We start from the raw sequence: 56,510 nt of genomic DNA, 5'->3' as shown, positions 1-56,510 counted from the left end.
TGCCGCCACCGGGCTTGGATGCCAGGGTTCCAATCGCCCCCGACTGGTCGGCCTCGCCGCCCCGGCCCTGGACCAGTTGCAGGGCAATGACGCCGATCAGGATATGGACCAGGCCGATGAAGACAAATCCTGCCCGGGCCAACATGCGGACCGCCGGGCTGCGGCTCGCGGATGCGGCCTCCGATACTGCCCTGTTAGCTCCCTGCGACGCGTTGCCCATGGCCGGCCCTTCCCAAATATGTAGTTGATCTTCTCTTCCCCGGTCAGCTTCCCCCGGCCCGCCAGCGTCGCGGAATGCTTCAGTGTAAATCCGCCCGCGCCGGCCCAACAGGTCCTGAAATTCCGGCCATCTCCGGATCGGCGCTACAGTCGAAGCGGTGTACGCCAAACAGAGTCCCAACGAACTGACCGCCCTGACCCTACCCTCCATTGCGGCCGGCCACGCCGAAGACGGGTTTGTCCGGGTGCGTGGCGCCCAGGAAAACAACCTGCGGAACGTGAGCGTGGACGTGCCGCGGGATGCGATCGTGGCGTTCACCGGCGTATCCGGCTCCGGCAAGTCGTCCCTCGCGTTCGGCACCATCTACGCCGAAGCGCAGCGCCGGTTCTTCGAATCAGTGGCGCCCTACGCCCGCCGGCTCATCCAGCAGGGGCACAACCCCAAGGTGGAACAGATCACCGGGCTGCCGCCCGCCGTCGCGCTCCAGCAGCGCCGCGGCACTGCCACCTCCCGGTCCACCGTTGGAACCGTCACCACCTTGTCCAATTCGCTGCGCATGCTCTTCTCCCGCGCAGGCACCTACCCTGACGGCGCCCCTCCGCTGGACTCCGACTCCTTCTCCCCCAACACCGCGGCCGGTGCCTGCCCGGAGTGCCACGGACTGGGTACTGCCCACACCGTCAGTGAAGCCTCGCTGGTTCCAGACCCGTCCCTCAGCATCCGAGACGGCGCCATCGCGGCCTGGCCCGGTGCCTGGCAGGGCAAGAACCTGCGCGACATCCTGACCCACCTGGGCTACGACGTCGACACACCCTGGCATCAGCTGCCCCGGAAGCAGCGCGACTGGATCCTGTTCACCGAAGAACAGCCCGTGGTGGAAGTGACGCCGCAGCGGGACCGCGTGGCCAAGCCCTACAAAGGCCGGTTCTGGAGCGCCAAAAGCTACGTGATGCACACACTGCTCGATTCCAAGAGCCCTGCAATGCGGGAGAAGGTGCTGCGGTTCATGGAGACCGGACCGTGCCCCCGTTGCGGCGGGACGGGGCTCCGGCCCGAAGCCCTGGCGGTGACCTTTGCCGGCCACACCATTTCCGGGCTCAACGCCGTGCCCATGGCCGAACTGGCGGAGCTCATCCGCCCCACAACGGAATTGGCCGCCGCGGGGACCGCGTCCCGAAAGCAGTCATCCGAGTCCAACGAAGTGGCCGTGGCCATCACCCGCGACCTGCTGCAGCGCATCAATGTGCTGCTGGAGCTTGGCCTGGGCTACCTGGCGCTGGGCCGGCCCACGCCAACGCTTTCCCCGGGCGAGATGCAGCGGCTCCGGATTGCCACGCAGCTGCGCTCCGGGCTGTTCGGCGTGATCTACGTGCTGGATGAACCGTCCGCAGGCCTGCATCCCGCGGACGCCGAGCCCCTCCTGGCCGTGCTGGACCAGCTCAAATCATCCGGGAACTCGGTGTTCGTGGTGGAGCACAACATGGACCTGGTCCGCCGTGCAGACTGGCTGGTGGATGTAGGGCCCCGTGCGGGCGAAGACGGCGGGGAGGTGCTGTACAGCGGCCCGGTGCAGGGCCTGGAGGCCGTACCGGAGTCCGTAACGCGGCCGTTCCTCTTCCAGGCGGGACGGATCCAGGAGGCACGGCAAGCGGTAACGGTCGACGGCGGCGCTGACGCCGGCAAGGATGGGCCCCGGCAGGCCGCGGGCTGGCTTGAGCTGCGCGGTGTGAGCCGCCACAACCTGCGGGACCTGGACGCGGCTTTTCCACTCGGCGTCCTGACGGCAGTCACCGGTGTTTCCGGCTCCGGGAAGTCCACCCTGGTCAGCCAGGTCCTGGCGGGCGTGGCGGGCGCAGCACTGCGGACCGTGTCCGCGACCGCGCCCGTGCCCGCAGCCGAGGAGCAGGACCCGGATCCTGCCCAAGACAACGCGCCCCTGACCGTGGGCACCGTGACCGGACTGGAGCGGATCGACCGCCTGGTCACGGTGGACCAAAAACCCATCGGCCGCACCCCGCGCTCCAACCTTGCCACGTACACCGGACTGTTTGACGCTGTGCGCAAGGAGTTCGCTGCCACCGATGCTGCCAGGAGCCGGCGGTTCGGTCCCGGGCGCTTTTCGTTCAACGTGCCCGGCGGGCGCTGCGAAACCTGCCAGGGCGAAGGGTTCGTGGCCGTGGAACTGCTCTTCCTGCCCGGCAGCTACGGTCCGTGCCCGGAATGCCACGGCTCGCGCTACAACCCGGAAACCCTCGAGGTCACCTACCAGGGCAGGACCATTGCCGAGGTGCTGGGCATGACGGTCGACACCGCCGCGGGCTTCCTGGCTGGTGTTCCCGCCGCCGCCCGCTCCCTGCAGACGCTGCAGGACGTGGGGCTGGGCTACCTCCGGCTGGGCCAGCCCGCCACCGAACTCTCCGGCGGTGAGGCGCAACGGATCAAGCTGGCCACGGAACTGCAGCGCGCCCGGCGCGGGCACACGCTGTACCTGCTGGATGAGCCCACCACGGGACTGCACCCAGCGGACGTCCAACTCCTGATGGCCCAGCTCAACCGGCTGGTGGACACCGGCAACACCGTGATCCTGGTGGAACATGCGATGGATGTGGTGGCCGCCGCCGATTGGGTGATGGACCTGGGGCCCGCCGGTGGCGACGCCGGCGGGCAGATCGTCGCCGCCGGCGACCCAGCCGCCGTCGCGCGTTCCGCCAACAGCCGCACCGCACCCTACCTGGCCGCCGCACTCGACGCCCGCTCTGCGGCCCAGGACCGGTAGCCGCCGGCAACCCTTGCCCTCCTCCCCGCCGGCGCGTATCACTGAGGGATGCGTTTACAACGCGGCGCCCTTGCCAGTGACGCGCTTCAGGGCCGCGTGGCGGTGGTGACCGGCTCATCGCGCGGCCTCGGCTTTTCCATGGCACGCGCCCTGGGCCTGCACGGCGCAACGGTGGTGCTGGCGTCCAGATCGGACGACGGCGTTGCTGCCGCCGTCGGACGCCTGCAGGCTGAAGGCATCGCGGCGTCGGGGAGGCCCTGCGACACCGGAGAGCCAGGGGACGTCGAGGCGCTCCGGGACGAAGCCCTCAGCCGGGGAACGCTGGACATCTGGGTCAACAACGCAGGCGTGTCCGGCGTGTTCGGGCCGACGGCCTCCACGCCCGTGGCCGGCTTCACGGACGTGGTGCGAACGAACATCCTGGGGACCTTTCATGGGGCCCGCGTGGCCTTGCCGGTGTTCCTTGCCCAGGGCCACGGCGACCTGGTCAACCTGTACGGCCAGGGCGACCGCGGACCCGTCGCCCTGCAGAACGCGTATGCGTCCAGCAAGCGGTGGGTCCGCCAGTTCACGGAGACGCTGCGGCTGGAAACCAAAGGCACCGGCGTCCGGGTGCACGGCATGAACCCAGGGCTGGTGCGGACCGACCTCCTGGGCCGGGTGACTTCCCAGCCCGGGTACCAGCATCGCCTGGGCGCCCTGCCGGTGGTCGTCGGGCTGTGGGGCCAGAGCGCCGACGAAGCTGCATGGCCCATCGTGGACCTGGTGACCTCCGATAGGGCGGAATTCCGGTTCCTGACCAGGCGGAGGCTGGTGACGCACGGACTGCACAACGTCCTGCGCGGCAGCCTGCGCCGGACGCACCGGATGCCCATGGAGGTCACCGTCCTGGAAGCGCCGCAGCAGCCGCTTCCAATGGTGCGCCCCTCACACCGCGACAGCCCCTGACCGGCTTTGGCTACAGCTTTTTTCGCTGCCGGGCCAGAAAGCCCTTGACCCGGCCCTGGAACTCAACGGGATCCACTGCGGGCCCCGGTGTTGCCCGGCGGCCGGCTTCCGTCAGCAGGCCCAGACCCGCATTCACCGCTGCTTTTGATGCCCGCAGGGAAGCCGCCGAAAGCCCTTTCCAGTTGTCGAGGATCGCTTCCAGCGCCGCATCGGCGTCCTCGTCGGGGGCGAGGGTGGTGATCAGGCCTGTGGACCAGGCCTGGTCGGCCGTCAGCATGCGGCCGCCAAACAGGAGGTCCTTGGTACGCGACGGGCCTATCCGCAGTGCCATGCGGTTGGCAAAGGTGGCCGGGACCAGCAGGCCCAGGCGTGCCACGGGCATCCCGATGCGGGCCGACGGCGTGAGCAACTGCAGGTCGCAGGCGAGGGCCAGCTGGCAGCCCCCACCGGCAGCCGCCCCCTCTACAACAGCCACGGTGGGAACGGGCAAGTCCTCGAGCGCCTGCAGTGCACCCTCGATCACGCGGAACGTCCGGCTGATTTCCGCGTCCGTCCGCCCCTCCCATTCGCGCACGTCAAACCCGGAGCAGAACACTCCTCCCCTGCCCCGCACCACGACGGCGCGAAGGGACGGGATGGCCGCCAGCCGCTGGACCGCGCTCCCCAGCTCCTGCCACTCGGCGCGCCCAAGGGCATTGAGCCGTTGCCCGCTGCCGAAGGACAGCGTCGCGACAGATCCCACCTCTTCAAGGCTTATGGTGGCGGCCATACGTCGGCTTTCCTCCCTTATTTCGGGTGCCGCGGAGTCCGTGGCGTGGAGCTGCCGGGCCATTGGGATGCCCGGATCCGCGGAAGGTCCTGGATGGGACCCATGGTGGCCCACTCATCACCGCCAAGCCTCGAGAGCGGATCAAGCCCGGTGACGTCGGGGTGGCCGCTGCGGAGCACCCCGGTTGAGACTGATCCGTGCACCACCACCCCGAACACCAGGACGCAGTCGCCCATGGGCAGGGTCTGATGCAGGGAACACTCCAGGACCGCCGGGGACTCCTTGACCCGGGGCGGCCGGACCACTGCACTGGGCTCGCGGGTAAGGCCTGCGGCATCAAACTCGCTTACGTCGGGACTGAAGTTCGTGCCGGTGGCATTGACCTCCTGGATCAGCGTGGCCGGCGCGAGGTTCACCACGAACTCCCCCGTCGCCTCGATGTTCCGCAGCGAGTCCTTTTCCCCGACGGAGGTGAACTGGATGATCGGAGGGTCCACCGAGGCAACAGTGAAAAAGGAGTGGGGTGCCAGGTTGTCCACCCCCGCCGGGGACGTGCTCGAAACCCAGGCGATGGGCCGTGGAACAACCACCGACGTCAGGAACTTGTAGAACTCCCGCGGGCCCAGCTGCCCGGGGTCGAAGTCAGATCGCATCCGGCCTACAGGTTCCTGGGGGCCGCGGCGGCAGCGGCGTCCTTGGCCAGCGCCCCCTTGGCCCTGGGCAGGAAGATCAGGGCCATCATGGCGATGACGCAGCAGAGGATGATGTAAAACGAGATCGACGTCGAGTTTCCGTAGTTCGCCAGCAGCGCCGCCGCAATCAGGGGCGCGGGACCACCGGCGATCACGCTGGCCAGCTGGTAACCCAGCCCGGCGCCGGTGTAACGGATGTCGGTGTCGAAGCTTTCCGCGATCAGGGCAGCCTGCGGGCCGTACTGGATGTCGTGCAGGATCAGGCTGACCACGACGGCGACGCCCACCCACAGGGCGTCCCGGGTGTTCAACAGTCCAAAGTAGGGAAATGCAAACAGTGCCGTGAGCACGATCCCGGTTCCGTAGACGCGTCGCCGGCCGAAACGGTCTGAAAGCCGCCCGAACAGTGGCACGCTGATCAGCCCCAACGCCGCTGCGATCAGCGTGTCATCGAGGATGGAGTTGCTGTCCAGCTTCAGCTGCTTGGTGGCGTACGTGATTACGAAGGTGATGAACAGGTAGAAGGGTGCCTGTTCCGAAGTGCGCACCAGGGCGGAGAGGAGGATCTCCTTGGGCTGCCTCCGGATCACCTCGATGATCGGGGCCCTGACCACCTTGTTGGACTTCCGGACGGCATCGAACTCGGGGCTCTCAATGACCCGCAGGCGAACGAACAGGCCCACACCAATCAGGATGATGCTCAGAATGAACGGGATCCGCCAGCCGTAGGCGACAAATCCCTCGGCGCCGGTGGCGGCAGTCGTCAGCCGGACGACGCCGGTGGACAGGACCAGTCCAAGCGGCACGCCGATCTGCGGCCAGGAGGCGGACAGGCCGCGGCGGGCCTGGTCACCCCATTCCATGCTCAGCAGCACCGAACCGCCCCACTCGCCGCCCACCCCGATGCCCTGGATGATGCGCAGCAGTACCAGCAGGACCGGCGCGGCAACGCCGATGCTTTCGTACGTGGGGAGCAGGCCAATCAGTACGGTTCCGAAAGCCATGAGGAAAAGCGTGGCCATGAGCGTCGTCTTGCGTCCGATCCGGTCACCGAAGTGGCCGAAAATGGCCGCGCCGATGGGCCGGGCCACGAAGCCGACAAACTGCGTGCCGAAAGCCGCGAGCACACCGGCGAAGGCTACTTGGCCCGGAAAGAACAGCTGGGGAAACACCAGGGCGGCGGCAGTTCCATAAAGGAAAAAGTCGTACCACTCGATGGTTGTACCCACCACACTCGCCACGGTGGCGCGCCGGACGGCCTGCTCCCGGGTCACTCCTTGAATACTCATCATCACTCCATTGGTCAGATGTAGTAGGGCGCCGGCCTGGCTTCGAACGTCGGATATTTGAGCTTCCGGAATCAGGCCGCTGGACCCGCAATGCGGTTCTCCAACCCATGGTGCGGGTCCTTGTTGCCTATGTCAACGATTATCTTGACCGGGCGCGGCGCCATAGAATGACGACTCACGCACGGGAAAATCACTGAAGACAAGGGATATAGACGTTGGCGTCAGAGCGAAGCAGCGGATCCGCGCAGCCCCTCCTGGTGCTGCGCAAAGTCAGCGAGATTTTGAACTGCTTTTCCATTGAATTTCCGGAACCAACCCTCCAGCAGATCGTCCGGGAGACGGGACTGCCGTCAAGTACCTGCCAGCGACTGGTGCAGAACATGGTGCGGGAAGGGTTCCTTGACCGCGACGGAGACCGCTACCGGATCGGACTGCGCCTGGTCCAGTGGGCCACCCCGGGAACCTTCGGCCTCGATGTGGTCCGCCTGGTCCATCCCTTCCTGCAGGAACTGCGTGACCGGACCGGAGAGACCGCTTGCCTGTATATGCGGGACGGCCCCTTCCGTACAGTGGTTGCCGTGGCCGAGACCCGTCACGTGGTGATGCGGCCCTTCCTCGTGGGGCAAGTCATGCCCATGCATGCCGGGGCTCCGGGAAAGATCTTCCTTGCCTTCGATCCCGAAGCCCGCCGGGCCCTCGAGGACGCGGAACTGACGAGTTATACGCCGGCGACGCCGGATACGTGGGAGAAACTCGACAGCCAGGTCAGCAATGCGAAAGCCGTTGGCTACTATGCGGCCTTCGGCGAGCGGAACTCCGACGTAGGCTCCATCAGCGCTCCGGTCTTCAACCACGCCGGGCGCCTCGCTGCGGTCCTGGGCGTCGGGTTTCCCACCCAGCGCGTTGGCCCGGACGACGTCGGGCGGCTGGGTCCGGCGGTGGCGGAGGCCGCCAGGGCGGCCAGCGCAGCCCTCGGCTACCTGGAGAAAAACCTCCCTTCCTGACTGGTCCTGCCCCGGAGGCCGGACCCGGCGACGGAAGACGGGTTGCCGCCGTCGTAAGCGTTTTTCCGTTGCCGCAGGCAAATGTCCGCCCAACTCTGGACTCCGGGGCGGGCCCCAATCAGACTGTCTACAACAGCTGGCCGGAAACGCCTGAATCGAGGGCACTTCAGCGGTGCGGTAAAGGACGGCTGCAATTGTTGGGGCTATACCGTGATGCCCATTCACGGCATTGAAAGGATCTGGTTATGCCGGACTTTGCACCGTTCTTCCCGCTTATTGCCACTATTTTGGCGGTTCTCTTTGCCATCGCCTTTATCTGGGTGGCCACAAAACTGATGTGGAAAGTGGCTGAGCCCAATGAGGCCCTCATCATCTCCGGGCTGACCCGCGGAACACTGGAAACCCGGGAAGGAATGGACTTCAAGATCGTCACCGGCAAAGGCGCCCTGGTCCTGCCCGGCCTCCAGACGGTGCGGCCTCTGTCACTGACATTGAATGAAACCGAACTCAAGGTTTCCTGCGTTACTTCCCAGGGCATCCAGGTCATTGTGGAGGGTGTGGTCATTTACAAAATCGGTGATGCCCCGCCCTTTATCGCCAATGCCGCCCGCCGTTTCCTGGGCCAGCAGCCAAAAATGGAAAGCCAGGTATATAACGTCTTCGAGGGACACCTGCGCTCCATCATCGGCAGCATGACCGTAGAGGAGATCATCCGCGAACGGGACAAGCTCGCTTCCCAAGTGCGCAGCGCCAGCGGGGTGGAGATGGAGAAACTGGGCCTGGTGGTGGACTCCCTGCAGATCAAGGACCTCCAGGACCCAACGGGCTACATCCAGAACATCGCCAAGCCGCATATCGCCCAGGTGAAGATGGAGGCCCGGATCGCGGAGGCCACCCGGAACCGGGAAGCGGCGGAAAAAGAAGCGGAGGCGGCAGCGTTGATCGCGGACGCACAGAGCGCTTCCGCAATCAGGCAATCCGTGGCGCAGGCCAACGCCGAGCGCGCCAGGGCCAACGCCTCCCAGGCCGGGCCGCTGGCCGAAGCGACGGCAAGGCAGCAAGTGGTAGTCCAGGAAACGGAGGTGGCCAAACTCGAGGCAGACCGGGAGGAGCAGAAGCTCCAGACCATCGTCAGGAAGCCGGCGGATGCCAAGGCCTATGCCACCCGGACCGAAGCGGAGGGCAAGAAGGCTGCGGACATCAGCGCCGCGGAGGCACTGGCCCGCCGTACCGAACTGGAAGCCCAGGCCAACGCGCGGCGGACGGAGCTGCTGGCCCAGGCCAACGCCACCGCAGCCGCTGCCACGGCCGGGGCCACCAAGGTCACCGGCGAGGCCGAAGCCACGGCAACCAGGGCCAAGGGTGACGCCGCTGCCTCCGCGATCAAGGCCAAGGCACTCGCCGAGGCGGACGGCATCAAGGCCCGCGCCGAAGCCTTGGGCACCAACCAGGACGCAGTCATATCCCAGCAGCTTGCCGAGAACATGCCAGCCATCATCGCCGCGGCGGCCGAGCCTTTCTCCCACGTGGGCAACATGACCGTCCTGAACGGCGGAGAGGGCGTCAACCAGATGCTGGGCGGAATCCTGGCCCAGGCAGGCGACTACCTCCCCGCCCTCGCGTCCGCTCTGCGCAAGGGTGAAGACGCCAAGCACCCGGCCAGGGCACAGGGCTCCTAGAGGGCATAAGGGACCTGGATGCGCAAGAACGTTGACCGAAGCCTGACCGGAAAGATCGGCCGGGTGACCGGGCGAATTGGCCCGGACACCATCGGCGAAGTCATGCTGCCCTATCTTGGCGGCATCATGGCCTTTCATGCCCACCCGTTCGACAAAGCCAGAGACTTCCCGGTGGGTGATGAAGTGCTGGTGATCTACTTCGACCCGCCGCAAACGGTGTACGTGGACGAACTGCCGGACGTGCTCAAGCACACGGAGTAGCCTGACGCACTTCCCCGGGCTGTTCCGGAGGTACTACCGGCCGCCCTCCATCTTGCGGCTGCGCTGCTCCTGGGCCATGGGCCCGTAGGGGTAGACGCCGGTTTCGGGCCGGCTGGCCTGCGTGAGCCGGGAGACTTCGTCGGCGGTGAGTTCCAGTTCGGCGGCGGCCAGGTTGTCAGCCAGCTGCTCCGTGGTGCGGGCTCCCAGGATCACGGAGGTCACTGCAGGCCGGTCCGCCAGCCAAGCCAGCGCCACCTGGGAATGGCTCACGCCGTGGGCAGAAGCAATCTCCGCAACGGCGTCGAGAACGGCCCAGGTCCGAGGGTTCTCGTTGCGCGCCTTCCAGGCCTCCATGCCGCGTTCCGGGTTTTCGCCGAGCCGGGTTGCACCGGACGGGCGCTGGTCCTTCTTGTACTTTCCGGACAGCCAGCCGCCGCCCAGCGGCGACCAAGGCAGCAGGCCAACTCCGGCGTCGAGCGCGGCCGGAACGATTTCGAACTCGATGTCCCGGACCAGCAGGCTGTACTGCGGCTGCAGGCTCACGGGCGGATTCCAGCCCTGGCTGCGGGCCGCGTGGACGGCCTTGGTGAGCTGCCAGCCCAGGAAGTTGGAGAAACCGTAGTAGGCGATCTTGCCGCTTGCCACCGCATCGTCCAGGAAACGGAGCGTCTCCTCCAGCGGAGTGATCGGGTCCCAAGCGTGCATCTGGTAAAGATCAATCTGTTCCACGCCCAGGCGGCGGAGGGAGTTGTCCAGGGCGCGCGTAAGGCGCCGGCGGGACGTCCCGACGTCGTTCGGTGCCGTCCCCATGGGGAAGCGCCCCTTGGTGGCGACCACGGCGCTGTCCCTGGCTTCGGGCCGTTTGGCCAGCCACCGGCCGATGATTTCTTCGGACACGCCGGCGCTGTACACGTCCGCGGTGTCAATGAAGTTGCCGCCGGCCTCGAAGTAGCTGTCCAGGATGGCATGGGAGGTTTCCTCCGTCGCCTCTGCGCCGAAGGTCATGGTGCCCAGCGCGTAGTTGGTGACGATAGTGCCGCTGTGTCCTAGGGTTCGGTACTGCATGGGTTCCTCGCGATCAGTTGGGGTTGGGCGGAAAGGTGCGGGCGGCCGCGTCCGTGGTGGTGGTGCGGATCCGGTACAGGCTGGTGGTTGCCGTGAGGTAGAGGTCCTGCCCGTCGGGACCGCCGAAGCACAGGTTGGACACAGTTTCCGGCACGGCGATGGTGTGCAGGAGGTCGAAGGACGGCGAATAGATGCGGACCGTGGGTCCGGCCGAGGTCCAGATCCTGCCCTTGACGTCCACCCTCAAACCGTCGGCCGGGTAGCCGTCTTCCAGCTCCAACATGCCTGTCCGGGGACCGCAGTGGCCCTGGCGCACGGTGTAGGTGGCGATCCGCAGGGGCACGCCGTAGCGGCGGCCGGCGGTGTCCGCGACGTAGAGGACCGACTCGTCAGGCGAGAAGGCCAGCCCGTTGGGGTGCACCAGGTCCGGAATGACGGCAGTGAGTTTTCCGGTGGCCGGCTCAAAGCGGAAGACGTTGCAGCCGCCGTACTCCTGCTCGCCCTCGTGGCCTTCCCTTGTCCCCGGCAGAATGCCGTACGGCGGGTCCGTGAACCAGATGCTGGAGTCGCGGGCCACCACCACATCGTTGGGTGAGTTCAGCCGCCGGCCCTCGAATGAGTCCACCAGCGCGGTTACTGTCCCTCCGCTGTCCCGCTCCACCCGGCGCCGGCCGTGGCTGCACTGCACCACGCTGCCATCGGCGTCGAGGGTGCGGCCGTTGGTGTATTCGACGCCCACGGCGTATTCGCGGGTAGTCCCGGAGTCAGGGTTGAACTCAAGGATGCGGTCATTCGGGATATCGCTCCAGCGCACGGTCTGCGACGACGGCACCCACAGAGGTCCCTCGGCCCACACGGAGCCCGTGTAAAGGCATTCAAGCGGGCCGGTGGTGAAGTCGTTAACCATTGGAGCTCCTTTGCGGTCCAGGGGTCGGCCGTGGCGTGCCCGGACAGGACGGGCCCTCCGGCGCCGGCACAGGCACCACCCTAGCGCCAGCGATTACAACGACGGCGTTCCCGCGCCGGATCCTGCAGGATATGGTCTTCGGATACAATCGGCTGTCGGCGGGCCCCACCCGCCCCGATTCCCCATGCAGGGCGGAGGTTGACAGCGTTTTGTATGGAGGGGAAGCAATGAGGCACGCCGCGGTTAAGGGCCGCCGGACACACACCCGGAACAGCCATGGCCCCAGGCCCGACATCCAGGGCCTTCGCGCGCTGGCCGTGGGGATCGTGGTGATATACCATCTCCGCCCGGAAGCCTTGCCGGGCGGTTTCGTAGGAGTCGACGTGTTCTTCGTCGTCTCGGGTTTCCTCATCATTGGCTCACTTGCAAGGGAAGCCGCGAAGAAGGCGTCCATCTCCGTCCTCGACTTCTACGCCCGGCGCATCCGGAGGCTGTTCCCGGCGTCGGCAGTTGTTCTGGCCGCTGTCCTGGCCGGCACTGTCCTGCTGCTTGCCCCAAGCCGCTGGCAGAACATCTCCTCCGATGTCCTGTTCTCGCTGCTCCAGGTACAAAACTGGCACCAGGCACTTTCTGCTGCCACCTATGCGGGGGCGACGCAGGAAGTATCTCCCCTGCAGCACTTCTGGTCACTCGCCGTCGAGGAGCAGTTTTACCTCGTCATCCCGTTCTTTTTCCTTGGCCTGATCGCCGCGGCCCGCGCTGCCGGGCAAAAAGCCGGCCGGTTCATCGTGCCGGCCCTGTCCGTGACTGCCCTGGCGTCGTTCATTTACAGCATTTACCTAAGCGGCCATGAGCACACCATGGCGTACTTTGCCACCACCACCAGAATCTGGGAACTCGCCGTCGGCGGCCTCGCGGCCCTTCTCCCAACCATGCTGAAGGGCTCCGCCCGTCTTTCCGCGCTCAGCGGGTGGCTGGGCGTCTCCGCCATTATCGTGCCGGCCTTCCTCTTCAGCACCGACATGGCCTTCCCCGGCAGCATCGCCGCCATTCCAGTGCTCGGCACCGCCATCCTGCTGCGTACGGGCACCCTGTCAACGGCCGTTCCCTGGTCCGCGTCAAGGGTCCTTGGCATCCGGCCTATGACGTTCGTCGGAGACGTGTCGTATTCCCTGTACCTGTGGCACTGGCCCGTCATCGTTTTCGCTGTGGCGCTGTTGGGCCGCACACCGCGCATCAGGGAAGCACTTATCCTCGCCGTCGTGAGCCTTGCCCTCGCCGCCGCCTCCTACCACCTTGTGGAGCAGCGCTTCCGGCACCACTCGGGGCCCGCCGGCTGGCGCGCCTACCGACAGGTCTACGCGATGGCGCTTTGCGTGGCGATGGTGGTGTCTGTGGCGGCGTGGGCGCCCTGGCAGGTGATCGAGTTCAAGCGCGCGCAGTTGTCCACCGAGCTGTCCGACCACGATTACCCCGGCGCGCAGGCGTGGTCTGCCCGGCCCGCGCCGGTCCCTGCCGGCCTGCCCATCCGTCCTGATCCCTCTGTTGCCATGCAGGACGTGCCTGCCACAAGCGCCGGGGCCTGCGGGGTGTACGACCCCGCCCTGGTGCCCGACACGGATTGCTGGTTCGGGTCCACCGGACAGCAAGGTGCCCCGGTTGTGATGGTTGTCGGGGATTCCCATGCCGGCCAGTTTGTGGACCCGCTCATCGCCGTCTCACGGAAGATCCCGCTCAGGATCCACGCCATGGTGCGCAACGGCTGCCCGTTTACGCTGACGCCGCCGCGGTCTGCCGCCACCGTCTACACCAACTGCTCCGCGCAGAACGCTGTGACGGCGGAGAAGATCGCGGCAGCAAAACCGGACCTTGTCCTGGTTGCGGGAATGCGTGAAGCGGGGTACCGCAAGGCACTTGGATGGTCCTGGGGGCCCGATGCCCCGCTGCTGGATGGTTATGTCCAGTCCCTTTCCCGCCTGCGCGCTGCCGGGCTGCGCGTCTCCGTCGTCGCCGACCTGCCATATCCCCAGGGCAACCCGGTTGAGTGCGTTCAGAAGCACGCCGACGGCGGCGCCTGTGCCACACCCGCTTCGGAGGCCCTTTCTGACGGTGAGGACGCGCTTGTGTCGGCAGCCGGCCGGATCGACGGCGTCGACGTTGTCAACCTGTCGAAGCTGTTTTGCCGGGACGGCGTTTGCCCTGCCGTCATCGGCAATGTTTTGGTCTACCGGGACAACCACATGACGAACACCTTCGCGAAGTCACTGGGGCCGGAGCTGGCCGTCGCCCTGGGCCTGGGCTAGGGGCGCAAGGGAAGCGCGCCGCAGCCGCAGGGGCTGGCCGCTGACCCGGGTGGTGGCTTGGCGCGGTGCGGGACCTGTGTTCAAGCCCGGCTGGGCCCTTCGCCCCTATAGTCCGGGCTTGGCCAACGAAAGACTTGATGCATGCAGTCCGCCGTTACCTGGAGGTGGGTGTCATGTCGGATACGAAGCTGGGTGGAACCGCCCGGGCTTTGCCACGGATTGCCTGGCCCGTGTTCCTCGTCGGCGCGATACTGCTGCTGTCCCTCGGGAACCCCGCAGTCTACGGTTTCGGCGTTCCCGTTGCCGCCCTGGTTTTGGCGCTCATTGTGCCCATGTCGCGGCCCCGCTGGGCCGGACATCCTGACTGGCCTGACGTCGGCGCCGTAGCGGCGCTCTACGTGGGCGTCGTGGCCCTTTTTTGGCTGGCGTTCAGGGTCTTCACGCAGGGAAACACGCTGGGGCTGTTCCTGTCGTTCGCTGCCGGCATGCTCCTCGGTGTCCTCGGTCCCATCGGATACAACACGTGGATCCGGCGGAGGTCCCTGGCCGCGTTGGGAATCAGCCGCAGAAACCTGGGCCAGGCGTTTGCCTTGGGACTCGTCCTCGCATCGGTGCAGTTCGTCATCACCCTTTGGGGGTACCCGCTTCCGCGCCCCGTCGACTGGGTGCCCCTGGCGGCCCTCGCCATCACCGTCGGGTTCTTCGAGGCAGTTTTCTTCAGGGGCTTCGTCCAGGCGCGCCTGGAAGCCAGCTTCGGCCCGATCCCGGGTGTGGCCGGCGCCGCCGCCCTGTACGCCGCGTACCACGTCGGCTACGGCATGGCCTGGTCGGAGATGCTCTTCCTTTTCGGCCTCGGAGTGGTCTACGCGGTTGCCTTCAGCGCCGCCCGGAACCTCATCGTCCTCTGGCCGCTGCTGGTCCCCCTCGGCTCCTTTTACAACAACCTGCGGGGAGGGTCCATCCAAATGCCGTGGGAAGCGATCCTGGGGTTCGTGGACGTCTTGGGCCTGATGGTGGCCGCCGTGTGGTTCGCCGCGAGGCATGAGCGGCGGCTTGGTTTGGCTGGAGTGCGGAAGTCCAGGAATTCCAAAGTGAAGCGTCATAGCTTACGACGGCGGGACTAATGACCCGGGGGCAGGCTTTGGTTAGGATCGAGGTTCTACGGTCAGTCAGGGAGGCCACCATGGACGCCACCCAGTCCACGCAATACCCGCTGGATCCTTTTCCCCACTATGAACGCATGCGGGCGGCCGCGCCGGTCTTCCACGATGAGCAATCCGGGAGCTGGCATGTGTTCCGGTACGACGATGTCCAGCGGGTGCTGTCCGAGCACGCGACGTTTTCCTCACGGATGGGCGGCGACGCGCCATCGGGTTCAGGCCAGTTGTTCGCGTCAAGCCTGATCACGGCTGATCCCCCGCGGCACCGGCAGCTGCGGTCCCTGGTCACCCAGGCTTTCACGCCCAAAGCAGTCGACGCCCTGGCCCCACGCATCTCCGCGCTCGCGAACGAACTGGTGGACGGAATGGTGGCGCGCGGCGGCAGCGCGGACCTGATCCAGGATTTGGCCTACCCGTTGCCGGTCATCGTGATCTCCGAATTGATGGGCATTCCGGCGCAGGACCGTGAGCGCTTCAAGCACTGGTCGGACACCATTGTCAGCCAAACACGCACCGGTCCGGGCAGCGGCAGCCAGGACACCACCACATCCGAGATGGTCGAGTACTTCCTGGACCTGATCGACCAGCGCAGGAGCCGGCCGGGTGAGGACATGATCAGCAGCCTGCTGTCCGCCGAGATTCAAGGCCAGAAACTCTCGGTGCCTGAACTGCTGGGTTTCTGCGCTTTGCTGCTGGTCGCGGGCAACGAGACCACTACCAACCTGATCGGCAACGCCGTTCTGTGCCTGTCCGAATCGCCCGGCACCCTTGACCGTCTCCTGAAGGAGCCTGCCTTGTTGCCCCAGACCCTCGAAGAGGTTTTGCGCTTCCGCTCCCCTGTCCAGTCGATGTACCGGGTGAGCGTAGCGGAGACCGAGGTGGGCGGCGAACGCATACCGGCCGGGGCACCGATCGTGGCGTGGATCGGCTCGGCCAACCGCGACGAGCGGCAGTTTGAGCGGGCGGCCGAGTTCGACGTCGACCGCAGCCCGAACCGGCATGTGGCGTTCGGCCACGGCATCCATTTTTGCTTGGGCGCACCACTGGCCCGGCTCGAGGCCAGGATCGCGCTGGAGGCGCTGCTCGCCCGCCTGCCCGGGCTGTCCGTGGCTCCCGGAGCCCACCTGGAGCGCATGGAAAGCACCATCGTCTACGGGCTGAAGGCAGTTCCCATCACCTGGCAGGCCTGACCGCAGGGAGGCACTGGCAGTTATCGACTGCCAGTCGTGGATTACTCTGCGGTACCCGTTTTCGTGGCGTAGGCAGTGGCCTGCGCACCCACCTTGCGGATATAGGCGTCGGACTGGTTGTAGGCGTAGATGGCATCCCGCCACCCCTGCGAGGTCGTTAGGTCCCGGCCGTGGCCGCATAGATACGTGGCCGCGCTGAGGGCTGCATCGTCGATATTGAACGGGTCCGCTGTTCCGTCCCCGTTCCCGTCCATTCCTGCAAGTCGCCAGGTGGAGGGAATGAATTGCATGGGACCCACCGCGTGGTCCCAGTTGGCGTCACCGTCCAGGGCACCGGCGTCGGTGTCGGGGATGGCGGCGAAACCTGACCCGTTGAGGCTCGGGCCCACGATCGGCCCGCTGGCCTGGCCCGACGCGTCCAGGCTGCCGCCACCATAGGTTCCGTGGCCTGATTCAACGAAGCCGATGGCGGCCAGCGTATTCCAGCCGATTCCGCAGTGCGGCGTGGAGTCATTGGCCGTGATGGCAGCAGCAACATAGGCCCGCAGGGCACGGGCAGGGATTCCGGTGCCGTGGGAAGCCCCTCGAAGCCATTCGGCGTCGGGACTGCGTGTCACGTCCACGGCGGTGGTCATGCCGCCAGCCCCGGTTTCAAGGGTCACCGCCGCCCGCGGCGGTGGTGAAAACGCCACCCGGGCTTCCGCCCCGGGCTGCCCGATGATCCAAAATGAGAAAACCGCGCTGGCGCAGGCCACGAACAGGCTGAAAACTACAAAGCGTCTTACTCGGAGCACTGACTAATCAAACCACCCAATCCGCGGGCCGGAAGCGTCACAGGGTGGGATCGATCATTGTCATGCCGGCGACGTTCGCTGTGTCGAAACGTGGCAGCATCCCGGCGGCCTCCTCCAAGCCGATGATCCGCTCGATGAGTTTCTGTGGCTCCAGTGCCCCCGATGCGATCAGGGCGAGCATGCCAGGGTAATCCACCGCTGCCATGCCGTGGCTGCCGAAGACATCCAGTTCCCAGGCAATAACACGCGCCATTGGTACGCGGGGATGGCCTTCCACCGGCGGGAGGAGCCCGATTTGGACATGCCGGCCACGGCGGCGAAGGCTAAGGAGCGCGTCAGCGCATGTCTGCTCACTGCCTACGGCGTCAATGGAGACGTGGCTTCCACCAGTGATGGCCTGCACTTGGGAGGGGACGTCCGAACCGTCGGCGACCAGGATGTGATCGGCTCCGAGGGATGCCGCCACCTTAAGGGCACCCGGGTTCCGGTCCACAGCAACCACCTTGCCGCCGAGCGCCTTCGCAATCATGACGGCGCTGAGGCCCACCCCGCCGGCTCCAACGATGGTGACCCACTCGCCGCGGGCAAGGCCTGCCCTGCCGGTGAGTGCACGGTATGCGGTGGCAAAACGGCAGCCCAGGCTTGCCGCAGCCTCGAAACTGACTCCTGCCGGGATGGCGACGAGATTCGTGTCTGCGGCGTGGATGACCACTTGCTCGGCAAAGGAGCCCCAGTGGGTGAAGCCGGGTTGCTGCTGTTCGGGGCAGACCTGCGCGTTACCCCCGCGGCACCACTCGCATGCCCCGCAGCCCTCAACGAAGGGCGCCGTGACCCTGTCGCCGACGGCCCACTTGGTCACCCCTTCACCGACGGCGGTGATGACGCCCGCGAACTCATGGCCCGGGACATGCGGCAACGCTATGTCGTCGTGGCCGGCCCAGGCGTGCCAGTCGCTGCGGCAGAGGCCGGTGGCGGTGACGGTGACCAGGACACCGCCTGACGGCAGCTCAGGTACAGGCACTTGTTGGACAGACAGGGGACCGGCGATCCGGTCCATGACGATTGCACGCATGGATCCCCAGCCTAGAGCACGTTGATGGCAACAATGATGCCGATGATGATGGCCACTACGAGACCCAGCATCATGTAAAGGCCGGCCTTCATTGCACTCGTCTGGACCGGAGCGCCTGTTTGCGGAAGGACCGCCTGCCAGGCCTTGATGGTTTCCAGCCCCTCGTAGTAGGAGAACATCATCAAGGCACTGCCGGCGACGCCTGCAACACCGCCCAATCCCCCTGCGCCGCTCATTGCAGCACCGGCGGAACCGGCACGGTTGAGGGCTGTGCGGTCCTTGTAGTCGGCGACAGCCGCCTTCATCTCCGCCTTCTGCTCGGGCGACGGGTCCGGCGACATTGACGCCCCCACGCCCAGCACGTCATACGTACGGCCCTGGGCTGTCACCACCATCGTTCCCATGCTGGTGAACCGGAATGACGCCTGCTGCACAGGCAAGGAGAGCACGCTCACGCCCGCGGCATCCACCATGCGGAACATCCCTGACGGATCCATGCTGACTATGACGGGCACCGTCTTGGCTCCGTTGATCTTGCTCTTCCGCCAGTACAACAGGGACTTCATCGGTGTTGCGGAAACGTGTGGTGGCATTGTCATGACCACAGCTTAGGCAGCCCCCGGCCCAACTGCCCGAAAGGGACACGGGGAGAACTGCCCCTGGCCATGATCGGTACCATCAGGCATGGGCAGGAAGAACTACCTGATCGAAGGCGGCTCTGGAACCGGCAAGACTGCAGTCTGCAATGAACTGCGGCGGCGGGGCTATGAGGCCATCAACGGCGACCGCGAACTCGCCTATCAAGGTAACCCGGAAACCGGCGAGCCGGTCGGGGGCATCACCGGAGTCGCCGTTCACCGGCACCACCTCTGGAGAGTGGACAAGGTCAGGGCGTTGGCCGCAGACCAGCGGGAAGCGTTGACCTTCTTCTGCGGCGGCTCGCGGAATCTCGTCAAGTTCATCGATCTCTTCGATGGCGTCTTCGTCCTCGAGGTGGACCTGGAAACGTTGAAGCGACGGCTTGACCAGCGCCCGGAGGACGAATGGGGAGGACGGCGAACAGAACGGGACCTGATTGAGCACCTGTACCAAACACGGGAAGAAATCCCATCTGGCGGCATCGCTATCGACGCCACCGCGCCGCTCGCACGCGTGGTGGACGACATCCTGCGGCGCGTCCAGTCAACCGAGCCGGCCTAGTCGTCTTTCCAGACCTGCTGCCTGACAGCCCGGTCAGCGCACCACTGTGCGGTGACCGGCATCAATCCGTTTGGTCCAGCCGCGCGAATCGAGGTGCTCCAGCAGTGGAACCGCAATCCGGCGTGTGGTGTCCAGCGCCTGTCGTGCCTGGCTGGTGGTGAAGGGCTGGGCCAGGCCGGCAAGCGTGCGCATCGCGAGTGCCGGCGCCGTGGGAAGCAGCACCACCCCATCGCGAAGACGCAGCAACCGTCCCGTGCGTTCTGCGGCGGCCAGTTCCCGTGCGCCGAGGCCCAAGGCAGCCAGCTCGTCGGCTTCCGGGGCGTGGAACGCGGCCGCGCTGAGCCTGCGCTCCAACTGGACGATTGCCAGCTCGATGGGACCAAGGTTGTCCTGGCTGCCCGGCAACCGGATGTGGCCACCCTCCTGCTCCAGCTCCGCCCCGCGGATCAGATGGGAAAGCAGCCTCTCCTCAGGCAACCTGAGCAGGTCCCGCGCCGCACCCATGGAAAGGCCCGGGACCAAGGGGTCCTTCTCCTGCAGCGCCTCGACCGCAGTGCGGAGCCGGTGCTGCCATGCCTCCAGGACAGGGGCATGCACCCACCAGTCACCGAAAACCCGCACGCCCTGAGGGGCTTCCGTGCCGTGCCCGGGCAGCAGCCCAAGCTTGCGGAGATGATCCACCTGGACGGCTCCGCGGGCTGCCACTTCCCCCAGAATGTCTCCTGCGGGGTCCATGCCCGAAAGCCGTTCAGCCCAATGCGCGCCGTCACCGCGCCGCCGCAGCTCCGGTGGGTCGGCGTCGAGAATGCGCGCCCCACCCAGGACCGAGCGGCTGCCGGGGTCGCGCAGCACCAGCCGGTCCCCGAGAACCAGGGGCAAGGGCCTGTCGAGGACCAGCCGGGCGTGGTCGGCCCCGAAGGGACGCAGGCGCGCCGGCACGGACGCCGTGCCGACATGAACCATGATTTGCTCGGGCACCTCGGTATAGGCCACGCCGGTAGTGCGGTGGATGCCTACGACGCCGGTGGTGGGCCAGGCGCCAGGGGTAACCAGCGCATCCCCGCGCCGGATGTCCGTTGCGGCTACATCGCGCAGGTTCAACGCCACCCGGCTGACCGGCTCCACCGACGGGTATGAGGTGTCGCGGCTCTGCAGGCCGCGGACCGCCACAGGCCGGGACCCTGAGTGGCCGAGCAGTTCCAACCGGTCACCCTGGGCGAGTGTGCCCGCAGCCAGTGTTCCGGTGACCACCGTCCCGGAACCGGTGATCGTGAATGACCGGTCCACCCACAGCCGGACCCTCCCGGTGGTGGTGGGGGCAGGCACCCGGGCAAGGACGCCGTCGAGCGCTGCACGCAACTCAGCCAAGCCGGTGCCGTCGATGGCCGACACGGCGATGGCTGGAGCATCCCGCAGCCCGGTCCCTGCCAGCTCCGTGCGGGTCCGCGACAGCACGTCGGCGACCCGCTGCCCGGATGCCCGGTCCGCGCGGCTGAGCACGACAACGCCGTGTTCAATTCCGAGCGCGGCGACCGCATCGCGATGGTCGCTTGACTGGGCCTGCCAGCCCTCGTCCGCGGCCACGACGAAGCAGACCACAGGCGCGGGTCCGATGCCGGCAAGCATGTTGCCAAGGAAGCGTTCGTGGCCGGGAACGTCAACGAAGGCAACGTCCTGGCCGGACGGCAACGTTGTCCACGCATAGCCGAGGTCGATCGTCAGCCCGCGGCGCCGCTCTTCCTCCCAGCGGTCCGGTTCCATGCCGGTCAGGGCGCGGACCAGGGTACTTTTCCCGGAATCGACATGTCCGGCAGTGGCAACGACGTGCACGGTTCAGCCCGCCCTGCCTGCGTCTGCCACGTCGAGGGTTGCCAATGCCTGGCGTACGGCGTCAAGAATCCGATCGTCGTCGGCGGGCGGCACACACCGCAGGTCGATCAGGCAGGCGCCATCGTGGACGCGCGGCAGCACGGCAGGGTGGCCGGTGCGCAAGCGTCCCGCAATTCCCTCGGGCAGCCGGAGCGCCCACCCCGGCAGCGGAAAGCCGGGGGCACCGCCGCCGCCCACCCGTCCGTCATGGGCCTCCACGGGTACCCCGAGGGCTTCGGCGAGCCTGTCAGTACGGCGCCGCAACTGTTCGACGTCGGCGTGCAGCGCCTCGACCACCGGCGGCGGCCCACCGGCGACCGTCGCCTCCAAGGCGGCCAGGGCAAGCTTGTCCGCCCGGACCGCACGGGCGAGCGGGTGCCGGGCCAGCCTGGTGATGATCTCCTTGCGGCCCAGCAGCAAGCCGGCCTGGGGCCCGCCCAGCAGTTTGTCACCGCTGGCAATGACGACGTCCGCACCGCCCGCTAAGGCGGAGGCAACATCCGGCTCGTCGGGCAGGTAGGGATCGGGAGCCAGCAGCCCACTGCCCAGGTCAGCCACAAGCGGGATCCCATTTGCGGCAGTCAGCCGGCTCAGTTCGTCAATCGAAACTGCGGACGTGAAGCCGTCCACGCGGAAATTGCTCGGATGCACCTTGAGGACGCAGCCTGTGTCCGGCCCGAGGGCGCCCGCGTAGTCGTGCAGGTGGGTCCGGTTGGTGGTGCCCACCTCGCGAAGCACCGCGCCCGTCGACTCCATCAAATCGGTCAGTCGAAAGCCTGCGCCGATCTCGACGAGTTCTCCTCGGCTCACAACTACCTCCCGGCCGGCGGCCAGGGCTGTGGTGGCCAACACCAGTGCAGCCGCCCCGTTGTTAACTACCAGGGCGTCCTCGGCCGCAGGACAGGCAGCGAGGAGGGCAGCCCGGGCGCCGGCACCGCGGCGGGAGCGGCTGCCGTCTGCCAGGTCCAGCTCCACGTCAACGTAGCCGCTGGCAGCGACAAGGGCTTCCACCGCGGCTGCGGAAAGGGGGGCACGGCCGAGGTTCGTGTGCACGATGACACCGGTTGCGTTCAGCACCGGGCGAAGGGTTGTTGCTTTCAATGAAGCGACGGCGGCCAGCAGGGCGGGTTCCACCTTGCCGGGAGCCAGCTCACCGCGGCGGGCCTGCTCCTGGACCTTCCGGACGAGTTCGCGGACGACGCGCTCATTCAGCCGCGTCCGGGCCTCGCGGACGGCCGGCAGCGCCAGCAGGTCGTTCGTGCGGGGAATCAGCCGCCGGGGATCGACCTGGTCCACAGCCCTCCTCTTTTCGCGGCAATCACGCCGGTAGTTTGGCGGTGGCGGACGGGAATCGAACCCGCCAGGCCGAGATGCTCAGCCTCACCGGTTTTGAAGACCGGGGGGCCCACCAGGACCCGGACGCCACCGCGCCTCAATATAGCAGGGTTAACTGGAGGGGTACGCTTGGCGGGTGAATGAGGCTCAGACATCAGTCCAGCAAGTTGATGATGGTGTTGCCGGTGCGCTCCGGCTCACCGACTATGCCCACGGTGGGGGCTGCGCCTGCAAAATTCCGCCCGGTGAACTCGAGGATGCGGTCCGTGGCCTGATCGGCCAGCCGGGCGCGGAGGTCCTGGTCGGCCTGGACAGCGGCGACGACGCCGCGGCGGTCCTGGTCCGCGATGATCTGGCCGTCCTTACCACCGCTGACTTTTTTACTCCCGTGGTCAACGATGCCTTCGACTGGGGCAGGATTGCGGCCGCCAATGCCCTCTCGGACATCTACGCGATGGGTGGCAAGCCAGTCACGGCGATCAACCTTGTCGGGTGGCCCCGCGGTGTCCTGCCGATGGAATTGATGACCGAAGTCCTCCGCGGGGGGCTGAGCGTGGCATCCCAGGCGGGCTGCCCGGTGCTCGGCGGCCACTCCATTGACGATCCTGAGCCGAAGTACGGCATGGCCGTTACTGGCGTCGCCCACCCCGACCGGCTGCTCCGCAACGACGCCGCGCAGCCCGGGCTGCCGATCACGCTCACCAAACCACTCGGCGTCGGACTTCTCAACAACCGGCACAAACAGACCGGTGAGGTATTCGCTGAAGCGCTGGAGACCATGGCGGCCCTCAACCGGGACGCAGCCGACGCCGCGGTTGCCGCCGGCGTCCGGGCGGCCACCGACGTGACGGGTTTTGGGCTGCTGGGGCACCTTTACAAGATGGTCCGCGCTTCGGAAGTGGGCGCCGTGATCGATCTGAAGGCCGTTCCGCTGATCGAGGGCGCGCGGGAGGCCCTCCGCGACGGTTTCGTCTCCGGCGGGACCCGGCGCAACCTCGATTGGGTGCGGCCGCACCTGGGCTCAGCCGCGGGTGTCACCGAAGACGACCTGCTGCTTCTGGCCGACGCCCAGACCTCAGGCGGCCTGCTGGTGGTCGGCGAGCTGCCGGGCTACCCCGTGATCGGCCACACCACCGCTGGGCGGGGCATCGAGGTCCGCTGACCCGCTGCCCCCTCAGCTGGCGGTGGTGATCGCGTCCCCGGTCACCCCGGCAGCACGGCGGGCAGCGAGCCGGTTCTTCTGGGGTTCGATGGTGTACCGCGGATCCCTGGCAGAGGCGAGGCCAGCTTCGAACACGCCGAAGCGGGTCAGTGCCGAAGCGGACAGCAACGCCAATCCTGAAACTGCCGCAACCACGCGGTTGCGTCCTGCGAACAGTGTCCCCAGGCCGCCGGCCAACGCCAACCGCTCGCTCCACTTCAGCATGGTGCCCGCCTTGCCCTGGTGCAGGGGCTCCGCGGCCACCGGATCCATCCGGTGCTCCATCACCTTCATGGCAGCGACGTCGCCCAGGACACCGAGCACAGCAAGTTTCCGGGCGGGCCCTGTCTCGTGGATGGGTGTGGTGACCATGGCGAGGCCGGCAGAAGCGAGGCATGCCGAACTGACGAAGACGAATGGCAGTTCCTCATGCGCGGCGTTCCACGTCGGGGTGGCGGTGTCGCCAAGCAGGACAGCCGTGTACGCGGCCAGTGGCCCTGCGAAGACCGCCGCTTCGACCCCTGCCGTGCCTTCAACTGCATGCAGGACCTTCCGCAACGGACCCAGCGGAAGCCGGCTTCCCGTCATCCGGTCGATTTCCGCCACCGCCGTCACGGCCGTGCCCGCGCTGAAGGCGCTGAGGATCCACGAGCCAACACTCATGGGCGACGTCACCTTGAAGGTCCGCAGCATGTGCAGGAAACGCTCCGGCCTGCCCAGGTCCTTCACCAGGGCAACGGCGCCGGCGCTTACTGCCGTCAAGGCGCCCAGCCGGGCGTTGCGGCGAAGGATTGGCCGGCCGGTCAGCTGACCGCCAAGACCGAGGAGGGCCGATCCACCTGCCACCCCGCCCAGAAAGAGGTAGATGGCCACGTCGTCGCCCCATGGAGCCGGTTTGACCACCGGACGGCCGTAGTACGAGGTGAACTCGGGCTCCGGCACCATGGGCATTTCCCGCGAGCCGTCACCATTGTCCCGGCGGCGGCCGGTGCCGCGCTTGCCGCCCTGCCGGCGGCGGGCAGGCTCTGAGGGACGGAAGCTGTCGAACTCTGAGAGGGTCACGCCCGTCCTCCCAGGAAGGCCAGCGCAGCGGCCGCGGCCATGCCCGCCACGGCCATTCCGGCCCGGCGGTACATCTTCGGCAAGTCTGCGGTGGGAACCCGGGGGTCCGGCGGAAGACCGTACACTTCGGGTTCGTCGAGCAGCAGGAAGACTGATCCGGTTCCGCCGACGCCGTCGTTTTCGTTCGCCCCGTAAAGCCTTGCCTCGGTCATGCCCTGCGCATGCAGGGTGGCCACCCGTTCCCGGGCCGTGTCCACCATGTCATCGTGGTCGCCGAACTTGATGGACGTCGTCGGGCATGCCTTGGCGCATGCAGGCGTCTGGTCATCAACCAGCCGGTCGTAGCACAGCGTGCACTTCTGGGCGATGCCCTCGTTGGGGACGGCGGGATGCTTGGCGTGCTGTTCTTCCCTGCTGCTGGCAACCTTGACCGTGCCGTTGCTGCGGCGCTCGATCACGCCGAAGGGGCAGCCGGCCACGCAGGTTCCGCAGCCATTGCAGACGTCATCCTGGACCACGACAGTGCCGAACTCGGTGCGGAACAGTGCGCCAGTGGGACAGACGTCAAGGCAGCCGGCGTGGGTGCAGTGCTTGCAGACATCCGAGGACATCAGCCACCGGAAGTCAGCGGTGTCCGGCGGGGTGGTATCAGCGTCCGCCAAGTCCGTGACCGGCGCTGCCGCGGCCGGAGGACCAATGCGGGGCATGCCCAGGCTGACCAGGGCGCGGCCTGATTCCCGCGCCTCAACAATCCGTTCCTGGCCCTGTTCGATGAAGGCGACATGCCGCCAGGTGCTGGCACCCAGCGATCCGGTGTTGTCGTAGGAGGACCCGAGCAGTTCCAGGTTTCCGTCCTGCGGGTTGTGGTTCCACTCCTTGCAGGCAACTTCACAGGCCTTGCAGCCAATGCAGATCGAGGTGTCGGTGAAGAACCCCTTGCGCGGATGATTGTGCTCCCAATGGGCATCGGCGGTGGGGTCGGTCGGTCCGGACAGCTGGCCCATCTAGTCCTCCGTCGTCGGGTCGGTGCCCGGAACGCCACCGGCAGGCGGCGTTCCGGGCGGGGCAATGTGTGCTTCAACTGAAGCGGTGGGAAGCGGGCTCATCAATGCTCCCCACCCTCGGTGCTGCCCTTTTCATCGGGGCGGGGTTGGAGCCCTTCCACCGCGGGATCGGTGACGGCGCGGTTGCCGGTCTCAATGGTCACGCCGGCCCGTTCCTGGTACTCAGCAACCAAGGCAAGCAGCTCCTTCCCGCGGGGCCGGCGGCCCGGCCGGATGTCACAGGATGCCACCTTCGATTCCTGGATCTGGACGTTGGGATCCAGCGTCACACCCAGCAGGTCGTTGGCAGCGTCGCCGCTGACGACGGCATTGCTGCCGACGCCCCAGTGGTAGGGCAACCCGATCTGGTGCACCGTGTGGCCACCAACCTGGAGGGGCGCCATGCGGTCAGTGACCAGCACTTTGGCCTCAATGGCGGAACGCGCCGAAATAATCGTGGCCCACCCATAAGGTTCAAGACCGCGTTCGGCCGCCAGCTGCGGCGAGACCTCGCAGAACATCTCCGGTTGCAGCTCGGAGAGGTACGGAAGCCAACGGCTCATGCCGCCCGCCGTGTGGTGCTCGGTCAGCCGGTACGTGGTGAAGACATACGGGTAGACGTCGGAGCCACTGGTCCCTGCGCTTGGGGCACTCAGGTTGTCCTTGCGGGGGAACACCAGCCGCGCGGGGTTCTGCTGCTGCGGGTACAGCGCGTTGGCCACCGGTGACTCCTGCGCCTCGTAGTGCGTGGGCAGGGGTCCGTCCATGAGGCCCTTCGGCGCAAACAGCCAGCCCTTGCCGTCAGCCTGCATGATGAAGGGATCATCACCGCTGAGGGCGGCAGGACCACCAACCGAGGGATCGGGTTTGCTGCCCGGGGCGCGGTCAACCGGGAAGTCGGGCACGTCGTCTCCGACCCATTTGCCCTGCTCCTGGTCCCACCAGATGTATTTCTTCCGCTCGCTCCACGGCTTGCCGTCCGGGTCCGCCGAGGCACGGTTATAGAGAATCCGGCGGTTGGCCGGCCATGCCCAGCCCCACTCCGAAGCAGCCGGTCCCTGTTCCTGGCCCGGCTTGCGGTTGGCGGCATGGTTGAAGCCGTCAGCGTAAACACCGGTGTAGATCCAGCAGCCGCCAGACGTGGATCCGTCAGCCTGCATCTCCGTGTAGGAGGACAGGGGTTTCCCTGCGTCCGGACCCGCCAGGTGACGGCCGTTGATCTCGGCAAGGACCGACTCGGCATCGGGATCGCCGTGTTCGTCCGTGGGATAGTCCCAAGTCAGGTCGAGCAGGGGACGGTCGCGCTCATCCTGGGAACCGGCCAGCCTCTCCCGGATCCGCTTGCCCAGTTCAAAGAAGAACTGCAGTTCGCTTTGGCACTCCCCTGGCGGTGCAACCGCCTGGTGCCGCCATTGCAGCAGCCTTTGGGTCTGGGTGAAGGATCCGGCTTTCTCGACGTGGGTTGCCGCCGGCATGAAGAACACCTCGGTCTCGATGTCTTCGGTGCGCAGCTCCCCCGATTCGATCTCCGGACCGTCTTTCCACCAGGTAGCGGACTCGATCATGTTCAAGTCCCGAACCACGAGCCACTTCAGGTGCGACATGCCCATCCGCTGCATCCGGCCATGAGCCGAACCCACTGCAGGATTTTGTCCGAGGATGAAGTAGCCCTCCACCTCGTCCTCGAGCATCCCCATCACGGTTTCGTACGTACCGTGCGCTCCGGTCAGCCTGGGAAGGTAGTCGTAGGCCCAGTCGTTGTCCGCGGTCGCGGCGTCACCCCACCATGCCTTCAAAAGGCTGATGGTGTAAGCGTCCGCGTTAGCCCAGTAACCTTTTTGCTGCTTCGACCCAATAACGGACAGATACTCTTCGAGGCTGTCGTGGCGGCCCGCGCTGGGCATCGGCAGATACCCGGGCAGCAGGTTGAACAGCGTCGGGATGTCGGTGGAACCCTGAATGCTGGCATGTCCGCGCAGGGCCATGATGCCACTGCCCGGGCGTCCCACGTTTCCGAGCAGGAGCTGCAGGATGGCGGCACCCCGGATGAACTGCGTTCCCAGCGAGTGCTGGGTCCAGCCAACGGCATAGGCGAAACAGGTGGTCCGGTCGCGTCCGGAGTTCTCCGTGATGGTACGCGCCAGGTACTCGAAATCCGCCACACTGATGCCACACATGTCCTGCACCATCTCCGCCGTGTAACGGGCGTAGTGCCGCTTCACGATCTGGAAGACGGTCCGGGGGTCCTGAAGGGTATCGTCCCGCTGGACTTCGGCGTGCTCCAAGGGCGGACCACCACTGCCGTACGAATGGCCGGTAGCGCGCGCCGTCCCATTGGCCCCGTGTTCCGACCCGGGCCCGGGCTCGTCGATGGCGCCGTCCTCACGTTCGGCGTACGCCCATGACGACGTGTCGTAGGCACCCTTCTCCGGATCGAAGCCGGAGAACAGCCCGCCCAGATCCTCGGCATCGCGGTAATCGTCGTGGACCAACGTGGCAGCGTTGGTGTATGCGCTGACGTACTCCTTGAACCAGAGATCATTGCTGATCACGTAGTTGATGAGCGCGCCAAGAAGCACGACATCCGAGCCGGCCCGGATAGGTATGTGCTTATCCGAGACGGCAGACGTGCGCGTAAAGCGGGGATCGACGTGGATGACCTTCGCTCCGCGTGCCTTCGCCTCCGCTACCCACTGATAGCCCACAGGGTGGCACTCGGCCATGTTGGAACCCTGGATGACGATGCAGTCGGCGTTGGCCATGTCCTGCAGTGATTGCGTTGCACCACCGCGTCCAAACGAGGCTCCCAAACTGGGAACCGTGGCGGAGTGTCATATGCGGGCTTGGTTCTCGGTCTGCACCGCCCCTGCAGCCGTGAAGAGCTTCTTGATGAGGTAATTCTCTTCGTTGTCCAGGGTCGCGCCGCCCAGCGAGGCGATGCCCATGGTGCGCCGCAGCAGCCGGCCTTGGTCGTCTTCCTGCTGCCAGGTCCTGCGGCGGGTCTCGATAAACCGGTCCGCCACCATGTCAATGGCCGTCTCCAGGTCCAGGTGTTCCCACTCAGTGGAACGCGGTGCACGGTAGAGCACCTTGGTCTGCCGGCCCGGCGAATTGACCAGCTGCTCGCTGGCAGAGCCTTTGGGGCACAGCCGGCCGCGGGAAATGGGGGAATCCGGATCGCCCTCGATCTGGACTACCTTTTCGTCCTTCACATAAACACGCTGTCCGCAGCCGACGGCGCAGTAGGGACAAACGCTCTGCACCACACGGTCAGCAGTGGCGGTGCGTGGAGCTATTGCCTTGGTCTTGGCCGATGTGACCGCTGGGCCACGGCCAAGCAGGTCGCCCGTGCTCAGCTGACGGACGACCGGCCATTGAAGAAAACTTCGCGGTGCCATTTCTGGAGCTTACCCCGGACCACGGCAGGTGTAACAGGACATGGTTGGGCGTGTCCCGTTCGAAGCATTCCCAGTGAAGTTCCAGCCGAGGAACCAGGGGGAAGATGGCCGGGAATACAACGCCTGCACGTCTACTTATACGAACAGATCAGTTCGATTAAGGAGGAGCCTGATGACAAAGCGCCGCACCCGATCGGTGGACAGGATCCTGGAGGCAGCAGCAGGACTGTTCTATGAGTCCGGCATCCGCGGGGTCGGGGTGGACGATGTGGTCGCCGCATCCGGAGTCTCCAAGTCGACCCTGTACACCCACTTCCGGACAAAGGATGACCTCGTGGCTGCTTATCTGGCCCGCACGGACGTCGCCTGGCTTGAACAGTTACAGTCCGCAGCCCAACAGGCAGCCCAGCCCCGGGACCGGCTCGTGGCACTTTTTGACGCACTGTCGGACGCGTTCGACCGGCACGGATTCTTCGGGTGCCCCTTCGTCAGTGCCGGTGTGGAGGCAGCCCTGGACTCGGCTGCCAGACAGGCCACGCTGCACCACGTCAAGCGCCGCTACCAGTGGCTCCTCGAATTGAGCCGGGAGGCGAACGCCACGGACCCGGAACACCTTGCCGGCCATCTTGGGCTGCTGATCGATGGGGCGCTTGCCACCGGCAGGCTGACCCAGTCGCGCTCAGTAGTCAACGCCGCGAAGTCGTCTGCCCGGGCAGCAGTCCTGTCCCAAACCCCGCGACCCACCCGCCAAAAGGAACACGATAATGACGTCTGAAAAACCCAAAACCCTGATCCTTCTCGACCATCCCGATATCAGCCAATCGCGCGTGAATCGTGCCCTCGCTGCCGCTTTGGAAGGGGCTCCCGATCTTGCCGTGCGTGACTTGCGGCGCCTGTATCCGGACGGCCGGATCGACGTCGCGGCCGAAAGGGCAGCGGTGGAAGCGGTGGAGAACATTGTTCTGCAATATCCAACGCACTGGTACGCCCCTCCTGCATTCCTCAAAACCTGGCTCGATGAGGTGCTTATCCGCGGCTGGGCCTACGGCACCGGCGGGCCGGGGGCGCTTGCGGGCAAAACGCTCCGGGTTGCCACCAGCACAGGGGGTACCACGGAGGCATACTCTCCTAGCGGCTTCCATGGATGGGACTACAGTGACATCCTCATTCCCCTGCAGGCGACAGCCCGCCGGCTGGGCATGCAGTGGCTCAGCCCGTTCATCCTGCACGGGGTACGTGACCTGACCGACGAGCAACTGCACGGCCAGGCGCAGGACTACAGGAACATGTTGGTGTCAGGGTCTGTTCCCGACCCCGTGTCATGACGCCGGAAGCCAGGGACTTGCCAGCCAACGATTTCCAAGCCCGTGGCATGGGTATCCAACGGCACATCCGGCTGGCAACGCCGCGTCGGTGTCACTTCGTCTTCTCGCTGCGGGCGATCGCGGCGATGGCGGCGTGCGGCCGCCGGCGGGGGTCGTGCCGTGTTTCCACGTCCAGGACCTCGAAGCCGGCGTCCCGCAGCATCGCACTCATTTCGTCAACAGACCAGTAGTACGCCGTGGTGACCGCATGGTCGAAGGGCTCGCCGGACTCGCCCTCGAAGAAGCCAACAAGCAGGCGCCCCTGTGGTTGCAGGATGCGCCGGAACTCCGTCAGGACCGGGGGCAGTTGCGTGGGTGCGAAATGGATAAGCGAGTACCAGGCCAGGACGCCGGCATGGTGGCCGTCGGGCAGGTCGAGGGCACGAAGCGACGCCACCCGGAAGCGCACCTCCGGGAAGCGGGCGCGGGCACTCCGGATGAACTCGGGGACGAGATCAACACCGGAGATATCCAGTCCCTGCCCCTGCAGAAAGTGGGTCCAGTGCCCGGGGCCGCACCCGGCGTCGAGCACTGGTCCGGTAAGTCCAGGCCCTCCAAGTCCCCCGGCCCACCGTTCGATACGACGGCGGTCCAGCTCGGCCATGTCCTTTACGGAGCCAAGAAGGCTCTCGTACTCTGCAGCCCGGGCACCGTAGGCATGGAGCACTTCGTCATCGGTCACGCAGCGAGTCTAGAAAATGTTGCTCCTGAAAGGAGCCCAGACACTCGTGATCACCCGGGCGATGTCTGCGGGACGGCTGATGAAAGGTGAGTGGCCCGGCTGCTGCGGTACGAGCAGCGCTGTTGCCCAGACGCTGTCGGCGTCAGTGCAGTCGGCGTAAGGGACTTCCCGTCCTTCTGCACAGCCGCTGTATCCGCCGCCAGCGAGCCGCGATGCAGACGAGGAACATGGACAGTCGACCCCTGCTCCCGCAGGGCCTTTGCGAGCCGGTCAAAGTGGGCGGGCTGGTGCCACATCCCGTGAACGAGTACCACCTCGGCCTGCTGTCCCATGCTCACATCTTAGGGACGCGCCCGTGCCGCCGGTCATCACGCTGTTCGACGGCTACAGTGGACGGGTGCACATTCAGGCCGTCCTCTTCGATCTGGACAACACCTTGTTCGACCATTACACGTCTGCCCGTGCGGGCCTGAACGGCTTCCTACGGCACCTCAACCAAGAGCCCAGTCGGGAGCTGGAGCGTTCCTGGTTTGAAATCGAGCAGCTCAACTACGTCCGATTCCTGGCAAAGGAGATCCCATTCCAGGAACAGCGCCGCGAGCGGCTCCGTCAGTTCCTCCCTTTAGTCGGAACGGTTCCTCCCGGAACAGACACGCAGCTAGACGAAATGTTCGCTGCCTACCTGCGGAACTATGAGCAGGCATGGGTAGCGTTTCGGGATTCGGCGCCAACGTTGCAGGCCCTTACTGCCCTTAATCTGCGGGCCGCCGTCGTCACCAACGGCAACCAGGATCAACAAGCATCGAAGATCAGGAGGATCGGCCTCGAGCCATTCCTGGACGAGGTCTTCAGCTCCGAGATGACCGGCCACCCCAAGCCTGATCCTGAAGCCTTCCTCGTGCCCTGCCGGAGGATGGGGGTGTCCCCCGCGGAAACGTTGTACGTCGGGGACAACTATGTCGTCGATGTTGCCGGGGCCCAGGGCGCTGGCCTGCAAGCAAGGCACCTCGACAGGAATGGCACTGGACCAAGCGCCTCGCTGCGAAGCCTTGCAGACTTGGTGACCATGTTGAGCTGAAGCCGCAAAACCAGCCTAAAGGCAGGTCCGGTCAGTAATGAGCGAGCGCATTCCGCAACATCCGGTGGCCTTGTTCCTCGAACTCAGGATCACCAATCTGAAACGCCCAGGCCGCCGTAGAGACAGCTTCGCGGAGCATGGTGATGTTCCAAAGTCTGCCCTCTCGCGGGTCTGAACCGTAGCCCTCGAAGAAGGCGTCCTCCAGTTCGGGGCCTGACCGCCACTGCTGGGCTGCCAAGCGGCAGAAATCGCTGATGGACGGCCTGAACTCGAACCGTCCGAAGTCGATGATCCTGAGCTCGGTTCCGCTCATCAGCCAGTTGCGCGGTTGCCAGTCGCCGTGGGTAGGGACCGCCTCGACTGGTTCCGGCCGGTAGGCAGCGAGAATGCATCGCGCTTTGTTTGCGGCAGCTTCTTCGATGCGGTGGGGCTTATCCAGCCACGCCATCGACTTGGCGGTGGCTGCCTCTTCATACCGCGGATCGACCCGTACCGCTTGGGCGTGGAACACACGGAGGAGCTGGCCGGCCTGCAGGTAGGTGTCGGGAGCATATTCGGCGGCGCCTCCTTGCACCAGGGAACCGTCCAGGTACTCGGTCACCAGGAGGTTCAGCGATCGGTTTGCCGTCACGAGGCTGGGCGCCCTGTCCGTGGAGGCCCAAATGCCGGCGAAGGACTCATGTGCGTCTATTTCGCGACCGATGTGATGGTTGGCGGGTCCGGCAGCCTTGACTACGTACCTGCATCCACCGTGCTCCACTTCCAGGACGGCGGTGTCCACGAGATTCCACGAGAGGTCACGCAGCAGGCGGACGCCCGGGAACCGGTGCTCCACAAATCCAGCTTGTTCGGCACTGAGCCGGTTCCGGTGCCAGGATTCCATCCCAGGAGACTACCGCGCCTGGAGCTGCAACATCCCGGAATCGCCGCCAATTCGCCCGGAGTCTGGGCTTGAGGAGGGCAGCGCCCTCTTACGCGCGGTGCAGTCCCAGCCGATGCCAGAGATGTTTATGGTCGGCAAGAGCGACCACTGCGACTGCCATCCTAGGTGTGGCGCTGAGCTGTAAGCCGTGAATCAAAGGCGTACCGGATGGGGCGGGGCGGGGCTACCGGGTGTCCCCGCCCATCCATACCGTTGCGCTCACGCAAATAACGCGGGACACTGGCCAAAGGTATCCGTGGCTAAAGGGAGGCATGATGCGTGCATTGGCCGTTACACCTGGAGAAAAGGACTCATTGCACCTCCGGGAGGTTCCAGACCCCGGGAACGGCGAGGGCCAGGTACTGGTGGAGGCACTGGCCGTGGGCCTGTGCGGGACCGACAGCGAGATCATCGCCGCAGACTACGGGGAAGCGCCTCCAGGCCAGGACTACCTGGTGCTGGGCCACGAAAACCTCGGCAGGGTGATCGATGCTCCCCCGGATTCCGGCTTGGCCAAAGGCGACCTGGTGGTGGGGATTGTCCGCAGGCCAGACCCCGAGCCATGCAAAGCCTGCGCCGCCGGGGAATGGGACATGTGCCTCAATGGCAAGTACACCGAGCACGGAATCAAGGGCCTGGACGGTTTCGCCCGGGAACGCTGGCGGGCAGACGCCGGGGCCATGGTGAAACTCGATGACAGCCTGCGGGATGTGGGCGTCCTGCTGGAACCAACCACCATTGTGGCCAAGGCGTGGGAGCAGATCAACAGGATCGGGCAGCGCGCATTTTTCGACCCCCACACCGCCGTCGTGACCGGCGCCGGCCCTGTTGGGCTGCTTGCAGCGCTGCTGGGAGTCCAGCAAGGCCTGGACGTCCACGTCTTTGACATCGTCACGGACGGTCCCAAGCCGCAGCTTGTCCGTGACCTGGGTGCCACCTACCACAGCGAACCCCTGCCGGATGCCGGCATCAAACCCAACATCCTGGTTGAATGCACCGGTGTCACCCCCGTGGTCCTGGACGCACTTATATGCCGGGCGCAGGACGCCATCACCTGCCTGACAGGCGTTTCCGGAACAGGCAAGCAAACGAGGGTGGACGTGGGCGCGCTCAACCGTGAGGAAGTGCTGATGAACGGCGTGGTCTTTGGCAGCGTCAACGCGAACCGCCGCCATTACGACGCCGGCGCCGAGGCCCTTGCGAAGGCAGACCCTGACTGGCTGCGCCGCCTCATCAGCCGCCGGGTTCCATTGGAAGACTTCTCGGAGGCGTTCAAACACCAAGACGACGACGTCAAGGTGGTCCTGGACCTTCCGGCAGGAGCCCGCGAGGGGAACGAACAGTCATGACCCAAGGAAGCGGCGCCCAGGAAGCGGACAGGGGCCACTTGTTTCCATCGGGGCGGCAATACGACATTAACTTCGACCGCCAGAGCGCCACCGTGACAGAAGTAGGCGCTGCGTTGCGCGTGTACCGCGAGGACGGCAGGGACCTGCTGGACGGGTACGGGCCGGAGGACATGTGCACGGGCGCACGGGGACAGTCACTGCTTCCCTGGCCCAACCGGATCAAGGGTGGCGGCTACGACTGGGAAGGCAGGCACCTCCAGCTGGACCTAAGCGAGCCGGACAAGGGCGGGGCAATCCACGGGCTGACGCGGTGGCGGAACTGGACCGTCGAGCAACATACATCGGACTCGATATCCTTTGCCTACACCCTGCACGCCTGCCAAGGCTGGCCCTGGGTGCTCGACTGCCGCCTGGACTACCAGCTTGGCCAGGACGGATTGACCGTCCGCACCACGGCGGTAAACCGAAGCCCGGAGCCATGCCCCTTCGGCGCCGGGGCACATCCATACCTCAGCACCGGACTGCGCCGCCCGGGTGCCATTGACGCCGCCCTGCTCCAGGTACCCGGGCGGATTTTCCTGCCCGTGGATGAACACGGCATCCCCACCGGGCATGAACGCGTGGACGGCACCGAGTACGACCTTAAGGAACTCCAGCAACTGGGAGGGCGGCACATCGATGTTGCCTACACCGATCTAGTCCGCGATGCCGACGGCCGGGCCCGGGTGAGACTCGTGCGTCCGGACCGCTCTGGAGGGGTTGAGCTGTGGGTGGACGAGACGTATCCGTACCTGGAAATCTTCACCGGCGACACACTCCCCCAGGCGGACCGGCGGCGCAGCGGACTGGGGGTTGAACCCATGACGTGTGCACCTGACGCCTTCAACTCCGGCGAGGGGCTGATGACTCTTGGGCCCGGGCAATCCCACACCGGCCAGTGGGGTATCAAGCCGCTCTAAGGAACGTTGAAGACCGGGAAAAGAAAAACGGGCACAGCGTCAACCATTGCGCACTCGCAAGTATCGGAGTTCAATGAAAGCATGGCTTTTGCTGCAACAGGATCCGGTCACTTCACGTGCCGGGCTCCCAATGTAAAGCGGCCGTCGGAGGTGCCCTGGCCCCCGGCGGCGGCCGCAAAAGCCTCCAGCGCAGCAGCCAGCGCCGGACGGCGACCCGACGGCATCCTCGAAATAACCTCTCCAATCGCCTGCCGCCGGTGGTCCAGCACCGAGTCAACCAGGGCATGTCCCTTCGCCGTCAGTTCGAGCCGGACGTACCGCCGGTCCGCGGGGTCCTCCCGCCGCTCCAGCAGGCCGGCAGCGACCAGCCGGTCGCAGATGCGCGTGGCGTTGGAGGCATGCACCCCCAGTTCGGCGGCGACTCCGCCCAGGTTTTGCGGCCCCCGGGTGTGGATCAGGACCAGGACCCGCAGCTGCGGAGTATTCACCACGTCCTCCACCTCAGCAACAGATCGGGCCACCACCCGCAAGAGGGTATCGGCGGCACGCATCACCGCTTCAACTTCCCGGCTCGAAGGTTCCTGGACTGATTCGGGTCCGCCAGCTGCATCCATGGGCACCAGTTTCCTCCGATAGTTGCTATCCCGCAAAGTTTGAAGGTTCCACAGGACCGGTACGCACCTCCAGTCGAGGTTAGGAGAATCGTGAAAACACAACAGGCAGAAGATCCTGTGGCCGGCATGGTCCATGGGATTGACCGGCTCATCAGAAACGTGCAGACTGGCCGGTTTGAGCGGTCCCTTTCGGCCCTGACGGCGGCCGGCGCCTTGGTCACCGCCGCCGAAATCTTCCTTGAACATGACAAGGCGAGTTTCGGCAACAAGTGGATGTGGGCGCCGGTTGCCCTGGGACCGGTAGGCGCGGCAGCAGGAGTCGCCGGAGTCTTCAGCCGCCGCATGGCCAAGACGGCGCTGCCGCTGGCCAGCGCCGCCATTGTCGCCAACGGGCTGCAGGGTACCTGGCTGCATCTGCAGGGCATCCGGCAGAAGCCCGGCGGCTTATCCAACCTGCGCTACAACCTGGAGATGGGCCCGCCGCTGTTCGCACCTCTGCTGGTCACCCTCGTGGGCGGCATGGGAGTGCTGGCCTCAGTCCTAAGGAGGGAACCGTGACCGGGCTTCCCCTGCAGAGGGACGACGGCGGCGGGCGCTACCCGGGCTTCAGCACCCTCGCCCAGGCGCGGCACTGGGACCCGGTGACCGCCGCCGTCGTACAGTCCCGGATGGCCCTGCCTCCGGACGTCCGCTTCTTCACCCCGGCCGAGGAAGCGGCGGCCCGCGCGCTGTTTGATCAGTTGCTGGACCAGCACGCGGAGCCGCGGGTGCCGGTGGTGAACATGGTGGATGCCCGCTTGGCCGAGGAGGAAACTGACGGCTGGCACTACGACAACATGCCGCGGGACGGCGAGGCCTGGCGCGCCTCCCTGGCTGCGCTTGACCATGAGGCCCGGTCCCGGGAGGAGTGTACCTTCGCCCTGCTCAGTTTGGACGGCCAATCAAAGCTGTTGCAGGACATTTGCGACCTGAACCGGGATGTATGGCATGGGCTGCCGGCGGACCGGGTGTGGAGCCTGTGGACGCGGTACGCGTGCACCGCGTTCTACTCCCATCCCCTGGCTTGGGACGAGATCGGTTTCGCAGGACCGGCCTACCCCCGAGGCTATAAGAACCTTGGCGTGGACCGGCTTGAGCCATTCGAAGTGCGCGATGTCCGGCCTGACGAGGATCCCACGCATGGGGCCGACAGATGAGCACCCTGCGGGAACGCAACGAATCCGCCTGGCTGCTGCCAAAGGGCCCTGGCACCAGCCGGGGGCTGAGGGAGAACATGCGCCGGTACGGCGACGACGACGAGGTGGACATCGTCATTGTGGGCTGCGGTGCCGGCGGCGCCACAATGCTCCAGCGCCTCGCGCGGGCCGGCTGGCGGGCGGTGGGCCTGGACGCGGGGCCGTTCTGGGAACCCGAGCAGGACTGGGTCAGCGACGAAGCCGGCTCCCATCACCTTTACTGGACCGAACCAAGAGTGATCGGCGGCAGCGACCCTGTCCCCTTGGGCTCTAATAATTCCGGCCGGGGCGTGGGCGGATCGATGGTCCACTTTGCCGGCTACACGCCGCGTTTCCATCCCAGTGATTTCCACACCCTGAGAGCTGACGGAGTGGGCGCCGACTGGCCCCTGGAGTACGGCGAACTCCGGCCCTACTACGAGGACATCGAGGCTGAGCTTCCCGTCTCCGGCGAACACTGGCCCTGGGGCGATCCGCACAGCTACCCCCACCGGCCGCACCCGGTGTCCGGCAACGGGGAGCTGTTCCTGAGGGGCGCCAACGCCTGCGGCGTTACGGCAAAGGTGGGGCCGGTGGCTATTGCCAATGGCCGGTTCGGCAACCGCCCGCACTGCATCTACCGCGGTTTCTGCCTTCAAGGCTGCAAGGTCAACGCAAAGGCTTCACCGTTGATTACCCATGTCCCGGACGCCCTGGCGCATGGTGCCGAAATCCGGCCGGACTCCATGGCCACCAGGATCTGCCTGGACGAACGGACCGGCCTGGCAACCGGCGTCGAATACGTCCAGGGCGGCATCCAGAGATTCCAGCGCGCCCGCCTGGTGGCGGTGGCAGGCTATTCGATCGAAACGCCCCGGCTGCTGCTGAACTCCACGTCACCTCGCTTCCCGGACGGGATGTGCAACGACTTCGACCAGGTGGGCCGCTACCTGATGGTGCAGGGGGCACCCCAAACCGGCGGGCGGTTCCAGGCTGAGGTGCGGATGTGGAAGGCCCCGCCCCCGGAAGTCAGCACCGAAGACTTCTATGAAACAGACCCCGCGAAGCCCTACAAACGCGGCTTCTCCATCCAGTGCGTCTCGCCGCTTCCCATCACCTGGGCGGAGCACGTTGCCGCCCAGGGGCACTGGGGCGCTGCCCTCCGCCGCTACATGAGCGACTACCCGCATTGGGCCTGCCTTGGTGCACTGTGCGAGTTCCTGCCCCTCGAAGGGAACCGGGTGACGCTCGCGGACGAAACGGACCGCAACGGCATCCCGGTGGCCCGCTTCAGCTACAGCCAGTGTGACAACGATCGGCAGCTGATGTCCGCCGCGCAGCAGGTCATGGAGCAGATCCTCACAGCGGCGGGAGCGGAGGAAGTCATCACCATCAACCGCTACGCGCACCTGGTGGGCGGAGCCCGGATGGCCGCCGCAGAGCAGGAAGGAGTGGTGGACCGGAACCTGCGCAGTTTCGCAGTACCCAACCTGCTGGTCACCGACGGCAGCGTCCTGCCCACCCAGGGCAGCGCAAACCCGGCCCTGACCATCATGGCGCTGGCCGCCCGTGCGGCCGGCGTCCTGGTCCAAGGCGCCCGCAGGGGCGTCACGAGCACGAAGGAAGACTGATCATGGCAACAACAGTGGCTGACTACCTGCTCTCCCGCCTGGGCGAGTGGGGCGTGGACAAGGTCTTCGGTTTCCCCGGAGACGGCATAAACGGCATCCTGGCCGCCTTCGGCAAGGCGGGCAACCAGCCGAAATTCATCCAGGCCCGGCACGAGGAGATGGCCGCGTTCGAAGCCGTGGGCTACGCCAAGTTCAGTGGCCGTGCCGCCATCTGCATGGCCACGTCCGGCCCCGGCGCCATCCACCTCCTCAACGGGCTGTACGACGCCAAGCTGGACCATGTTCCCGTGGTGGCCATCGTGGGCCAGACCGCACGCAGCGCCATGGGCGGCTCCTACCAGCAGGAAGTCGACCTGCTGACCCTGTTCAAAGACGTCGCCTCGGACTACGTCCAGATGGTCACGGTTCCGGAGCAGCTGCCCAACGTCACCGACCGGGCCATCCGGATTGCTGAAGCACAGCGGGCTCCCACCGCCGTGATCATCCCCGCCGACGTCCAGGAACTCGAGTACTCCTCGCCCACGCACGCATTCAAGATGGTGCCCTCCAGCGTGGGAATCCGGTGGCCCGACATCCAGCCGGACAGTGAGTCGATCAGGGGTGCCGCGCAGCTGCTGAATGAGGGCTCGAAGGTGGCCATCCTCATTGGCCAGGGTGCCCGCGGAGCGGCCGCCGAGGTCCGGGAAGTGGCGGAGCTGCTGGGCGCGGGCGTGGCCAAGGCCCTGCTGGGCAAGGATTCACTGCCCGACGACCTGCCCTACGTCACGGGATCGATCGGCCTGCTGGGCACGCGCCCCAGCTACGAGATGATGCGCGACTGCGACACCCTGCTCACGGTCGGCTCGAGCTTCCCCTACACCCAGTTTTTGCCGGAGCCCGGCCAGGCCCGCGGCGTGCAGATCGACGTGGACCCGAAAATGATCGGGTTGCGCTACACCAACGAGTTCAACATCGTGGCCGACGCCGGCACCGCCCTGCGCGCACTGATCCCGCACCTCGAACGGAAGCAGGACCGGTCCTGGCAGGATGGCCTGGAGTCATCCATCAGCCGCTGGTGGGAGACCATGCACGATGAGGCCATGGTCAGCGCCGATCCGGTCAACCCCATGCTGCTGTTCGCGGAGCTCTCCACCCGGCTTCCGGCCAATGCCATGCTCAGCGCCGACTCGGGCTCGTCAGCCAACTGGTACGCGCGGCAGCTGAGGTTCCGGGGGGAGGTCCGCGGTTCATTGTCGGGCAACCTCGCCACCATGGGCCCCGGTGTTCCATACGCCATCGGGGCCAAATTCGCCCACCCCGGCCGCCCGGCCATCGCTTTCGCCGGCGACGGTGCCATGCAAATGAACGGACTCGCCGAGCTGATCACCGTCAAGCACTACTGGCACGAATGGGATGACCCCCGCCTGGTGGTGGCAGTCCTGCACAACAACGACCTCAACCAGGTCACCTGGGAAATGAGGGCCATGGGCGGAGTGCCCGCGTTCCGGGAATCCCAGGCGCTCCCCGATGTGGACTACGCCGGATTCGCAGAAAGCCTGGGGCTGCAGGGCATCCACGTGGAGAATCCCGACGACGTCGGGCCGGCCTGGGAGAAGGCCCTGGCCGCTGACAGGCCCACACTTTTGGACGTACGGACCGACCCCGACATCCCGCCCATCCCGCCGCATGCCACCCTGGAGCAGGCACGGAAGACGGCCGAGGCCATGGTCAAGGGTGACGACAGTGCCTGGGGCGTGGTGAAGGAGGGGGTCAAGACCAAGATCCAGGAATTCCTGCCGCATAAAGAGGGCTGACCGGTGGCACCCGCGGAGGCTCCCGTCACCGCCGTCCAGGCAGCGGCCTACACAGTACCCACTGACGCGCCCGAAGCGGACGGCACCTTCAGTTGGGACTCCACCACCATGGTGCTGGTCCAGGCCGCCGCTGGCGGGAAGACGGGCCTGGGGTGGACGTACGCGCCGCCCGCAGCCGCGGGCCTGGTGGAAGGACTCCTCGGCCCGGCCGTCCACGGCGTTGACGCCCTGGACGTACCGGCCGCTGCGGTGGCGATGGCCCGGGCGGTGCGCAACCCCGGCAGCACCGGACTGGCGTCCTACGCCGTCTCCGCCGTCGACTGCGCCCTCTGGGACCTGAAGGCCCGCCTCCTGGACCTGCCGCTGCACAAACTCCTCGGCGCGGTCGGGAACGAAGTGGCGGTCTACGGCAGCGGCGGGTTCACCACCTATTCCGAACAGCAGCTACGGAGCCAGCTGGAAGGTTGGGCCCACGGCCAGCACATTGGCCGCGTGAAGATCAAGATCGGCCAGGACAACGGGACCAATGTTCCACGGGACCTGCACCGCATCCGCGAGGCGCGTGCCGCCGTCGGCCCTGGCGTGGAACTGTTCGTCGACGCCAACGGCGCCTACACCGCCAAGCAGGCGATCCGCGTCATGCGTGCTGTAGCCGCCGAGAACGTGACCTGGTTCGAGGAGCCCGTCTCCAGTGACCATCTGACCGGGCTCCGGGTGGTGCGGGACGCCGTCGACGCTGACGTGGCGGCCGGCGAATACGGGACCGGACTCCCCTACTTCCAGCGCCTGTGCGCCGCCGATGCCATCGACTGTCTGCAGGCGGACGTCAGCCGGTGCGGCGGGATTACCGAATGGCTGCGTATCGCGGCCGTCGCCGCTGCCCACGGTCTTCAAGTCTCCGGCCACTGCGCACCCCACCTGAGTGCCGCCGTCGCCGCCGCCACCCCCAACTTCCGCCACTTGGAATGGTTCCACGACCACGTCCGCATCGAGAACCTCTTCTTTGAGGGAACGCTCGACCCCGACGGCGGGGTCCTGCAGCCGGGAGACAGACCCGGCAACGGGCTGACGCTGCGCACAGCTGACGCCGAAGGCTACCGGGTTCGCTGACATGTTTTTGACCAACAGGAAAGGACCCATCCCGTGACTGACCCGAACCGCGAAGCGCAGCGCTACCTTCTGGCTGGAGCCGCGTGATGCCGGCATGGTTGCTGGCCTGGATGTGGGGCACCATCGCCGGCGGCGCTCTGGTGGTCGGGTGCGCCTTGGCATGGAAGTGGAAGATTCCCTCCAAGGTGGTGTCTTCGGTGATGTCCTTCGGCGCCGGCGTGCTGATCTCAGCGCTCGCCTTTGAACTGGTGGAAGAAGCAGTCAACGGCGGCGGCCTCTGGCCCACCATCGGAGGCTTCGCCACCGGCGCCGTCGTTTACGTCGCCGCCAACGCACTCCTCGCCCGCAAAGGCGCCAAACACCGCAAACGGTCGGGCGGGAAGCAGCAGTCGGAACAACAAAAGCCAGGCAGCGGCACCGCGATCGCCGTGGGCGCACTGCTGGACGGAGTTCCGGAATCAGTGGTCCTCGGCGTCGGCCTGGTGACCGCCGGTGCAGTCAGTCCTGCCATGCTGGCCGCCGTCTTCATCTCCAACGTCCCCGAAGGCCTCTCCAGCACAGCCGGCATGAAGAAGGCAGGCCGCAGCGCCAATACGTCTCCTCATCGCCGCCGCCGGATTCCTGGCAGCCTTCACCGTTGACCAAGTAGGCGGCTAAAACACGTCTGAAAGGATCCTTATGAGCTTCAATCCAGGCAAAGCCGGACCCGCCAACCCTGAACCGCTGAATCCCGACCCTACGGGCCAGGACCCCAGCGCGTCAGACCCTGGCGCGGATGCCAAACTGCAGCTTCAACTGGCCATCTTCGAAGTCACGAAGGACGCGCAGGGCAAAAGCCTTGAGGAAATTCTGGAAAGTCTCCGGTCTGCGTTCGCTGCCCACGGCGTGGAGGCACCGCCGAACACCTGGCTTGAGTCGGTAGCCTCCTCGGCCTTCTACGGTGAGCCTTACATCATTGACTTCCCGGCAGCGATCGCGGCAGACGCTGCCGTGGCCGCACCCAACCAGAATGTCCGGCAGCGGCTTGCCTACCGCCGACAACTGCGCCAAGAAAAACTCCCGGCCGGGACCTTCCCTCCCCCGGCGGCGTGGGATGTGCCGGCCAACGAGGTCACCCGGCCCGGCACGGCCGGCCGCCCGGTCACCGTATCCCGAACAACAATCGGGGCTCGTCTGGTCCTGGCCGCCCTAGGGGCGGCAATGGCGGTGCTCTTCGCTATTCGGGCTGCGCGGGGGTCCGGCCGCCGTGCAGCCCCTCCGGTTCGATCACTCAAAGATGCGGCCAGGAAGGGCAGCCATGTCTGATATCAGCGATTACGCGCTCCTGGGGGACCTGCACACGGCTGCCCTGATCAACAACAGCGGGTCAATCGACTGGATGTGCCTGCCGAACTTTGACTCCCCGGCCTGTTTCGCCGCCTTGCTGGACACCCCCGCCGCGGGGCGCTGGCTGCTGGCACCTGCGGGGGCAGGAAAGTGCACACGCAGGCGGTACCGCCCCGGCACGCTCATCCTCGAAACCGAGTGGGAAACGTCCGATGGAAGCGTCAGGGTCACGGACTTCATGCCTATCCGTGACGACGGCGCCGACGTGGTGCGTATTGTCGAGGGCCTTCGGGGCAGCGTGCAGATGTACGGGGAACTTTGCCTGCGCTTCGATTACGGCCATATCGTGCCGTGGGTGAGGCGCAGCCATCAACGCCTGATCGCCATCGCAGGCCCGGACGCCGCCTACCTCACTACCCCAGCCCCGCTCAAGGGCCGGGACATGCGCACGATCAGTGACTTCACGGTGCGGGCCGGTGAAAGGGTGCCCTTCGTACTGCGGTGGGTTCCCAGCAGCAAGCCGGCGCCGCCGGAAACCGACGCGGAGAAGGCGCTGGAAACAACGGAGAACTTCTGGCGGAACTGGATCGGCCGCAGCAGCATGGAGGGAAAGTACAAGGACGCGGTGGAACGTTCGTTGATCACCCTCAAGGGGCTTATCTACTCCCCCACGGGTGGCATCGTCGCAGCCCCCACCACTTCCCTGCCGGAAGACCCGGGCGGATCCAGGAACTGGGATTACCGGTTCTGCTGGCTTCGCGATGCCACCTTAACCCTGCAGTCACTGCTTGCCGGCGGCTACACCGACGAAGCGGCGGCGTGGCGGGAATGGCTGCTGCGCGCCGTCGCCGGCGACCCCGCCGATCTACAGATCATGTACGGCATCGACGGCACCCGCCGCCTCCCGGAAACGGAACTGCCGTGGCTTGCAGGGTTCGAAGGTTCCAAACCGGTCAGGATTGGAAACGCCGCCGCTCCTCAACTGCAACTGGATGTATGGGGTGAGGTCCTGGACGGGCTCTCCCTGACCCGCGCTGCCTTTCCGGACACTGCCGATGATTCCTGGGACATCCAGGTGGCCCTCATGGAATACCTTGAGGGAGCCTGGGACCAGCCCGACAACGGGCTCTGGGAAATGCGGGGTCCCCGCCGCCACAACACCCATTCGAAAGTCATGTGCTGGGTGGCGGCGGACCGCATGGTCAAGGGCATCCGCCACTCCGGGCTGCCGGGCCCGGAAGGGCGCTGGTCGGCGCTGCGCGACACCATCCATCAGGACGTCATGACGCACGGCTTCGACAGCGAGCGCAATACCTTCGTCCAGTCCTATGGAAGCAAGGAGCTGGACGCGAGCCTCCTTTTGATCCCCCGCGTGGGCTTCCTGCCCCACGACCATCCCCGAGTGGTGGGCACCGTGGAAGCCATCCAGCACCACCTCACCGAAGACGGCTTTGTCCTCCGCTACCGCCCACAGGCGAGCAACGATGGCCTGCCCGGGACGGAAGGGGTGTTCCTCGCCTGCTCCTTCTGGCTGGTCGACGCCCTGCTGGGGATCAACCGGCGCCGCGAGGCCGAGGAACTCTTTGAGCGCCTCCTCAGCCTCCGCAACGACGTGGGCCTCCTCAGCGAAGAATGGGACCCCCGGAACCAGCGGCAACTAGGCAACACACCCCAGGCCTTCAGCCACTTCCCGCTCATCCACTGCGCCCTGCAACTGCAGCACGGGCGCTCACGGCAAAGCAATACTCCCCTGCACAGCCCGGAAGACCGTCACCAAGATTAGGCGGGGGGAACTGGATGCTTTCAGCGAGCGGGCAGAGTGATCGCCTCGTAAGCAGTGGGCATCATTGGGGCCGGGTTGCAATGCAGGCCGGCCCAACGATGCACCTTGTGCGAAGCACCCTTAGAGGGTATTCCTCCTGCGTGATTCTGCCTTGGCCTTTTCGGGTTGCCCCTCCCTCGACCGGCTGCCGGCCAGCGGCCGGTCACCGCCGCGCCGCAGTGTCAGCATCACCAAACCCGCGGCCAGCAAGCATGCCGCCAGGAAAATGGACGTGGCCAGGAAGCTGCCATGCGTCACATCCTGCAGGAAGCCTCCTACATAGGGTCCGACGAACCCGCCGAGATTGCCGACCGCGTTGATCAACCCCATGGCAGCACCCGCAACGGCCACCGGCATCGCACGCGACGCCGAAGCCCAGAAGGGACCGTCGTAGGCCAGGGCACCTGCGACAGCGATGCTGATGAGGGTGACGGCAAGGATCGGCGCGCTGTCCCCGGTAGCTACCGAGATGACCAGGGCGACGGCTCCCACTGCCATGGACAGCAGCACATGGGTGGAGTAACGGCCCGTACGGTCGGCCGCTTTGGCGTTGTACCAGAGGCCGAACATTGCCAGCACGTAGGGAATTGCCGTGATCAGGCCAACCTCGATGGAGGACCCGGAGGTGATCGTCTTGATCACGTGCGGCAGCCAGATGTTGATGCCGTAGAAGCCGATCTGGATGAGGAAGTACACCAGGGTCAGCCGCCATACCACTGAATTGGACATGACGTGGCGCAGGCCCAGCTTTTCCTGCTGGGGGTGTGCCGCTGCGTCAGCAGCAAGTCCCTTCTCGATGTATTCACGCTCCTGTACCGAGCACCACTTCGCTTCGCGCGGGTGGTCGGCGATCAGCGCCCACCATAGGGGGGCCGCAATGATGAACGGGAATATGCCTTCGATGATGAACAGCCAACGCCAGTCCGAGAAAGAAAGGATCCACCCGGAGAGGGGCGCCGTGATGATGGAGGCTATCGCGATGTTCATCATCCAGAACGCGTACGCCCGTGCCCGCTCAGCGGCGGGGAACCAATGGCTGATCAGTACAAGGATCGCGGGCCAGATGCCGGCCTCGGCCACGCCAAGGAAGAAGCGCACCACGAGCAGTTGGGTGAAATCCTGGATGAACCCGGAAAGGACAGCCAGCACGCCCCAAATAAGCACCATGATGCCCACGAACTTCTTGGCACTCCAGTGCTCGGCAAGATGGCCGCCTGGTATCTGCAGGACCAGATACCCGATGAAGAAGATGCCTGCCGCCAGGCCCTGCTGGGCGGCGTCAATGCCCAGGTCCTGATGGAGCCCGTTCAGGGCGAACCCGATATTTGTCCGGTCCATGAACGAGATGATGTAGACGATGATGGCGACGGGGATCAACCGCTTCCATCGGGTATTACCCACTGCCGCTGCTGCCATTACGTTCTGTGCCATAGGAAATGCTCCTTCGCGATATGGCTCATCAGACCGCGCCCCAGTACGCCTGTTGCTCTCCCTTGGAATTGGCACTGAGATGCAGGGCCCGCCGTGCACCGGCGTTTCCCCTGGAGAACCTATGTTTTTATTTTTTCGCAACTATTGCACAAGCGCAAGAAGTTTTGGGAGGCCGCTTCCGGGGAGCTTGGGAGGCGGCAATCCCCAAGGTGGGCAGTGAGCAGGAAGCGGACGACGGCGGGCGGGCACCCGCCGTCGTCCGCCGACGGTCCGCAGAGCGGGGACCAGGTGCGGGCATGCGTCCCGGCGACGAAACTAGAAGCATGAAGAAGCTTCTGTGGGTGGCGCTTTCGGTGATCGCGGTCATATGCGTTGTGGCTGTCGCGTTGCTGCTGGCAGGCGGCCTCCGGTGATGACCGGGCCCATCCCTGCCGCCGGGGTGGAATAACTCCCCCAGGGCACCATCCTGCGCGTCGAACTGAGTCGCTGATCTAGGCGCCTGAACGTACCCGCGGCAGCTGGCTTCCGCAGAATCTGCCAAGACTTTCCGCAGCATCACCACAAATCGGCGTTTCCCGCGATAGGGCCGGGGCAGACTTGTTCCGTCTCCCGGTATTACCCCCCGGCCCCAATCAAGGTGTCCATGAAATTCTCTTCTTCACGCATGTCCGCGGTGACCCTCGGACTGCTGCTCACTCTGCCCTGCGGCCTCAATGCCGCCACCACTTCCGTCGCCGCGCCGGCCCCCGCCGTCGTCCCGGCCACAACCATTTCAGACTCGTTCACCAAGCAGACCTTCGACCTCATCAACGCCGAACGCGTAAAGGTCGGCTCGCGGCCCTTCGTCTGGAACCAGAAGATCGCGGATGTCTCCCAGGACTGGGCCAAGCAGTTGGGCGTCGCCACGATGGACCCCAACTTCGACTTCGCCACCATCCACCGCACCGATGCCGGCGGCAATGAGATCCCGGCCGGCGCCACCTGGTACCGCGAAAACATCGGGTTCAACTTCAGCCCCGCCCAGCTCGTCGACTGGTGGATGAATTCCCCTGGCCACAAGGCCGCGATGCTCGATCCGCGCGGCACGGACGCCGGCATCGGCTACGTCGTCCCCACCAGCGGGCCCTACGCCGGGTGGCACCTGATGGTCTCCAACATGGCGGCCTACCCCACCACCACGACACCGCCCACGGCACCGTCGACTTCCCCGACAACGCAGACCCCACTGGCCGTCAAAGCCGCAGCCATCAACGGTGCCCTGGGCCTGCCGGTGTCCCCCGAGGTCTACGGGCTCAAGGACGGCGGCTCGTACCGCAACTACCAGTACGGTGCCCTGATCTACTCCCCGGCCACCGGAGCCCATGTCTCGACAGGGGCGATCCGGACCCTGTGGGCCAGCTACGGGTTCGAAAACGGCATCCTGGGATACCCGGTTACAGACGAAGTCGGCGGCATCAGGGACGGCGGCGTCTACCAGAACTACAAGGGCGGGGCCGTCCTGTGGTCTCCCGCCACCGGGGCGCACATCTCCACCGGCGCCATCCGAACCGCCTGGGCCGCGACCGGTTTTGAAGCCGGCCCGCTCGGCTACCCCATTTCGGAGATCTACGCGGTGGACGGTGGCAGCGCCCAGAACTACCAGAACGGCGTCATCACCTACAGCGCCGCCACCGGTGCACGCGTCATCTCCGGTGAGATGCTGGCCCGGTACCGGGAAAACAGCGCCTACCTCGGGGTGGCCACCAGCGCCAAGACCGCCATCCGGGACGGCGGTTTCTACCAGAACTTCCAGCGTGGGGCCCTGCTGTACTCCCCCGCCACCGGCACCCAGGTCTCCGTCGGTGGAGTCCGCACCATCTGGGCCGCCACCGGCTTCGAGAACGGCGTCCTCGGCTACCCGTCATCGGGCGAGATCCCCGCCAACGGCGGCGTTTACCAGACCTACCAGGGCGGCTTCATCGCGTGGCTGCCCGGCTCGGGCGGCAACTTCGTCTTCGGTGGCATCAGCAACCTGTACCGGGGCGCCGGCGGGCCAACCGGGCGGCTCGGCTTTCCGACCAGCGGCGAATACCCGACCGGGCCCAATGGCAACGTGGCGCAGAACTTCCAGAACGGCGTCATCCGCTGGGGTCCTGCCGGCACCGGCATCACCTACTAGCAACCTGCCGGCCCAACACCCCTTCCTGCTACCGCGGGGAGGGGTGCTGTCGTTCCCGGGTGGGTACCGTGGGCCTGTGCAGACACCTGTCTGTGACAGGTGGAACCGGCCATTAGGCTGTCCATAGGCACGCGCGAGGTGCCCGTTACCCTGACCGAAAGCAGTGTCCGTTGGAAAACCGCATCACCCTTATGGCCGCGCTGGCCGGCATTGTTCTGAGCGCCTCAGCCTGCGCCCCCTCAAGCACTACGACGGCCCCCAGCGCCTCTACACCAGCGCCCGCGACCACGGCCGCCGCGACCTCCGCCCCCGCGGACTGGCAACTGAACCCCAAGGGCGCAGCGGACCGGATCAAAGCCGCCGGTCTGGAAGTACTCACCGCCGAAGGCGCCGCCGAACACTTCCACGCACACCTGGACATCTTCACGGACAGCAAACGCGTGACCGTCCCGGCCGACATCGGCTTCAGCTTTAACACTGCGGGCCAACCCAACGGCATATCCGCGCTACACAGCCACGACGAAACCGGCGTCATCCACATTGAGGCACCCACCGCCGGCGCTACCTACACCCTGGGGCAGTTCCTCACCGAATGGGGTGTCCTGGACGGCACGGACAAGACCCCTGGCGCGCCGCACTCAAGTATCGACGGGTGGAACGTGGCGGTCAACGGCGCCAAGCAGGACGGGAAGATCACCGACGTCGTCCTGAAAGCACATGACGAAATTGTGCTGTTCCACGGCACAGCCCCGAGCCCTCTCCCTGCTTCGTTCACGTTTACTGGCGGCCTGTAAAACAAAAGCCCCGGACCAACGGTGGTCCGGGGCTGCGCAACTCAACTTACCGCTCGATGGTGACTTTGAGATCCAGATGTATGTTCTCTCTGGCGAGACGATCCTGGAGGTACTGGGCAAGGCTCGCGTCATTTGCTGTGTGCGGGCCCTTCGGGACGGCCCCGCGGAATACGGCCTGGGTGTTCGTTGAGCGGAGCACGTCCAGTGGCGTTGACCTAAGGTGTCCGTCGGTCAGGCGTTCAATGTCGGTGCGGAAGGTGCGCCGGTGGTCGTCGCGCACGGAAGCGCGCATGGTGAATGGAATGAAAGCTACGGGCAAGGGGGTCCTTTCGAGCGAGGCAGCCAACGGTCGGCGCCTCACCATGTACAAGGCAGGAACGGCTCCTTCTATTCCTTCCCAGCTTCAAGTGGGGAGACCCTTTGGCCTTTCACCACCCTCAAGTAACAGGACCATGCCGAAGTGAAGGGGCACTAAGCCCCTAGCCCGGGCACAGGAGGGGACCTAATCTTTATTCCGCCCTACCACTGTCCATGCTGCGTCCTTGAAGGAGGCGATGGTGAATCTTCTCGAGCAGGTCCAGGTCGGCATGTCGGTCATCGATGCCCGGGGCGAGGAACTGGGCCGGGTCGAGTTCATTCGGGCCCCTGATCCGAAGGCCGCTGCCTTCCAAGAGCGGGTTGCCTCGATTCACGGGCTGATCAGCCTTGGGGTTGGGTCGATCGTAGGGGTCGAGCCGAAAGTACCGCCGGAGATGGCCCTCAAACTCTTCCGTCAGGGGTACCTCAAGATTGAGGCTCCGCACTTCTGGGCCGAGAACTACTACGCCGCCGCTGATGCGATCGCCCGCGTCGAAGGCCGTACGGTCTACCTCTCGCTGGACCGACAGGGCCTCGACGCCCAGCAGTGAACAGCCCGGGAGTTGGTGCATTTTCACCCGCTAAGGGGAAAGACCATTGGCATCGGTACCAGGATTTTCGCTTAATTAGGCGTGAATTACGCCCCAATGCAAGGCTGGGGTATGGATGCCGATGTGAATTTCTATTTCGACCCGGTCTGCCCTTTCGCCTGGATGACGAGCAAATGGGTGCGGCAGGTGCAGGCGCAGCGCGACTACACCGTCGACTGGCGGTTCATCTCTCTGCGTCTGGTCAACTCCAGCGTTGACTACGACGCGCATTTCCCGCCCGAGTACGAGGCCGGGCACACGGCCGGGCTCCGGCTCCTGCGGGTGGCCGCCCGGGCCCGTGCGGAGCATGGCCGCGAATCGATGTCAGGGCTGTATGCCGCGTTCGGCAAACACATCTTCGAAACTGCCCCAGCCCCAATGGACCAGCGCACCGAGGTTGAAGTCCGGGAGCGGCGTGGTACGCGCGGGTTCGTGGAGCCAATCCTTGCCGATGCTGGATTGCCCCTGGCACTGGCGGAAGCGCTCGACGACGAGACTTGGGACCGCGAGATCCGTCAGGAGACGGATGAAGCGCTGGCGTTGACCGGTAAGGATGTGGGAACGCCCATCATTCACTTTGAGCCTCCCGCCGGGGTGGCCTTCTTCGGGCCGGTGATCAGCCGACTGCCGGACGAAAACTCGGCCGCCGAGCTGTGGGACCATGTGGTGGGCCTCGCCCGCTTCCCGGGATTCGCCGAACTGAAGCGCAGCCTGCGCGAAGAGCCACAGCTGCCTGCCCTCGGATTCACGCCCGGTACGGTCGGTAAACAAGAGGACTGGCACGGCGGCAGCCGACGGCAGAAAAAATAGAGCATCTGTAAGGATGGATGAATGAATACGGCAAGCACCCGCCATCACCAGGAGTCCGTCACGGTCCAGGCTTCGGCCACGACGCTGTACGACCTGGTTTCCGACATCAGCCGCACGGGCGAGTGGAGCCCGGTTTGTACCTCGTGCTGGTGGGACGACGAGGCCAGCGCAGGACAGGTTGGTGCCTGGTTCACTGGGCGCAATGAGCTCCCGCACCGCACCTGGGAAACCCGGTCGCAGGTGGTCGCTGCCGAGCGCGGCCGGGAATTCGCCTGGATAGTGGGTGGCAGCTACGTCCGCTGGGGCTTTACCCTGACGCCGGCAGAAACCGGGACGACGCTGACCGAGTCGTGGCACTTTCTGCCAGCCGGGATCGCAATGTTCGAGGAAAAGTTCGGCGACAGAGCATCCACTGAGATCACCGACCGAACGCAGCAGGCGCTGGACGGCATCCCGAAAACGCTCGCCACGATCAAGCGGATCGCCGAGCACCTGGCGGCAAGTGATGCGAGTCGGTCCTGACCAGCCCGCTGACGGCCTTACAGCGTCTCGTGCGCGGGTGTCCCTTCCAAGAATCTACTGAGTGGTCCGGCGAAGACGAGGCCGGCGCCTGACAGCGCCGGCCTCCCCTACCCTCGCGATCTATTTGTTGACCTGGGGATTGACTTCCGCCTTTTCGATGGATCCGGTACCTGTGCCCCAGGCGTCGAGGATCTTCTTGTATGAGCCGTCCTTGATGAGCTTGTTCATCGCCTGGGCGACAGCGTCTGCCAGCGGCAGGTCATCCTTGGCAACGGCGATACCCACCGGTGAAGCACCGTATACGTCTCCCAGCGTCTGCAGCTTGCCGTCAGATTGGGCGATGGCGTACGCCGTCGTGATCGACCCTGCTGCCATCGACTCCACGCCACCGGTAACGAGGCGGGTGGCGACGTCGGTTTGGTTCTTCAATGACACGACTTCGATAGGGGGTTTTCCTGCCGCCACGCACTTGGCGCTGCGGCCGGAAATATCCGGGTCTTCCTGGAAGGTGCCTGTCTGGACGCTCACAGGCTTACCGCACAGATCGTCAAGGTTGACGTTCTTTGGGTTGCCTTTTTGGGTCGCCCACTGGGTGCCGGCCTGGAAATAGCTGACGAAGTTCGCCGCCTTGCTCCGTTCCTTGGTGATGAAGAAGGACGAGACGCCAAGATCGTATTTCGGGCCGAGGGCAGGAAGTATGCCGTCGAACCCCGAGGTCTGTACCTCCACCTTCAGGCCCAGGGTTGCACCGATGGCTTTCGCGATGTCGATGTCGTAGCCCACCGCTGTCTGGCCGTCGGAGGCCGCAAGGAATTCCGCCGGGGCGTAGGTGGTATCCGAGCCGACCACCAAGGTTCCCTTGCTCTTGATTTTGTCCGGCACCAGCGCTGCCAGGGCATCGTCCTTCGACACACTTGCCGGGTCGAAAGTTGCCGCGCCGGAAGGCTGGCTCGTGCCGCCTGCCTCGGAGGCGGAGGTACATCCCGTGAGCGCGATCAGGCCGGCGGCCACAAGAGCCGTGGCCTTAGTGGTCTTCAATTTCTTCATATCCATGGCTTTGCTACCTTTATTTCTGGGAACGGCGAAACGGCGGGCAAGTGGGAACCGGGAGACCTTCGCGGTCAACAGCCCCATGAAGCTGCCCCTAGACTCCTTGGTTGATGCGACGGATGGCCACTTCCGCCAGCCAGGAAGCTGCGTCAGGGAGCACGGCGTCATCAAAGAGTGCGAGCGGCGAGTGGTTGGATCCTGCAAGGGCAGGGTCCTCGTGGGCGCAGGCGCTCAGGAACAGGAAGGCGCTGGGCACCTCGTTGGCGATGAAGGAGAAATCCTCTGCACCGGGCATCGGATTCGCCATGGTCCGATAACGGCCTTCACCAAATAAGTCCACAATGGTCCGACGGGCGAGGTCGTACTCATCGGGGGCGTTCACGGTAGCGGGGTACAGCTCCTGGTAATCGACGGAGGCCTGCAGCCCGTGCGCGGCGGCAATCCCCTCGATCAGGCGGACGCTCCTTTCCTTGATGCTCGCCCGCGATGACGCGCTGAAACTGCGGACGGTGGCCTCAAACACCGCGTGGTCGGGAATGATGTTTTCCCGTGTCCCGCCAGCGATCTTCCCGACGGTAAGGACGACCGGATCGAACACGTCGAAGGCCCTTGTCACCATGGTCTGAAGTGCTGTCACCGCCTCGCACAGCGCCGGGATCGGATCGTTGGCCTCATGCGGCTGGGAGCCGTGTCCACCTGCCCCTGTGAAACGGACAGATAGGTCATCGACGGCGGCCATCTGCGGGCCGGGGCGCCCGAACCAGGTGCCGTTCGGCTGGCTGGCAGAGAAGACGTGAAGGCCGAAAGCAGCATCCGCGCGCCGGCCCGCCGCCGTCAATACGCCTTCTTCAATCATGGGCCGGGCACCGCCGGGTCCTTCTTCGCCTGGCTGGAACATGAAGACGACGTCGCCGGCCAGTTCCGCCTTGAGCGAGTGCAGAATGCGGACGGCGCCCAGCAGCCCGGCCGCGTGCATGTCGTGGCCACACGCATGCATCAGCCCCTTGTGAGTCGATTTGTAGGCCAGATCGTTCTCTTCCGTGACCGGAAGGGCGTCCATATCGGCACGCAACAAGACGACGGGCTTGGGTCCATTGACCGGGCGGCCCTCTCCGCGCAAGACCGCTGTGATGGAGGAATGCTTCTTTCCGGTGGTGATTTCGAGCCCAAGGCCGTCGAGCTCAGCCAGCACCCTTTGCTGGGTGAGTGGAAGGTCGTTGCCCAGTTCCGGAATACGGTGCAGCTCACGCCGAAAGCTGGACAGGTCGCCCGCAATCCGTGAGGCCATTTCCTGTGCGCGGGACGTTGATCGGGTTTCAGAGACGGTCAAAGCAACCAAACTTTCAAAGGTTCAGGGTCGTTTCGACGGCGATCCCGCGTTCCGGTGAGCAGGAAACGGGAAAGCCGGCGGAGGCTTTGTTAAATATGTGACACTTGGTGCATGCGGCCGCCAGAATTGAAAGAATCCGACGTTGAGCGGCCCAGTTTGCAGGATTCGGCCAACATGGATGAGCTGGACCTGGCCCTCGTGAATGCACTGCAGTTGCGGCCGCGGGCAAGTTGGGTCGATCTTGCCCGGCCGCTGGGGAGCACCGCGACCACACTGGCACGTCGCTGGGACCGGTTGTCGTCCGCAGGCCTCGCCTGGGTAACTGCCTCGTTCGGCCGGGAGTTCAGCCGCAGCCGGTGCATCGCCTACGTCATGATTCGCTCCGATCCGCGGGAACGGTCGCATGTGGTGGAGAAACTGGCGGGGTGCCCGGAAGCGGCCACGATTGAGGTGGCCACGGGAGGCCACGACATCAACTGCGACGTGCTGACCCGGGACCTCAGGGAACTGGACCGTTTCCTTTCAGGCAAGGTTTATGGAGTGCGGGGGATTACCTCCGTATCCGTCCTGTTGACGACGTCGTTGTACCTCGAGGGCAGCCGGTGGAGGCTTCGGTCCCTGGACCAGGGGCAGCTCAACGTGTTGGCTAAGAGCACGATGTCCCTCCCCCGGGGCCAGCACGCCATCGATCTTGACGGGTTGGATCGATCCCTGCTTGAACACTTGGCCCAGGATGGGCGGCTCGGATGGGCTGAACTGTCCGGGTTGACGGGAACAAGTACGGCGACCGCCAGACGTCGCCTGGGTAGGCTCATGTCCTCCGGAATCGTCGCATTCCGCTGCGAAATAGCCCACCCTCTGGCGGGATGGCCCATCCAGGCGTCGCTGCTGGCGCAGGCGCCCGCCGCGGACCTGGACCGGATCTGCCAGAACCTCGCCGCCTGGCCGGAGTGCCGCTTCGTGGCCGCTGTGACCGGGGCGGCCAACATCTACTCCACTTTCTGGGTTCGCGACCTCGGAGAGCTGCAACGGCTGGAGGCGAGGACAAGCAACAGCTTTCCTTCCCTGACGGTGCTGGACCGGATGGTCGCGCTGAGCACGCCCAAGCGGATGGGGCACCTGAGCGATAACGAGGGGCGGCGCGTCGGAACAGTCCCGATTTCTCCATGGTGACCTTCACCCTCAGGGGCACAACTTCCCCGGCTGGGACTGTTAGGGGTTGATCATGTGTCCTTCGGCGTCGAGGTAGTCGCGCCAGGACCGCTTGGGCGTCCAGCCGAGCATTCGTTGGGCTTTCGCGCTCGAGATGCCCGAAGCGTCGGCACGGTCAAGGCCGCGCAATTCGATCTTGTCACCGTAGTACTTATTCAGGATCTCCGCGAAGTCGTAGCCACCCACATTATCCGGGGAAGCAATGTAAAAGACCTCGTGTCCGGGGAGGTCCGATTCGGTTGCCAGCACGATGGCGTCGGCGAGATCGTAGACGTCGACGTAGCTCCATAGATTGGGGCTGAGGACGGACGCGTCCCGGACCTGCGGTCCGAGATTTGTCTCGTAATTGCCCTCGAACTGCACCCAGCTGGGCCGAATGGAGATGCACTGAATGTCAGAGCGGGCGACTGCGGCGTCCATGAGCTGCTCGCCGAAGTGCTTGGAAAGAGCGTAGGGGTCCTGCGGGTGGATCGGATGCTCCTCGTCAACAGGTGCATACTCAGGGAGGAAATCACGTTCGGGAAAGAAGAACCCGGGGACAGTCTCGCTGGAGATGTAAACGAACCGCTTTACGCCAAATCGTATGGCGGCCTCAAGAACATTGAAGGTCGCCATGAGATTGGTCTGGAATACGACGTGGGGCGGATGACCGGTGGGTTCGGGGATCGCCGCAATGTGTACGACTGCGTCCACCCCGCGGACGACGGAGTAGGCTTCCCCTGCATCACTGAGATCCGCCATCATGTACTTTGGCGCGCCTTCAGGCTTGCGCTCAAAGCCGGGACGCGTGAGGTCTGTAGTGAGCACCTCGTGCCCGGCATCGATCATTGCCTGGGTAGCTGCGCGACCGACCTTTCCATGGGCACCAGTGATGAGGACCTTCATAATGTCTCCTGGATCGGTACTGCAGTGCTTATACAGAGTGAGTACGTGCCCGGAAGCTTCAACAGGTGCCCTCGCCGGCCCCGCCGATAACCCCATGCAACCTTCTTAGTTTATTTTCTGAACTATATGTGGGCGAAAGACTCAGGGTCAATGCGCTGTGCGGCACCGGGCGCGCAAAACCCGGGCAGGCATTGGGAGGCGCCTGCCCGGGTTGCTGCCAATTGGCCTGCTAGTTCTTGCCGAGGAAGATCGGATTGGTGAGGGCTGCCA

50 protein-coding genes, 1 tRNA gene and 1 pseudogene (2 of these 52 running past the window's edge) are annotated in these 56,510 nt (G+C 65.6%); 29 read left to right on the top strand and 23 right to left on the bottom strand.

The window, feature by feature from the left end:
- A protein-coding gene (locus JCQ34_RS08880) for a DUF1206 domain-containing protein (protein ID WP_286403877.1) crosses the window boundary here: on the bottom strand, positions 1-220 show its start. Its footprint begins 605 nt before the window's first position; 220 of the gene's 825 nt are visible here — the first part of the coding sequence; the start codon lies at positions 218-220; the stop codon falls past the left edge of the window.
- Between the two features lie 184 nt (positions 221-404).
- Between JCQ34_RS08880 and JCQ34_RS08875 the strand changes: the two genes are divergently transcribed.
- Together JCQ34_RS08875 and JCQ34_RS08870 are read left to right on the top strand one after the other, a co-directional pair.
- On the top strand, positions 405-2,996 hold the full coding sequence (locus JCQ34_RS08875; protein ID WP_286404393.1) for an excinuclease ABC subunit UvrA: 2,592 nt from the start codon (positions 405-407) through the stop codon (positions 2,994-2,996).
- Between the two features lie 48 nt (positions 2,997-3,044).
- The gene (locus JCQ34_RS08870; protein WP_286403874.1) at positions 3,045-3,944 is read left to right on the top strand and encodes an SDR family NAD(P)-dependent oxidoreductase; all 900 of its coding nucleotides are present in this window, start codon (positions 3,045-3,047) and stop codon (positions 3,942-3,944) included.
- A gap of 10 nt (positions 3,945-3,954) precedes the next feature.
- On the opposite strand, the gene JCQ34_RS08865 is transcribed toward JCQ34_RS08870, so the two are convergent.
- Genes JCQ34_RS08865 through JCQ34_RS08855 form a run of 3 tightly spaced genes read right to left on the bottom strand, consistent with a single transcriptional unit; the run spans position 3,955 to position 6,694 of the window.
- Positions 3,955-4,713 carry an enoyl-CoA hydratase/isomerase family protein gene (locus JCQ34_RS08865; protein ID WP_286403871.1) on the bottom strand — a complete coding sequence of 253 codons (759 nt, stop codon included), beginning with the start codon at positions 4,711-4,713 and terminating at the stop codon, positions 3,955-3,957.
- A 17-nt stretch (positions 4,714-4,730) separates the two neighbouring features.
- Positions 4,731-5,366 (bottom strand): flavin reductase family protein, encoded by a 636-nt coding sequence (locus tag JCQ34_RS08860; RefSeq protein ID WP_286403869.1) that lies wholly within the window; start codon positions 5,364-5,366, stop codon positions 4,731-4,733.
- A gap of 5 nt (positions 5,367-5,371) precedes the next feature.
- Positions 5,372-6,694: an MFS transporter gene (locus JCQ34_RS08855; RefSeq protein ID WP_286403866.1), complete on the bottom strand. Its 1,323-nt coding sequence runs from the start codon at positions 6,692-6,694 to the stop codon at positions 5,372-5,374.
- 215 nt (positions 6,695-6,909) lie between these two features.
- Here JCQ34_RS08855 and JCQ34_RS08850 point away from each other — a divergent pair, with 215 nt between their 5' ends.
- The 3 genes from JCQ34_RS08850 to JCQ34_RS08840 all read left to right on the top strand — a co-directional run bounded on the left by JCQ34_RS08850 (position 6,910) and on the right by JCQ34_RS08840 (position 9,638).
- Positions 6,910-7,698, top strand: coding sequence for an IclR family transcriptional regulator (locus tag JCQ34_RS08850; protein WP_286403864.1), 789 nt, complete (start codon positions 6,910-6,912; stop codon positions 7,696-7,698).
- Between the two features lie 245 nt (positions 7,699-7,943).
- Entirely contained in the window at positions 7,944-9,377 is a 1,434-nt protein-coding gene (locus tag JCQ34_RS08845) for a flotillin family protein (RefSeq protein WP_286403862.1), read from the top strand.
- 18 nt (positions 9,378-9,395) lie between these two features.
- A complete protein-coding gene (locus JCQ34_RS08840; RefSeq protein WP_286403859.1) occupies positions 9,396-9,638 on the top strand; it encodes a hypothetical protein in 243 nt (80 codons plus the stop codon).
- Positions 9,639-9,671: 33 nt separating this feature from the next.
- On the opposite strand, the gene JCQ34_RS08835 is transcribed toward JCQ34_RS08840, so the two are convergent.
- Both JCQ34_RS08835 and JCQ34_RS08830 read right to left on the bottom strand, forming a co-directional pair.
- Complete coding sequence (locus JCQ34_RS08835) at positions 9,672-10,703, bottom strand: aldo/keto reductase (RefSeq protein ID WP_286403858.1); 1,032 nt, start codon at positions 10,701-10,703, stop codon at positions 9,672-9,674.
- A gap of 13 nt (positions 10,704-10,716) precedes the next feature.
- Positions 10,717-11,610: an SMP-30/gluconolactonase/LRE family protein gene (locus JCQ34_RS08830; protein WP_286403855.1), complete on the bottom strand. Its 894-nt coding sequence runs from the start codon at positions 11,608-11,610 to the stop codon at positions 10,717-10,719.
- A 227-nt stretch (positions 11,611-11,837) separates the two neighbouring features.
- Between JCQ34_RS08830 and JCQ34_RS08825 the strand changes: the two genes are divergently transcribed.
- From JCQ34_RS08825 to JCQ34_RS08815, 3 genes are all read left to right on the top strand, one after another.
- Positions 11,838-13,913, top strand: coding sequence for an acyltransferase family protein (locus JCQ34_RS08825; RefSeq protein WP_286403852.1), 2,076 nt, complete (start codon positions 11,838-11,840; stop codon positions 13,911-13,913).
- 173 nt (positions 13,914-14,086) lie between these two features.
- Positions 14,087-15,037: a CPBP family intramembrane glutamic endopeptidase gene (locus tag JCQ34_RS08820; RefSeq protein ID WP_286403850.1), complete on the top strand. Its 951-nt coding sequence runs from the start codon at positions 14,087-14,089 to the stop codon at positions 15,035-15,037.
- Positions 15,038-15,096: 59 nt separating this feature from the next.
- On the top strand, positions 15,097-16,263 hold the full coding sequence (locus JCQ34_RS08815; protein WP_286403849.1) for a cytochrome P450: 1,167 nt from the start codon (positions 15,097-15,099) through the stop codon (positions 16,261-16,263).
- A gap of 41 nt (positions 16,264-16,304) precedes the next feature.
- Here the strand turns inward: JCQ34_RS08815 and JCQ34_RS08810 are convergent, their stop codons facing one another.
- From JCQ34_RS08810 to JCQ34_RS08800, 3 genes are all read right to left on the bottom strand, one after another.
- Positions 16,305-16,898, bottom strand: coding sequence for a lytic transglycosylase domain-containing protein (locus JCQ34_RS08810; RefSeq protein WP_350310814.1), 594 nt, complete (start codon positions 16,896-16,898; stop codon positions 16,305-16,307).
- 196 nt (positions 16,899-17,094) lie between these two features.
- Positions 17,095-18,129 (bottom strand): zinc-dependent alcohol dehydrogenase family protein, encoded by a 1,035-nt coding sequence (locus JCQ34_RS08805; protein ID WP_286403846.1) that lies wholly within the window; start codon positions 18,127-18,129, stop codon positions 17,095-17,097.
- A gap of 11 nt (positions 18,130-18,140) precedes the next feature.
- On the bottom strand, positions 18,141-18,728 hold the full coding sequence (locus JCQ34_RS08800; protein ID WP_286403843.1) for a hypothetical protein: 588 nt from the start codon (positions 18,726-18,728) through the stop codon (positions 18,141-18,143).
- A gap of 85 nt (positions 18,729-18,813) precedes the next feature.
- Here JCQ34_RS08800 and JCQ34_RS08795 point away from each other — a divergent pair, with 85 nt between their 5' ends.
- Positions 18,814-19,329, top strand: coding sequence for an AAA family ATPase (locus JCQ34_RS08795; RefSeq protein WP_286403840.1), 516 nt, complete (start codon positions 18,814-18,816; stop codon positions 19,327-19,329).
- 33 nt (positions 19,330-19,362) lie between these two features.
- Here the strand turns inward: JCQ34_RS08795 and selB are convergent, their stop codons facing one another.
- The 3 genes from selB to JCQ34_RS08780 all read right to left on the bottom strand — a co-directional run bounded on the left by selB (position 19,363) and on the right by JCQ34_RS08780 (position 22,625).
- A complete protein-coding gene (gene selB / locus JCQ34_RS08790) occupies positions 19,363-21,159 on the bottom strand; it encodes a selenocysteine-specific translation elongation factor (RefSeq protein ID WP_286403837.1) in 1,797 nt (598 codons plus the stop codon).
- A gap of 3 nt (positions 21,160-21,162) precedes the next feature.
- Positions 21,163-22,494 carry an L-seryl-tRNA(Sec) selenium transferase gene (gene selA / locus JCQ34_RS08785; protein WP_286403836.1) on the bottom strand — a complete coding sequence of 444 codons (1,332 nt, stop codon included), beginning with the start codon at positions 22,492-22,494 and terminating at the stop codon, positions 21,163-21,165.
- 36 nt (positions 22,495-22,530) lie between these two features.
- A tRNA-Sec gene (locus JCQ34_RS08780) sits at positions 22,531-22,625 on the bottom strand.
- Between the two features lie 44 nt (positions 22,626-22,669).
- On the opposite strand from JCQ34_RS08780, the gene selD reads away from it, so the two are divergent.
- A complete protein-coding gene (gene selD / locus JCQ34_RS08775) occupies positions 22,670-23,695 on the top strand; it encodes a selenide, water dikinase SelD (protein ID WP_286403834.1) in 1,026 nt (341 codons plus the stop codon).
- A 12-nt stretch (positions 23,696-23,707) separates the two neighbouring features.
- Here the strand turns inward: selD and nrfD are convergent, their stop codons facing one another.
- The 3 genes from nrfD to fdh form a co-directional block, all read right to left on the bottom strand.
- Positions 23,708-24,796 carry an NrfD/PsrC family molybdoenzyme membrane anchor subunit gene (gene nrfD, locus JCQ34_RS08770; RefSeq protein ID WP_286403832.1) on the bottom strand — a complete coding sequence of 363 codons (1,089 nt, stop codon included), beginning with the start codon at positions 24,794-24,796 and terminating at the stop codon, positions 23,708-23,710.
- Positions 24,793-25,800, bottom strand: coding sequence for a 4Fe-4S dicluster domain-containing protein (locus JCQ34_RS08765; protein ID WP_286403829.1), 1,008 nt, complete (start codon positions 25,798-25,800; stop codon positions 24,793-24,795). The genes nrfD and JCQ34_RS08765 overlap by 4 nt, the downstream gene beginning before the upstream one ends.
- A 101-nt stretch (positions 25,801-25,901) precedes the next feature.
- Positions 25,902-29,237, bottom strand: a complete 3,336-nt coding sequence (gene fdh / locus JCQ34_RS08760; RefSeq protein WP_286403827.1) for a formate dehydrogenase — start codon at positions 29,235-29,237, stop codon at positions 25,902-25,904.
- Positions 29,238-29,409: 172 nt separating this feature from the next.
- On the opposite strand from fdh, the gene JCQ34_RS08755 reads away from it, so the two are divergent.
- The gene (locus JCQ34_RS08755) at positions 29,410-30,012 is read left to right on the top strand and encodes a TetR/AcrR family transcriptional regulator (protein WP_286403825.1); all 603 of its coding nucleotides are present in this window, start codon (positions 29,410-29,412) and stop codon (positions 30,010-30,012) included.
- A complete protein-coding gene (locus tag JCQ34_RS08750) occupies positions 30,002-30,562 on the top strand; it encodes an NAD(P)H-dependent oxidoreductase (protein ID WP_286403822.1) in 561 nt (186 codons plus the stop codon). Before JCQ34_RS08755 ends, JCQ34_RS08750 begins: the two co-directional genes overlap by 11 nt.
- Before the next feature lie 91 nt (positions 30,563-30,653).
- Here the strand turns inward: JCQ34_RS08750 and JCQ34_RS08745 are convergent, their stop codons facing one another.
- Positions 30,654-31,283: a class I SAM-dependent DNA methyltransferase gene (locus tag JCQ34_RS08745; RefSeq protein ID WP_286403819.1), complete on the bottom strand. Its 630-nt coding sequence runs from the start codon at positions 31,281-31,283 to the stop codon at positions 30,654-30,656.
- A gap of 355 nt (positions 31,284-31,638) precedes the next feature.
- On the opposite strand from JCQ34_RS08745, the gene JCQ34_RS08740 reads away from it, so the two are divergent.
- On the top strand, positions 31,639-32,361 hold the full coding sequence (locus tag JCQ34_RS08740; RefSeq protein ID WP_286403816.1) for an HAD family hydrolase: 723 nt from the start codon (positions 31,639-31,641) through the stop codon (positions 32,359-32,361).
- Positions 32,362-32,392: 31 nt separating this feature from the next.
- On the opposite strand, the gene JCQ34_RS08735 is transcribed toward JCQ34_RS08740, so the two are convergent.
- Complete coding sequence (locus tag JCQ34_RS08735) at positions 32,393-33,244, bottom strand: phosphotransferase (RefSeq protein ID WP_286403814.1); 852 nt, start codon at positions 33,242-33,244, stop codon at positions 32,393-32,395.
- A 314-nt stretch (positions 33,245-33,558) separates the two neighbouring features.
- Between JCQ34_RS08735 and JCQ34_RS08730 the strand changes: the two genes are divergently transcribed.
- Entirely contained in the window at positions 33,559-34,632 is a 1,074-nt protein-coding gene (locus JCQ34_RS08730; RefSeq protein WP_286403811.1) for a glucose 1-dehydrogenase, read from the top strand.
- The gene (locus tag JCQ34_RS08725) at positions 34,629-35,591 is read left to right on the top strand and encodes an aldose 1-epimerase family protein (RefSeq protein ID WP_286403810.1); all 963 of its coding nucleotides are present in this window, start codon (positions 34,629-34,631) and stop codon (positions 35,589-35,591) included. The genes JCQ34_RS08730 and JCQ34_RS08725 overlap by 4 nt, the downstream gene beginning before the upstream one ends.
- Before the next feature lie 107 nt (positions 35,592-35,698).
- Here JCQ34_RS08725 and JCQ34_RS08720 read toward each other — a convergent pair whose 3' ends face one another.
- On the bottom strand, positions 35,699-36,205 hold the full coding sequence (locus JCQ34_RS08720; RefSeq protein WP_286403807.1) for a MarR family winged helix-turn-helix transcriptional regulator: 507 nt from the start codon (positions 36,203-36,205) through the stop codon (positions 35,699-35,701).
- A 90-nt stretch (positions 36,206-36,295) separates the two neighbouring features.
- Here JCQ34_RS08720 and JCQ34_RS08715 point away from each other — a divergent pair, with 90 nt between their 5' ends.
- From JCQ34_RS08715 to JCQ34_RS08680, 8 genes and pseudogenes are all read left to right on the top strand, one after another.
- Complete coding sequence (locus JCQ34_RS08715) at positions 36,296-36,763, top strand: hypothetical protein (RefSeq protein ID WP_286403805.1); 468 nt, start codon at positions 36,296-36,298, stop codon at positions 36,761-36,763.
- A complete protein-coding gene (locus JCQ34_RS08710) occupies positions 36,760-37,401 on the top strand; it encodes a gluconate 2-dehydrogenase subunit 3 family protein (RefSeq protein ID WP_286403804.1) in 642 nt (213 codons plus the stop codon). The genes JCQ34_RS08715 and JCQ34_RS08710 overlap by 4 nt, the downstream gene beginning before the upstream one ends.
- On the top strand, positions 37,398-39,050 hold the full coding sequence (locus JCQ34_RS08705) for a GMC family oxidoreductase (protein ID WP_286403802.1): 1,653 nt from the start codon (positions 37,398-37,400) through the stop codon (positions 39,048-39,050). The genes JCQ34_RS08710 and JCQ34_RS08705 overlap by 4 nt, the downstream gene beginning before the upstream one ends.
- A gap of 2 nt (positions 39,051-39,052) precedes the next feature.
- The gene (locus tag JCQ34_RS08700) at positions 39,053-40,843 is read left to right on the top strand and encodes a thiamine pyrophosphate-requiring protein (protein ID WP_286403799.1); all 1,791 of its coding nucleotides are present in this window, start codon (positions 39,053-39,055) and stop codon (positions 40,841-40,843) included.
- A 3-nt stretch (positions 40,844-40,846) separates the two neighbouring features.
- Complete coding sequence (locus JCQ34_RS08695; RefSeq protein WP_286403797.1) at positions 40,847-41,953, top strand: enolase C-terminal domain-like protein; 1,107 nt, start codon at positions 40,847-40,849, stop codon at positions 41,951-41,953.
- Between the two features lie 86 nt (positions 41,954-42,039).
- A pseudogene (locus JCQ34_RS08690) lies at positions 42,040-42,540 on the top strand (ZIP family metal transporter); the annotation flags it as partial.
- A gap of 91 nt (positions 42,541-42,631) precedes the next feature.
- A complete protein-coding gene (locus JCQ34_RS08685) occupies positions 42,632-43,258 on the top strand; it encodes a hypothetical protein (RefSeq protein ID WP_286403792.1) in 627 nt (208 codons plus the stop codon).
- Positions 43,251-45,062 carry a glycoside hydrolase family 15 protein gene (locus JCQ34_RS08680; protein ID WP_286403789.1) on the top strand — a complete coding sequence of 604 codons (1,812 nt, stop codon included), beginning with the start codon at positions 43,251-43,253 and terminating at the stop codon, positions 45,060-45,062. The genes JCQ34_RS08685 and JCQ34_RS08680 overlap by 8 nt, the downstream gene beginning before the upstream one ends.
- Before the next feature lie 120 nt (positions 45,063-45,182).
- Here the strand turns inward: JCQ34_RS08680 and JCQ34_RS08675 are convergent, their stop codons facing one another.
- Positions 45,183-46,532 carry an MFS transporter gene (locus JCQ34_RS08675; protein ID WP_286403787.1) on the bottom strand — a complete coding sequence of 450 codons (1,350 nt, stop codon included), beginning with the start codon at positions 46,530-46,532 and terminating at the stop codon, positions 45,183-45,185.
- 643 nt (positions 46,533-47,175) lie between these two features.
- Between JCQ34_RS08675 and JCQ34_RS08670 the strand changes: the two genes are divergently transcribed.
- From JCQ34_RS08670 to JCQ34_RS08650, 5 genes are all read left to right on the top strand, one after another.
- A complete protein-coding gene (locus JCQ34_RS08670; RefSeq protein ID WP_286403784.1) occupies positions 47,176-48,690 on the top strand; it encodes a CAP domain-containing protein in 1,515 nt (504 codons plus the stop codon).
- 170 nt (positions 48,691-48,860) lie between these two features.
- The gene (locus JCQ34_RS08665; protein WP_286403782.1) at positions 48,861-49,484 is read left to right on the top strand and encodes a hypothetical protein; all 624 of its coding nucleotides are present in this window, start codon (positions 48,861-48,863) and stop codon (positions 49,482-49,484) included.
- Positions 49,485-50,041: 557 nt separating this feature from the next.
- Positions 50,042-50,392: a hypothetical protein gene (locus JCQ34_RS08660; RefSeq protein WP_286403779.1), complete on the top strand. Its 351-nt coding sequence runs from the start codon at positions 50,042-50,044 to the stop codon at positions 50,390-50,392.
- A 111-nt stretch (positions 50,393-50,503) separates the two neighbouring features.
- Positions 50,504-51,241 carry a mycothiol-dependent nitroreductase Rv2466c family protein gene (locus JCQ34_RS08655; protein ID WP_286403776.1) on the top strand — a complete coding sequence of 246 codons (738 nt, stop codon included), beginning with the start codon at positions 50,504-50,506 and terminating at the stop codon, positions 51,239-51,241.
- A 21-nt stretch (positions 51,242-51,262) separates the two neighbouring features.
- Entirely contained in the window at positions 51,263-51,763 is a 501-nt protein-coding gene (locus JCQ34_RS08650) for an SRPBCC family protein (protein WP_286403773.1), read from the top strand.
- Between the two features lie 120 nt (positions 51,764-51,883).
- On the opposite strand, the gene JCQ34_RS08645 is transcribed toward JCQ34_RS08650, so the two are convergent.
- Both JCQ34_RS08645 and JCQ34_RS08640 read right to left on the bottom strand, forming a co-directional pair.
- The gene (locus tag JCQ34_RS08645) at positions 51,884-52,897 is read right to left on the bottom strand and encodes an ABC transporter substrate-binding protein (RefSeq protein WP_286403771.1); all 1,014 of its coding nucleotides are present in this window, start codon (positions 52,895-52,897) and stop codon (positions 51,884-51,886) included.
- A gap of 10 nt (positions 52,898-52,907) precedes the next feature.
- A complete protein-coding gene (locus JCQ34_RS08640; RefSeq protein WP_286403769.1) occupies positions 52,908-54,143 on the bottom strand; it encodes a M20 metallopeptidase family protein in 1,236 nt (411 codons plus the stop codon).
- Positions 54,144-54,317: 174 nt separating this feature from the next.
- Here JCQ34_RS08640 and JCQ34_RS08635 point away from each other — a divergent pair, with 174 nt between their 5' ends.
- Complete coding sequence (locus tag JCQ34_RS08635; protein ID WP_286403768.1) at positions 54,318-55,316, top strand: Lrp/AsnC family transcriptional regulator; 999 nt, start codon at positions 54,318-54,320, stop codon at positions 55,314-55,316.
- A gap of 39 nt (positions 55,317-55,355) precedes the next feature.
- Here the strand turns inward: JCQ34_RS08635 and JCQ34_RS08630 are convergent, their stop codons facing one another.
- Positions 55,356-56,240: an NAD-dependent epimerase/dehydratase family protein gene (locus tag JCQ34_RS08630; protein ID WP_286403766.1), complete on the bottom strand. Its 885-nt coding sequence runs from the start codon at positions 56,238-56,240 to the stop codon at positions 55,356-55,358.
- Positions 56,241-56,469: 229 nt separating this feature from the next.
- Positions 56,470-56,510: the final stretch of a CehA/McbA family metallohydrolase gene (locus tag JCQ34_RS08625; protein WP_286403764.1), read on the bottom strand. 1,480 nt of this gene lie beyond the right edge of the window; 41 of the gene's 1,521 nt are visible here — the last part of the coding sequence; the start codon falls outside the window, past its right edge; it ends in the stop codon at positions 56,470-56,472.

Source organism: Pseudarthrobacter defluvii (genome assembly GCF_030323865.1).
Lineage (GTDB): Bacteria > Actinomycetota > Actinomycetes > Actinomycetales > Micrococcaceae > Arthrobacter > Arthrobacter sedimenti.
This window is presented reverse-complemented; position numbering and strand designations above follow the sequence as displayed.

What these genes read in the sequence shown, in the direction of transcription:
- JCQ34_RS08730 (WP_286403811.1), top strand. Translation starts at nt 33,559, where the DNA reads ATGCGTGCATTGGCCGTTACACCTGGAGAAAAGGACTCATTGCACCTC.
- JCQ34_RS08725 (WP_286403810.1), top strand. Translation starts at nt 34,629, where the DNA reads ATGACCCAAGGAAGCGGCGCCCAGGAAGCGGACAGGGGCCACTTGTTT.
- JCQ34_RS08635 (WP_286403768.1), top strand. Translation starts at nt 54,318, where the DNA reads ATGGATGAGCTGGACCTGGCCCTCGTGAATGCACTGCAGTTGCGGCCG.
- JCQ34_RS08835 (WP_286403858.1), bottom strand. Translation starts at nt 10,703, where the DNA reads ATGCAGTACCGAACCCTAGGACACAGCGGCACTATCGTCACCAACTAC.
- JCQ34_RS08750 (WP_286403822.1), top strand. Translation starts at nt 30,002, where the DNA reads ATGACGTCTGAAAAACCCAAAACCCTGATCCTTCTCGACCATCCCGAT.
- JCQ34_RS08860 (WP_286403869.1), bottom strand. Translation starts at nt 5,366, where the DNA reads ATGCGATCTGACTTCGACCCCGGGCAGCTGGGCCCGCGGGAGTTCTAC.
- JCQ34_RS08705 (WP_286403802.1), top strand. Translation starts at nt 37,398, where the DNA reads ATGAGCACCCTGCGGGAACGCAACGAATCCGCCTGGCTGCTGCCAAAG.
- JCQ34_RS08825 (WP_286403852.1), top strand. Translation starts at nt 11,838, where the DNA reads ATGAGGCACGCCGCGGTTAAGGGCCGCCGGACACACACCCGGAACAGC.
- JCQ34_RS08735 (WP_286403814.1), bottom strand. Translation starts at nt 33,244, where the DNA reads ATGGAATCCTGGCACCGGAACCGGCTCAGTGCCGAACAAGCTGGATTT.
- JCQ34_RS08830 (WP_286403855.1), bottom strand. Translation starts at nt 11,610, where the DNA reads ATGGTTAACGACTTCACCACCGGCCCGCTTGAATGCCTTTACACGGGC.
- JCQ34_RS08685 (WP_286403792.1), top strand. Translation starts at nt 42,632, where the DNA reads ATGAGCTTCAATCCAGGCAAAGCCGGACCCGCCAACCCTGAACCGCTG.
- JCQ34_RS08755 (WP_286403825.1), top strand. Translation starts at nt 29,410, where the DNA reads ATGACAAAGCGCCGCACCCGATCGGTGGACAGGATCCTGGAGGCAGCA.
- JCQ34_RS08655 (WP_286403776.1), top strand. Translation starts at nt 50,504, where the DNA reads ATGGATGCCGATGTGAATTTCTATTTCGACCCGGTCTGCCCTTTCGCC.
- JCQ34_RS08645 (WP_286403771.1), bottom strand. Translation starts at nt 52,897, where the DNA reads ATGGGGCTGTTGACCGCGAAGGTCTCCCGGTTCCCACTTGCCCGCCGT.
- JCQ34_RS08800 (WP_286403843.1), bottom strand. Translation starts at nt 18,728, where the DNA reads ATGACAATGCCACCACACGTTTCCGCAACACCGATGAAGTCCCTGTTG.
- JCQ34_RS08765 (WP_286403829.1), bottom strand. Translation starts at nt 25,800, where the DNA reads ATGGGCCAGCTGTCCGGACCGACCGACCCCACCGCCGATGCCCATTGG.
- JCQ34_RS08700 (WP_286403799.1), top strand. Translation starts at nt 39,053, where the DNA reads ATGGCAACAACAGTGGCTGACTACCTGCTCTCCCGCCTGGGCGAGTGG.
- JCQ34_RS08805 (WP_286403846.1), bottom strand. Translation starts at nt 18,129, where the DNA reads ATGCGTGCAATCGTCATGGACCGGATCGCCGGTCCCCTGTCTGTCCAA.
- JCQ34_RS08820 (WP_286403850.1), top strand. Translation starts at nt 14,087, where the DNA reads ATGTCGGATACGAAGCTGGGTGGAACCGCCCGGGCTTTGCCACGGATT.
- JCQ34_RS08865 (WP_286403871.1), bottom strand. Translation starts at nt 4,713, where the DNA reads ATGGCCGCCACCATAAGCCTTGAAGAGGTGGGATCTGTCGCGACGCTG.
- JCQ34_RS08870 (WP_286403874.1), top strand. Translation starts at nt 3,045, where the DNA reads ATGCGTTTACAACGCGGCGCCCTTGCCAGTGACGCGCTTCAGGGCCGC.
- JCQ34_RS08720 (WP_286403807.1), bottom strand. Translation starts at nt 36,205, where the DNA reads ATGGATGCAGCTGGCGGACCCGAATCAGTCCAGGAACCTTCGAGCCGG.
- JCQ34_RS08795 (WP_286403840.1), top strand. Translation starts at nt 18,814, where the DNA reads ATGGGCAGGAAGAACTACCTGATCGAAGGCGGCTCTGGAACCGGCAAG.
- JCQ34_RS08670 (WP_286403784.1), top strand. Translation starts at nt 47,176, where the DNA reads ATGAAATTCTCTTCTTCACGCATGTCCGCGGTGACCCTCGGACTGCTG.
- JCQ34_RS08855 (WP_286403866.1), bottom strand. Translation starts at nt 6,694, where the DNA reads ATGAGTATTCAAGGAGTGACCCGGGAGCAGGCCGTCCGGCGCGCCACC.
- JCQ34_RS08840 (WP_286403859.1), top strand. Translation starts at nt 9,396, where the DNA reads ATGCGCAAGAACGTTGACCGAAGCCTGACCGGAAAGATCGGCCGGGTG.
- JCQ34_RS08675 (WP_286403787.1), bottom strand. Translation starts at nt 46,532, where the DNA reads ATGGCACAGAACGTAATGGCAGCAGCGGCAGTGGGTAATACCCGATGG.
- JCQ34_RS08845 (WP_286403862.1), top strand. Translation starts at nt 7,944, where the DNA reads ATGCCGGACTTTGCACCGTTCTTCCCGCTTATTGCCACTATTTTGGCG.
- JCQ34_RS08680 (WP_286403789.1), top strand. Translation starts at nt 43,251, where the DNA reads ATGTCTGATATCAGCGATTACGCGCTCCTGGGGGACCTGCACACGGCT.
- JCQ34_RS08810 (WP_350310814.1), bottom strand. Translation starts at nt 16,898, where the DNA reads ATGACCACCGCCGTGGACGTGACACGCAGTCCCGACGCCGAATGGCTT.
- JCQ34_RS08630 (WP_286403766.1), bottom strand. Translation starts at nt 56,240, where the DNA reads ATGAAGGTCCTCATCACTGGTGCCCATGGAAAGGTCGGTCGCGCAGCT.
- JCQ34_RS08815 (WP_286403849.1), top strand. Translation starts at nt 15,097, where the DNA reads ATGGACGCCACCCAGTCCACGCAATACCCGCTGGATCCTTTTCCCCAC.
- JCQ34_RS08650 (WP_286403773.1), top strand. Translation starts at nt 51,263, where the DNA reads ATGAATACGGCAAGCACCCGCCATCACCAGGAGTCCGTCACGGTCCAG.